General features: G+C 64.4%; 56 protein-coding genes, 1 other RNA gene and 1 pseudogene (1 of these 58 cut by a window edge). 44 read left to right on the top strand and 14 right to left on the bottom strand.

Annotation, left to right across the window (positions count from 1 at the left end):
• On the top strand, positions 1 to 355 hold a 355-nt coding region (locus QCM77_RS33320), incomplete at its 5' end, for a hypothetical protein (protein ID WP_279686315.1).
• Here the strand turns inward: QCM77_RS33320 and QCM77_RS33325 are convergent.
• Positions 315 to 926 carry a TetR/AcrR family transcriptional regulator gene (locus tag QCM77_RS33325; protein ID WP_279661039.1) on the bottom strand — a complete coding sequence of 204 codons (612 nt, stop codon included), beginning with the start codon at positions 924 to 926 and terminating at the stop codon, positions 315 to 317. The two genes, QCM77_RS33320 and QCM77_RS33325, sit on opposite strands and share 41 nt — an antisense overlap.
• Before the next feature lie 129 nt (positions 927 to 1,055).
• On the opposite strand from QCM77_RS33325, the gene QCM77_RS33330 reads away from it, so the two are divergent.
• From QCM77_RS33330 to QCM77_RS33350, 5 genes are all read left to right on the top strand, one after another.
• Entirely contained in the window at positions 1,056 to 2,288 is a 1,233-nt protein-coding gene (locus QCM77_RS33330) for a cytochrome P450 (RefSeq protein ID WP_279661040.1), read from the top strand.
• Positions 2,289 to 2,427: 139 nt separating this feature from the next.
• Positions 2,428 to 6,102: an AsmA family protein gene (locus tag QCM77_RS33335; protein ID WP_279661041.1), complete on the top strand. Its 3,675-nt coding sequence runs from the start codon at positions 2,428 to 2,430 to the stop codon at positions 6,100 to 6,102.
• A 369-nt stretch (positions 6,103 to 6,471) separates the two neighbouring features.
• Complete coding sequence (locus QCM77_RS33340; protein WP_279661042.1) at positions 6,472 to 7,590, top strand: DUF2336 domain-containing protein; 1,119 nt, start codon at positions 6,472 to 6,474, stop codon at positions 7,588 to 7,590.
• 58 nt (positions 7,591 to 7,648) lie between these two features.
• Positions 7,649 to 7,900: a hypothetical protein gene (locus tag QCM77_RS33345; protein ID WP_279661043.1), complete on the top strand. Its 252-nt coding sequence runs from the start codon at positions 7,649 to 7,651 to the stop codon at positions 7,898 to 7,900.
• Positions 7,901 to 8,254: 354 nt separating this feature from the next.
• Positions 8,255 to 8,704 (top strand): response regulator, encoded by a 450-nt coding sequence (locus QCM77_RS33350; protein ID WP_279661044.1) that lies wholly within the window; start codon positions 8,255 to 8,257, stop codon positions 8,702 to 8,704.
• An 81-nt stretch (positions 8,705 to 8,785) separates the two neighbouring features.
• On the opposite strand, the gene QCM77_RS33355 is transcribed toward QCM77_RS33350, so the two are convergent.
• Positions 8,786 to 9,283 (bottom strand): GNAT family N-acetyltransferase, encoded by a 498-nt coding sequence (locus QCM77_RS33355; protein WP_279686316.1) that lies wholly within the window; start codon positions 9,281 to 9,283, stop codon positions 8,786 to 8,788.
• Positions 9,284 to 9,409: 126 nt separating this feature from the next.
• Here QCM77_RS33355 and QCM77_RS33360 point away from each other — a divergent pair.
• Positions 9,410 to 9,546: pseudogene (locus QCM77_RS33360) on the top strand (sensor histidine kinase); the annotation flags it as partial.
• A 235-nt stretch (positions 9,547 to 9,781) separates the two neighbouring features.
• Here the strand turns inward: QCM77_RS33360 and feoB are convergent.
• The 7 genes from feoB to ssrA all read right to left on the bottom strand — a co-directional run bounded on the left by feoB (position 9,782) and on the right by ssrA (position 15,363).
• Complete coding sequence (gene feoB, locus QCM77_RS33365) at positions 9,782 to 11,653, bottom strand: ferrous iron transporter B (protein WP_279686317.1); 1,872 nt, start codon at positions 11,651 to 11,653, stop codon at positions 9,782 to 9,784.
• 34 nt (positions 11,654 to 11,687) lie between these two features.
• Positions 11,688 to 11,963: a FeoA family protein gene (locus QCM77_RS33370; RefSeq protein ID WP_279661047.1), complete on the bottom strand. Its 276-nt coding sequence runs from the start codon at positions 11,961 to 11,963 to the stop codon at positions 11,688 to 11,690.
• A 127-nt stretch (positions 11,964 to 12,090) separates the two neighbouring features.
• Entirely contained in the window at positions 12,091 to 12,345 is a 255-nt protein-coding gene (locus tag QCM77_RS33375) for a ribbon-helix-helix domain-containing protein (RefSeq protein WP_279661048.1), read from the bottom strand.
• Entirely contained in the window at positions 12,342 to 12,530 is a 189-nt protein-coding gene (locus QCM77_RS33380; protein ID WP_211397403.1) for a DUF4169 family protein, read from the bottom strand. Before QCM77_RS33380 ends, QCM77_RS33375 begins: the two co-directional genes overlap by 4 nt.
• A gap of 277 nt (positions 12,531 to 12,807) precedes the next feature.
• Positions 12,808 to 14,268 carry a class II fumarate hydratase gene (fumC, locus tag QCM77_RS33385; protein ID WP_279686318.1) on the bottom strand — a complete coding sequence of 487 codons (1,461 nt, stop codon included), beginning with the start codon at positions 14,266 to 14,268 and terminating at the stop codon, positions 12,808 to 12,810.
• A 95-nt stretch (positions 14,269 to 14,363) separates the two neighbouring features.
• A complete protein-coding gene (locus QCM77_RS33390; protein WP_279661050.1) occupies positions 14,364 to 14,882 on the bottom strand; it encodes an SspB family protein in 519 nt (172 codons plus the stop codon).
• 114 nt (positions 14,883 to 14,996) lie between these two features.
• Positions 14,997 to 15,363, bottom strand: a transfer-messenger RNA (tmRNA) gene (gene ssrA / locus QCM77_RS33395).
• 85 nt (positions 15,364 to 15,448) lie between these two features.
• Here ssrA and QCM77_RS33400 point away from each other — a divergent pair.
• The 12 genes from QCM77_RS33400 to QCM77_RS33455 all read left to right on the top strand — a co-directional run bounded on the left by QCM77_RS33400 (position 15,449) and on the right by QCM77_RS33455 (position 26,209).
• The gene (locus tag QCM77_RS33400) at positions 15,449 to 16,066 is read left to right on the top strand and encodes a chromate transporter (RefSeq protein WP_279686319.1); all 618 of its coding nucleotides are present in this window, start codon (positions 15,449 to 15,451) and stop codon (positions 16,064 to 16,066) included.
• The gene (locus QCM77_RS33405; protein ID WP_279686320.1) at positions 16,063 to 16,593 is read left to right on the top strand and encodes a chromate transporter; all 531 of its coding nucleotides are present in this window, start codon (positions 16,063 to 16,065) and stop codon (positions 16,591 to 16,593) included. Before QCM77_RS33400 ends, QCM77_RS33405 begins: the two co-directional genes overlap by 4 nt.
• Before the next feature lie 94 nt (positions 16,594 to 16,687).
• Entirely contained in the window at positions 16,688 to 17,449 is a 762-nt protein-coding gene (locus QCM77_RS33410) for a tripartite tricarboxylate transporter TctB family protein (protein ID WP_279661053.1), read from the top strand.
• 7 nt (positions 17,450 to 17,456) lie between these two features.
• Positions 17,457 to 19,022, top strand: a complete 1,566-nt coding sequence (locus QCM77_RS33415) for a tripartite tricarboxylate transporter permease (protein WP_279661054.1) — start codon at positions 17,457 to 17,459, stop codon at positions 19,020 to 19,022.
• Between the two features lie 140 nt (positions 19,023 to 19,162).
• The gene (locus QCM77_RS33420) at positions 19,163 to 20,146 is read left to right on the top strand and encodes a tripartite tricarboxylate transporter substrate binding protein BugD (protein WP_279661055.1); all 984 of its coding nucleotides are present in this window, start codon (positions 19,163 to 19,165) and stop codon (positions 20,144 to 20,146) included.
• Between the two features lie 166 nt (positions 20,147 to 20,312).
• Positions 20,313 to 21,107: a thymidylate synthase gene (locus QCM77_RS33425; protein WP_279686321.1), complete on the top strand. Its 795-nt coding sequence runs from the start codon at positions 20,313 to 20,315 to the stop codon at positions 21,105 to 21,107.
• A gap of 5 nt (positions 21,108 to 21,112) precedes the next feature.
• Positions 21,113 to 21,598 (top strand): GNAT family N-acetyltransferase, encoded by a 486-nt coding sequence (locus QCM77_RS33430; RefSeq protein WP_279661057.1) that lies wholly within the window; start codon positions 21,113 to 21,115, stop codon positions 21,596 to 21,598.
• Positions 21,598 to 22,107 (top strand): dihydrofolate reductase, encoded by a 510-nt coding sequence (locus QCM77_RS33435; RefSeq protein WP_279661181.1) that lies wholly within the window; start codon positions 21,598 to 21,600, stop codon positions 22,105 to 22,107. The genes QCM77_RS33430 and QCM77_RS33435 overlap by 1 nt, the downstream gene beginning before the upstream one ends.
• 153 nt (positions 22,108 to 22,260) lie before the next feature.
• Positions 22,261 to 23,397: an FtsH protease activity modulator HflK gene (hflK, locus tag QCM77_RS33440; protein ID WP_279661058.1), complete on the top strand. Its 1,137-nt coding sequence runs from the start codon at positions 22,261 to 22,263 to the stop codon at positions 23,395 to 23,397.
• Entirely contained in the window at positions 23,394 to 24,290 is an 897-nt protein-coding gene (hflC, locus tag QCM77_RS33445) for a protease modulator HflC (protein ID WP_279661059.1), read from the top strand. Before hflK ends, hflC begins: the two co-directional genes overlap by 4 nt.
• 71 nt (positions 24,291 to 24,361) lie before the next feature.
• Entirely contained in the window at positions 24,362 to 24,568 is a 207-nt protein-coding gene (locus tag QCM77_RS33450; RefSeq protein ID WP_018454337.1) for a DUF2065 domain-containing protein, read from the top strand.
• Between the two features lie 144 nt (positions 24,569 to 24,712).
• Positions 24,713 to 26,209, top strand: coding sequence for a Do family serine endopeptidase (locus tag QCM77_RS33455; protein ID WP_279661060.1), 1,497 nt, complete (start codon positions 24,713 to 24,715; stop codon positions 26,207 to 26,209).
• A gap of 162 nt (positions 26,210 to 26,371) precedes the next feature.
• Here QCM77_RS33455 and serB read toward each other — a convergent pair whose 3' ends face one another.
• On the bottom strand, positions 26,372 to 27,277 hold the full coding sequence (serB, locus tag QCM77_RS33460; RefSeq protein WP_279661061.1) for a phosphoserine phosphatase SerB: 906 nt from the start codon (positions 27,275 to 27,277) through the stop codon (positions 26,372 to 26,374).
• An 11-nt stretch (positions 27,278 to 27,288) separates the two neighbouring features.
• Here serB and miaA point away from each other — a divergent pair, with 11 nt between their 5' ends.
• The 9 genes from miaA (at position 27,289) to QCM77_RS33505 (ending at position 36,900) form a co-directional block, all read left to right on the top strand.
• Positions 27,289 to 28,230: a tRNA (adenosine(37)-N6)-dimethylallyltransferase MiaA gene (miaA, locus tag QCM77_RS33465; RefSeq protein WP_279661062.1), complete on the top strand. Its 942-nt coding sequence runs from the start codon at positions 27,289 to 27,291 to the stop codon at positions 28,228 to 28,230.
• 329 nt (positions 28,231 to 28,559) lie between these two features.
• Positions 28,560 to 30,335 carry an acetolactate synthase 3 large subunit gene (locus QCM77_RS33470; RefSeq protein ID WP_279661063.1) on the top strand — a complete coding sequence of 592 codons (1,776 nt, stop codon included), beginning with the start codon at positions 28,560 to 28,562 and terminating at the stop codon, positions 30,333 to 30,335.
• 152 nt (positions 30,336 to 30,487) lie between these two features.
• Positions 30,488 to 31,471, top strand: coding sequence for a threonine dehydratase (locus tag QCM77_RS33475; RefSeq protein WP_279661064.1), 984 nt, complete (start codon positions 30,488 to 30,490; stop codon positions 31,469 to 31,471).
• 23 nt (positions 31,472 to 31,494) lie between these two features.
• Complete coding sequence (gene ilvN / locus QCM77_RS33480) at positions 31,495 to 32,037, top strand: acetolactate synthase small subunit (protein WP_007613340.1); 543 nt, start codon at positions 31,495 to 31,497, stop codon at positions 32,035 to 32,037.
• 3 nt (positions 32,038 to 32,040) lie between these two features.
• Positions 32,041 to 32,730 carry a class I SAM-dependent methyltransferase gene (locus QCM77_RS33485; RefSeq protein WP_462676310.1) on the top strand — a complete coding sequence of 230 codons (690 nt, stop codon included), beginning with the start codon at positions 32,041 to 32,043 and terminating at the stop codon, positions 32,728 to 32,730.
• A 189-nt stretch (positions 32,731 to 32,919) separates the two neighbouring features.
• Entirely contained in the window at positions 32,920 to 33,810 is an 891-nt protein-coding gene (locus tag QCM77_RS33490; RefSeq protein WP_279686322.1) for an EamA family transporter, read from the top strand.
• Positions 33,811 to 33,817: 7 nt separating this feature from the next.
• A complete protein-coding gene (locus QCM77_RS33495; protein WP_279686323.1) occupies positions 33,818 to 34,420 on the top strand; it encodes a LysE family translocator in 603 nt (200 codons plus the stop codon).
• Between the two features lie 133 nt (positions 34,421 to 34,553).
• On the top strand, positions 34,554 to 35,573 hold the full coding sequence (ilvC, locus tag QCM77_RS33500) for a ketol-acid reductoisomerase (protein WP_148740630.1): 1,020 nt from the start codon (positions 34,554 to 34,556) through the stop codon (positions 35,571 to 35,573).
• Between the two features lie 475 nt (positions 35,574 to 36,048).
• The gene (locus QCM77_RS33505; RefSeq protein ID WP_279661066.1) at positions 36,049 to 36,900 is read left to right on the top strand and encodes an SDR family oxidoreductase; all 852 of its coding nucleotides are present in this window, start codon (positions 36,049 to 36,051) and stop codon (positions 36,898 to 36,900) included.
• Positions 36,901 to 36,907: 7 nt separating this feature from the next.
• On the opposite strand, the gene QCM77_RS33510 is transcribed toward QCM77_RS33505, so the two are convergent.
• On the bottom strand, positions 36,908 to 37,528 hold the full coding sequence (locus QCM77_RS33510; RefSeq protein ID WP_279686324.1) for a hypothetical protein: 621 nt from the start codon (positions 37,526 to 37,528) through the stop codon (positions 36,908 to 36,910).
• A 189-nt stretch (positions 37,529 to 37,717) separates the two neighbouring features.
• Between QCM77_RS33510 and QCM77_RS33515 the strand changes: the two genes are divergently transcribed.
• Together QCM77_RS33515 and QCM77_RS33520 are read left to right on the top strand one after the other, a co-directional pair.
• Entirely contained in the window at positions 37,718 to 38,287 is a 570-nt protein-coding gene (locus tag QCM77_RS33515) for a TetR/AcrR family transcriptional regulator (protein WP_279686325.1), read from the top strand.
• Between the two features lie 194 nt (positions 38,288 to 38,481).
• Positions 38,482 to 40,194, top strand: a complete 1,713-nt coding sequence (locus tag QCM77_RS33520) for a sulfatase-like hydrolase/transferase (protein WP_279686326.1) — start codon at positions 38,482 to 38,484, stop codon at positions 40,192 to 40,194.
• A 124-nt stretch (positions 40,195 to 40,318) separates the two neighbouring features.
• On the opposite strand, the gene QCM77_RS33525 is transcribed toward QCM77_RS33520, so the two are convergent.
• Complete coding sequence (locus QCM77_RS33525; protein WP_279686327.1) at positions 40,319 to 41,875, bottom strand: glycine betaine ABC transporter substrate-binding protein; 1,557 nt, start codon at positions 41,873 to 41,875, stop codon at positions 40,319 to 40,321.
• On the bottom strand, positions 41,872 to 42,654 hold the full coding sequence (locus QCM77_RS33530; RefSeq protein WP_279686328.1) for an ATP-binding cassette domain-containing protein: 783 nt from the start codon (positions 42,652 to 42,654) through the stop codon (positions 41,872 to 41,874). The genes QCM77_RS33525 and QCM77_RS33530 overlap by 4 nt, the downstream gene beginning before the upstream one ends.
• Before the next feature lie 133 nt (positions 42,655 to 42,787).
• On the opposite strand from QCM77_RS33530, the gene QCM77_RS33535 reads away from it, so the two are divergent.
• The 6 genes from QCM77_RS33535 (at position 42,788) to QCM77_RS33560 (ending at position 47,837) form a co-directional block, all read left to right on the top strand.
• A complete protein-coding gene (locus QCM77_RS33535) occupies positions 42,788 to 43,606 on the top strand; it encodes an ABC transporter ATP-binding protein (RefSeq protein WP_279661072.1) in 819 nt (272 codons plus the stop codon).
• Complete coding sequence (locus QCM77_RS33540) at positions 43,606 to 44,391, top strand: ABC transporter permease (RefSeq protein ID WP_279661073.1); 786 nt, start codon at positions 43,606 to 43,608, stop codon at positions 44,389 to 44,391. The genes QCM77_RS33535 and QCM77_RS33540 overlap by 1 nt, the downstream gene beginning before the upstream one ends.
• A 101-nt stretch (positions 44,392 to 44,492) precedes the next feature.
• Positions 44,493 to 45,029 (top strand): DUF305 domain-containing protein, encoded by a 537-nt coding sequence (locus QCM77_RS33545; RefSeq protein ID WP_279686329.1) that lies wholly within the window; start codon positions 44,493 to 44,495, stop codon positions 45,027 to 45,029.
• A 9-nt stretch (positions 45,030 to 45,038) separates the two neighbouring features.
• The gene (locus QCM77_RS33550; protein ID WP_279686330.1) at positions 45,039 to 46,508 is read left to right on the top strand and encodes a YncE family protein; all 1,470 of its coding nucleotides are present in this window, start codon (positions 45,039 to 45,041) and stop codon (positions 46,506 to 46,508) included.
• Between the two features lie 40 nt (positions 46,509 to 46,548).
• Positions 46,549 to 47,067, top strand: coding sequence for a sigma-70 family RNA polymerase sigma factor (locus tag QCM77_RS33555; protein ID WP_279686331.1), 519 nt, complete (start codon positions 46,549 to 46,551; stop codon positions 47,065 to 47,067).
• Positions 47,064 to 47,837, top strand: a complete 774-nt coding sequence (locus QCM77_RS33560; RefSeq protein WP_279686332.1) for an anti-sigma factor family protein — start codon at positions 47,064 to 47,066, stop codon at positions 47,835 to 47,837. Before QCM77_RS33555 ends, QCM77_RS33560 begins: the two co-directional genes overlap by 4 nt.
• A gap of 59 nt (positions 47,838 to 47,896) precedes the next feature.
• Here the strand turns inward: QCM77_RS33560 and QCM77_RS33565 are convergent, their stop codons facing one another.
• Positions 47,897 to 48,346: a cupin domain-containing protein gene (locus QCM77_RS33565; protein ID WP_279661077.1), complete on the bottom strand. Its 450-nt coding sequence runs from the start codon at positions 48,344 to 48,346 to the stop codon at positions 47,897 to 47,899.
• Between the two features lie 137 nt (positions 48,347 to 48,483).
• Here QCM77_RS33565 and QCM77_RS33570 point away from each other — a divergent pair, with 137 nt between their 5' ends.
• The 8 genes from QCM77_RS33570 to QCM77_RS33605 all read left to right on the top strand — a co-directional run.
• Positions 48,484 to 49,509 (top strand): ABC transporter substrate-binding protein, encoded by a 1,026-nt coding sequence (locus QCM77_RS33570; RefSeq protein WP_279661078.1) that lies wholly within the window; start codon positions 48,484 to 48,486, stop codon positions 49,507 to 49,509.
• A 29-nt stretch (positions 49,510 to 49,538) separates the two neighbouring features.
• Positions 49,539 to 50,243 (top strand): NUDIX hydrolase, encoded by a 705-nt coding sequence (locus tag QCM77_RS33575; protein WP_279661079.1) that lies wholly within the window; start codon positions 49,539 to 49,541, stop codon positions 50,241 to 50,243.
• A 95-nt stretch (positions 50,244 to 50,338) separates the two neighbouring features.
• Positions 50,339 to 51,661 carry an ABC transporter substrate-binding protein gene (locus QCM77_RS33580; protein WP_279686333.1) on the top strand — a complete coding sequence of 441 codons (1,323 nt, stop codon included), beginning with the start codon at positions 50,339 to 50,341 and terminating at the stop codon, positions 51,659 to 51,661.
• A 31-nt stretch (positions 51,662 to 51,692) separates the two neighbouring features.
• Positions 51,693 to 52,463 carry an ABC transporter ATP-binding protein gene (locus QCM77_RS33585; protein WP_211384621.1) on the top strand — a complete coding sequence of 257 codons (771 nt, stop codon included), beginning with the start codon at positions 51,693 to 51,695 and terminating at the stop codon, positions 52,461 to 52,463.
• Positions 52,463 to 53,167, top strand: a complete 705-nt coding sequence (locus tag QCM77_RS33590; protein WP_279686334.1) for an ABC transporter ATP-binding protein — start codon at positions 52,463 to 52,465, stop codon at positions 53,165 to 53,167. The genes QCM77_RS33585 and QCM77_RS33590 overlap by 1 nt, the downstream gene beginning before the upstream one ends.
• A gap of 13 nt (positions 53,168 to 53,180) precedes the next feature.
• Entirely contained in the window at positions 53,181 to 54,062 is an 882-nt protein-coding gene (locus QCM77_RS33595) for a branched-chain amino acid ABC transporter permease (RefSeq protein WP_279686335.1), read from the top strand.
• Entirely contained in the window at positions 54,059 to 55,078 is a 1,020-nt protein-coding gene (locus QCM77_RS33600; RefSeq protein WP_279686336.1) for a branched-chain amino acid ABC transporter permease, read from the top strand. The genes QCM77_RS33595 and QCM77_RS33600 overlap by 4 nt, the downstream gene beginning before the upstream one ends.
• Positions 55,038 to 55,873, top strand: the 5' portion of a protein-coding gene (locus tag QCM77_RS33605; RefSeq protein ID WP_279686337.1) for a polyphosphate kinase 2 family protein. It continues 121 nt past the right edge of the window; the window shows 836 of its 957 coding nt (coding positions 1-836); its start codon is at positions 55,038 to 55,040; the stop codon falls past the right edge of the window. The genes QCM77_RS33600 and QCM77_RS33605 overlap by 41 nt, the downstream gene beginning before the upstream one ends.

Below are 55,873 nucleotides of genomic sequence, written 5' to 3' on the forward strand. Positions count from 1 at the left end.
GGCATTCCGGCAGCAACGTCGTCTGCTGGCGATCCACCCCTTGAACGAAACCCCGCATCAATTCCCCCCGCGATTCAGCAAGAGAATCATAGCATCGACGGAGTTTTTACACAGCCTGGGTCAAAAGGCGGAATGCCGGAATTGCCTGCTTAGGTCTGCTTCATCCCTGGAGGCGGAGATCCCTCATATCCTGAAGTGCGATGAGATCAGGATGAATCATCATCGCGCTTTAGGGTTGTTGTTTGAGCATGATCTTTTCGGAAAACCGCTTCGCGCTTTTCCGGATCATGCTTTAGGACACGCCCCAGCCGCCTTCACCCCGACGCCAGCCCCGTCCGACGCCTTAAATCCGTGATCGCGCGCAAAAAGCTGTCGGCCGGCGTCGTCTCCGGATCGATCAGCCGGTGCAGGCGAAAGCCGTCTTCCAGGGCCAGCACGACGGAGGCCATCCACGGCGGGTTCAGCGTGTCGTTGCGGCCGTTGCTCTTCGACGTCGCCTCGACAATGTCGGCGATCAGCTTGCGCCGCGCGCGCAGGCGTTTTGCAAGCTCCGGGCGGCGCTTCTCGGCGCGCGCGACAAAGAGGATCATTTCCATGTGCAGCAGCGGCGAACGGCCGAGCGGATCCTGCCTTGTGCGATCCATCGCCTTCAACGCCGCGATGAAATCGTCGAGATTGTCGTGCTGCGCGAGGATGTCCATGTTGCGCCGGATCGACTGCGCGACATGGTCCTCCAGCATGGCGATGATCAGCTCGTCCTTGCTCTTGAAGTTCGAATAAAACGCGCCGCGGGTGTAGCCGGCCGCCGCCGCGATCGCCTCGATGCTGGCGCCGCCGATGCCGTCTTCCTCGAACACGCGCGCGGCAGCCTCGAACAGCCTGTCGCGCGTGTCGTCCCTGGTCGGCCTGGTTCTCACCCTTGACATCGGAGCAGTTTAGGGCAGAATGCAACTCGATACAACAATGTATCGAGTTGATAATTCAGGGATGGTTACGCTGCGCAAGAGGGCCTGCCCGGCGTATTCGATTCATGCGGCAACCGATTTGAGGTCACCATGATCGAGCAGGTGCCAGGTGCAAACGGCGATCCGCTGTTCAATCCGCTGTCGCCGGACTTCATCCGCGATCCCTATCCGCATTATGACCGGCTGCGCGCGATCTATCCGATCCACGTGACTCCGTTCGGCCAGTTCGTCGCCGGCCGCCACGCCGAGGTCAGCCTCGCGATGCGCGACAAGCGCTTCGGCAAGGATTTCGTCGAGCGTTCCAAGCGCCGCTATAGCGAGAAGATCATGGAGGAGCCGGTCTTCCGCAGCATGAGTCACTGGATGCTGCAGGCCGATCCGCCGGACCACACCCGCCTGCGCGGCCTGGTCGTGAAGGCCTTCACCGCCCGCCGCGTCGAGGACATGCGGCCGCGCATCCAGGAGATCGTCGACCAAACCATCGATGCCGTGATCGACCGCGGCCACATGGACCTGATCGAGGACTTCGCCTTCCGCCTGCCTGTGACCATCATCTGCGACATGCTCGGCATCCCCGAGGACCATCGCGAAATCTTCTATAACAGCTCGCGCGACGGCGGGCGATTGCTCGATCCCGTGCCGCTCTCGCCGGAGGAGATCGCGAAGGGCAACGCCGGCAACATGATGGCGCAGATGTATTTCCAGCAGCTGTTCGAGCTGCGCCGCCGCAACCCCGGCGACGATCTCATCACCCAGCTGGTGCAGGCCGAGGAAGACGGCAACAAGCTCACCAACGAGGAGCTGACCGCCAACATCATCCTGCTGTTCGGCGCCGGCCACGAGACCACGGTCAATCTGATCGGCAACGGCCTGCTGGCGCTGCATCGCAATCCGGACCAGCTCGCGCTCCTGAAGGCGCGGCCGGAGCTGATGGTGGGTGCGATCGAGGAATTCTTGCGCTACGATTCCTCGGTGCAGATGACCGGGCGCGTTGCGCTGGAGGAGATCGACGATCTCGGCGGCGCGAAGATCCCCAAGGGCGAGACCGTGCTCTGCCTGCTGGGCTCGGCCAACCGCGACCCGGCGATCTATCCTGACCGGCCCGACCGGCTGGACGTCACCCGCCAGAATGTGAGGCCGCTGTCGTTCGGCGGCGGCATCCATTTCTGCCTGGGGGCTCAATTGGCGCGCATCGAGGCCGAGATCGCCATCGCCACGCTGTTGCGTCGGCTGCCGGATCTGCGCATCGACGACGTCGAAAACCCGGAATGGCGGCCTACCTTCGTGCTGCGCGGCTTGAAGCGGCTGCCGGCGAGCTGGTAATAGCTGCCGGCGTTAACCTCCGCGCGCAACAGTCGCTGTGACTTCGCCACACTTCCCTCTATATAAGGGGCGGTTCCGGTACGTCTGAGGCCCTAAGGCTCAGGCAAGGCCCGCATCCGGTTTGGCCGAGGGGAGACCCGTGCAGACGACGCTGCTCGGATTGGCGATTGCCTTTATCTTAGCGCTGCTGGCCGCGCTGATCGGGCCTTACTTCGTCGACTGGAACCAGTTCAGGCCCCAGTTCGAAGCAGAGGCTGGCAGGATCATCGGCGTGCCGGTGCGGGTGGCGGGCAAACTCGACGCGCGGCTCTTGCCGGCGCCGACGCTGCGGCTGCGCGCGGTCACCTTCGGCGGCAACAACGATCTCGGCCGCCTGCGCGCCGACAAGCTCGACGTCGAGTTCAGCCTGAGCTCCCTGATGCGCGGCGAATGGCGCGCCACCGAGCTTTCGGTCAATGGCATGGCGGTCGATCTCGGCCTCGATGCGCGCGGGCGGGTCGATCTGCCGTCCACCGCGAGCGGCAGCTTCAATCTGGCTTCGCTGGCGATCGAGCGGCTGAACCTCACCGGCCGCATCGCGCTGCATGATGCCGCCAGCCGTTCGACGCTGGAGCTCAACGACATCGCCTTCTCAGGCGACGTGCGCTCGCTGGCCGGCTCGGTCCGTGGCGACGGCAGTTTCACCGCCGCCGGGGTGCGCTATCCGTTCCGCGTCTCCTCCGGTCCGAGCGCCGACGGCAACGCCACCCGCCTTCACCTCAACATCGATCCCGGCGAGCGCGCTGTCCTCGCCGATCTCGAAGGCGTGCTTGCCTTCGACAACCGCCTGCCGAAATTCGACGGCGTGCTGACGCTCGCCGTGCCGGCGCCGAAGAAGCCGGGCGATGCGGGGCCGATGCCCTGGAAGCTCTCCACCAAACTCAAGGCCGATCCGGCCGGCGCCAAATTCGAGCAGATCGATGCCAGCTTCGGCCCCGAAGACACCGCGCTGAAGCTCGGCGGCGTCGGCGATATCAGGTTCGGCGCGTCGCCGCTGCTGCGTGCGGTGCTGTCGGCGCGCCAGGTCGATGCCGACAAGCTGACCGGCAAGGACGTTACCGAGCCGCAGCGCATCCTTCCGGCGCTCCGCGCGGGCCTCGCTGCAATCCCGCAGGCCCCGATCCCGGCGCAGATCGAGTTCAACTCCGACCAGATCATGCTCGGGGCACGGCCGCTCCAGAACATCACGGCCGAGCTTGCGACCGACGGAAGGTCCTGGACCTTCCAGCGGCTCGATCTGCGCGCGCCAGGCCAGACGCAGCTCTCGCTCAACGGCGCGACGCCCGGCGCCGACAGTTTTAGCGGCCGTCTCAGCGTCGATTCCTCCGATCCCGATACGCTGGTGGCCTGGCTCCAGGGCCGCAGCGAGGTCAACCGCCGCAGCACGCGGCCGCTGCGTCTCGCCGGCGACGTGACCATCGCCGCCAACCATTTCGCCATCGACAGGCTGAAGGCCGAGATCGAGGGCGGCGCGGTCGAAGGCCGCATCGCTTTCGTCCAGACCGGCGCGAGCAAGGGCTCGCGGATCGACGCGGAGCTCAAGGCCGACCGCCTCGACCTCGATGCCGTCGCAAGCTTCGTGCGCGCGCTCGCGGGGCCGCAAGGAGAATGGCCGGAGGAAGCGAAGCTTTCGCTCGATATCGGCCGCGCGATCTCAGCCGGACAGGAGCTGCGGCCGTTCACGGCAAAACTCGGCTACGGCCCGGCATCGCTCTCGCTGGAGCAGTTGCGGTTCGGCCAGGCCAGTGGCGTGACCACGGAAGCGAGTGGCAGCTTCGACCGGGTCAAGGCCACGGGCAAGCTCGCGCTGAAATCCTCCGCCAATTCGCTGCGCGATCTCACCGCGCTGCTCGAACCGTTTGCGCCTTCGGTCCGCGCGCGCTTCGACGCCATCCCGTCGCTGCCAGGCGCGACGCGCCTCAAGCTCGACCTCAGCCTCGACAAGAACGCCGAGCATGCCGACCGCAACGACGCGCGCGCCGTGCTCGACCTCGACGCGCCGCAGCTCAAGGCCACCGCGACGCTGGCCGCGCAGACGCCGGTCGCCGCCGTCAACGGCATCGATATCGACCGCTTGCGCAACAGCGACTTCACGCTGGACTCGAAAGTCTCGACACCGCAGGCCAGCGCACTGCTGGCGTTGCTCGGGCTCGATCGCGTGATGGCCGCAGGCGAGGGCGCTTCGCAGTTCGAAGGCAAGCTGAGCGGCGCCTGGCGGCGGCCATTGCAACTGAACGCAAAGCTCAGCGGCGGCGGGCTGGACGCGGACGCGCAAGGCAGCGTCGAATTGTCGGAGCCCAAATCGTCCGAGCTCAAGGGCAGCGTGAACCTGCGCGTGCGCAATGCCAACCTGGCCCCGCTGTTCGGGTCCAGCCCGGCCGACAAACCGGTGCAGACCGTCAACCTGTCCTCGCGCGTCGGCTTCTCCGGCAACCGCCTGACCCTCGACGATCTCGACAGCACCGCGGTCGGCTCGCGTCTGCGCGGCCATCTCGCGGTGACGCTCGATCAGGAGAAGACCATCGATGGCGAAGTCGGCCTGGACACGCTCGACTTCGTGCCCGCGCTCGCGATGGCCATCGGCGCGGCCGGACACGATGCCGGCCAGCCGTTGAGTGCGGGGCTTCTCGGTGGCTGGCGCGGCCGCATCGCCTTCCAGGCCTTGCACGGCACGTTGCCCGGCGGCATCGAGCTGCGTCCCTTCGGCGGTACGATCCGGAGCGACGGTCAGTCGCTCGCGCTCGACGCGCTGAAGGGCGGTGTCGGCGGCGGCGAGATCTCGGCGAGCCTTGATGCGCGCAATGGCGCCAATGGTCTGACGTTGAACGCGCGTGTCGAGCTCGGCAATGTCGATGCGGCGGTGCTGCGCTATCGTGACCTCGCGCTGCCGAAGGGACGCGCCTCGGTGCAGATGGCGCTGACCAGTCAGGGCCGCAGCGTCGCGGCGCTCACCGGCGCGCTCGCCGGCAATGGCACGGTGACGTTGGACGCCGCTGAAATCTCCGGCCTCAATCCGCGCGCTTTCGAGATCGCCATCCGCGCCAGCGACGGCGGCCAGGTTGCCGACGACAACCGGCTGCGGCAGCTGGTCGAGCCCGCGCTGTCGGCAGGCCCGATTGCAGTGGCCTCGGCGCAGATCCCGTTCACGATTCGCGACGGACGCCTGCGCGTCGGCGCAACGTCGCTAGAGGCGAAGAACGCGCGTGCCATCGTCTCCGGCGGCTACGACATCCCCGCCGACCAGGCCGACATCCGCGCCAGCCTGACGCCGATCATGACCGGGCTCTCCGGCGCGCCGCCGGAGATCCAGCTGTTCGCGGCCGGTCCCCCCGACAGGCTCAACCGCACCGTCGATCTCGCGCCGCTGTCCTCGTGGCTCGCGGTGCGAACGATCGATCGCGAAACGCGGCGGCTGGACGCCATCGAGCGCGGCGAGCCGCCGCCGGCGACCGCCGCGCTGCCGACACTGGTCTCGCCGGACCCGGTGCCGGAGCCGTCGTTGCTGGATGTGCCGATGCCCGGCCGCGATCCGCGCCGTGCGCCGCCGCCGAAGCCCAAGGCCGATATCAGGGGCGCGCCGACGCCGAAGGCGCCGCAGCCAGCTCCCGCAGCTCCAAGTCCTCCACTCACAAGTCCTCCACTCACAAGCCCGCCGCTTGCAAGCCAGCAGATCGCACCGTTGCCCCCGCCGATCGAGGTGAGGCCGGCCCCGGGCCCGCCGCCCGCAAAGCCCAGGCCGAAGCCGCCGCTGGTGCTGACGCCGTCGAATCCGTGAGATGCGCAGGCACTGTCTTCGCGGCCATCCTTCGAGACGCCCGCCTTTGGCGGGCCCTCAGGATGAGGTCTCGTTTGCGCGGTGAAATCTGAGACCCTCATGGTGAGGAGCGCCGCCTTGCGGCGCGTCTCGAACCATAAGGCCGAGCAGGTTCGCAGTCGCCGTCATCCGGCGCCGTCTCGAAAGGCCTTGCCCGCAGGTAAACCCATTTCCTCGCATTTTAACGAATTTTGCCCGGCAAAACTGATTTGCCGATTTTACTGAATTCTCGCGTTTGATCGCTAGCGTTGGTTGCAGAGACATCCAGTGTCCCGCCACGAGCGGCGGGGCCGCTCGCCAAAGAAACTGCCAAGAACTGGGGTTATCGAGATGAACGGCGCGACAACACTTCTGCAGGATCTGGACGACGCGATCGCACGCGGCACCGACGAAAGCCGGACCAAGGCGTTGTGGCATGCGACCGACATTCTGATCACCGGCCGCTACAGCGACGACGAGATCAGCACGTTCGGCGAGGTCATCGGCCGGCTCGCCGACGAGATCGAGGTCGCCGCGCGGGTGCAACTCTCCGAGGTAATGGCAGCCTGCGATCACGCCCCGCTCAACGTCATCGAAAAGCTCGCCCTCGACGACGCGATCGAGGTCGCCGGTCCCGTGCTGCGCGACTCAACCCGTATCGACGAGAAGATGCTGGTCGAGAGCGCCATGACCAAGGGCCAGTCGCATCTGCTGGCGATCGCCCAGCGCAAATCGATCGGCGAGGCCGTCACCGACGTGCTGGTCAAGCGCGGCGACCAGGAGGTCGTGACGTCGGTTGCCAGGAACGAGGGCGCGCGCTTCTCCGGTTCGGGCTTCCTCCACATGGTCCGCCGCGCCGAGGGCGACTCGATTCTTGCCGAGCAGCTTGGGCTGCGCAAGGACGTGCCGCGTCACGTCTTCCAGCAGCTCATCTCGAAGGCGTCGGAGGACGTCCGCCGTCGGCTCGAGAGCGAGCGGCCGGAGATGATGGCGCAGATCCAGAGCTCGGTGACCGAGGTCACCGGCGACCTGCAGTCGAAGTTCGGCCCGTCCTCGCGCAGCTATTTCGTCGCCAAGCGCGTGGTGACGACGCAGTACCGGCAGGGCAACCTCAACCAGGACTCGATCTCGAACTATGCGCGCCAGCACCGCTTCGACGAGGTGCAGATCGGCCTGTCGCTGTTGTCGTCGCTGCCGGTCGATGTGATCGAGCGTGCGATGATGGATCGCAATCGCGAGATGATCCTGGTGCTGTGCAAGGCGCTCGACTTCTCCTGGGACACGACCATGTCGCTGCTGTTCCTCGGCGCCAAGGATCATCTGATCACGGCGCGTGAGCTCCACGACAACGAGCGCGATTTCGGCAAGCTCAAGATCGAGACCTCACGCAGCGTTTTGAAGTTCTACCAGTCGCGCAAGACCGGCACCGATTCCGTCACGGGCCGTCAGCCCGAGCTCCAGGTACATTGAGCGGTACACTGAACAGGTACACCGAGCATCATCCGGGAATGGCAGGGGAGTATTTGCAATGTTGCCTCAATTCGGCGCCGCACTTCGCAAGAATCCGAACAAGAACCTCAACAAGGCTGCAGCCGGCGATGTCGGCGGCGGAGCATCGGACCAGGCCTCGGTCGACGCCGCCTGGCTCGTGCTGGAAGCCGCCAACGACCTCGGTGACCACGCCGCGATCGAAGCCTGCCGCCGCGTCATCGACGCCGAGCTGAACGGCACGGTGGCCGGCAGCGCGGATGTCGATCTCGTGCTGGGATATTTTCGGTAAGCCTCCGTAGGCGTCCAATGGCACATCAATGCGCCGACAGCGGCGCGGCCGTAGCATGGGTAGAGCCCTTGCGAAACCCATCGCCGTCTGAGTGCGTCAAGGCATGATGGGTTTCGCTTTCGCTCTACCCATCCTTGCTACGGGCCGCAGGCTGCGCTGCCGCGAGCTGCACACTTCGCCGCCAAATGTTCAGAATTGCCTATACGGAATTCGGCTACAGAAAGGCCTCGTCGAAGCGGGGCCTTTCTGCTTGATCTTGCCGCCATTCGGGTTCGCGGCAGGAACTGTGGAACTGCGAAGCATCGCCAAGAAAGCTGCACATTTGTGTCGTGTAACTTCGCGCCGGTCGGAATCGTGCATGCCGCGACGGATGCTGGCCGGCCCCGAGCCCAAACCAAAGCTCAAATCCAAGCCTTAAGCCTAAGCTCAATGCAAATAATGTCGGAACCACCTTCAATCCTGATCGTGGAGGACGAATATCCGCTCCAGGGCATACTTGAGAGCGCGCTCGCCGACGCCGGGTTTGCATCCGACATCCTCTCCTCGGGCGAGGAGGCGATCACCATCTTCATCGCCAGAGGAAAGCATCACAAGGCGCTTGTGACCGGCGTCTATCTTGGCGGCAAGCTGAATGGCTGGGAACTCGCCCGCAGGATGAGAGAGAAACATCCAGACCTTCCGGTCGTGTATATGATGGCCGGCGCCGATCTGGAATTATGGAAGTCGCAAGGCGTGCCCAACAGCGTGCCTCTCGAAAAACCGTTCCAACCCGAACGGCTCATCGCCGCGCTCCAGGAGTTTTGAAGCCTCGAGAATTCGATCCCGCGACCGCATGGCCGGGCTGGTTCGCGGCCCGGCCGTCTATGCCTTCGGCATCGCCGCCCTTCACCGCCGGATGCGGTAGATCACGACATCTTCGCCGTGACGGATCGTGCTGCGCTCGAGGAGGTAGTTCGCTTTCTCCAGCACGCGGCGCGATGCGGCATTGCCGACATAGACAAGGCCGATCAGAGACGGCAGCTCGAGTTGCGACAACCCGATGTCCGTCAGCGCAGTCGCGGTCTCGCTCGCAAGTCCCTGGCCCCAGCACGCGCGCGTGAACGCGTAGGCAATCTCGATCTCGTCGATATCATCCACCAGGATGTGCCGGATGCCGGCGCGCTCGGCGAAGGATCCGTCTTTCGTTCGCAGCGTCCAGAGCCCGAAACCATACTGGTCCCAATGCGCCATGTTGGCGCCGAGATAGGACTTCGTCACCTCAGGTGCACGCACGCCGCCGAGATAGCGCGACACCTCGGCGTCGAGATGCAACGTGACGAGATCGGCGAGGTGAGCTTCGCGAAGCCTCTCGGCGGTCAGTCTCGTCGTGCTGAAATGTTCCATAGGAACAGATAGCCGCTTCCAAGGTAGGGCGTCGAGTAACATTGATGCGGAATAACTTTCACTGCGTTCGACCGCGGCGACCTTCTGCCGAACCAGAAAGGGCTTGCGAACCAGAAAGGGCTTGCGAACCAGAAAGGGCTTGGGCTCGGCCTGTACATTGCCCAGGAGATCGCGCGCGCCCATGCGGGTTGATCGTCGCGTCATCGGTGCGGGATGAAACGGTATTCACCGCGTCATTCCCGGCAACACAGGCAGGCGGCTGAGAAGGCGTGCCACGCCGGCATATCCTGCCGTCACGGAGCGTCTCGCCAATTCTCGGACAATGCCATCCTGCTCCTGTTTTGCCCGACGGCGCAACCGCCTCGTAGCGTGGAGTCCGGATTGCGCGAGGCACTATCGGCTACGGCCGGACGATTTTCACACACGCGTAACCCATTGATCTCACAGCGTCGGTCTACTGTGCATGGGGTTGTTTTCGCAGTTTTGGTTTCGAGGGGGCTACCCCGCCCCGAACGCGACCGCGACGTTGTAGGTCAGGAGGCTCGCCGCGTAGGCCAGCACGAGCATGTAGCCGAATGTCGCCGCCATCCAGGTCCAGCTTCCGGTCTCGCGCCGGATCACGGCCAGCGTGGATGCGCATTGCGGGGCGAAGATGTACCAGGCCAGCATCGACAGCGCGGTCGCGAGCGACCATTTCGTCGCCAGCACCTGGCCGATCTGCTCGGCCGCTTCCTTGCCGCCTTCGATCGCATAGACGGTGCCGAGCGCCGCCACCGCGACCTCGCGCGCCGCCATGCCCGGGATCAGCGCGACCGCGATCTGCCAGTTGAAGCCGACGGGGGCGAGCAGCGGTGCGAGCGCCTTGCCGATGATTGCGGCGAGGCTGAAGTCGATCGCGGGTTCGGTGGCGCCTAGCGGCGGCTGCGGGAACGAGGCCAGAAACCAGATCAGGACCATCATCGAGAAGATCGTGGTGCCGGCGCGGTGCAGGAACATCTTGGCCCGCGTGTAGACGCCGATCGCGATCGATTTCAGCCGCGGCATCTTGTAGTCCGGCAGCTCCAGCATGAACGGCGCCGGCGCATAGTCGCGCAGCATGAAGAATTTTATGAGGAACGAGACGGCAAGCGCGCTGGCGATGCCGGCGGCGTAGAGGCCGAACATCACGAGGCCCTGCAGGTTGATGAAGCCCCAGACGTCCCTGGCCGGAATGAAGGCGGAGATGATCAGCGTGTAGACCGGAATGCGCGCCGAGCAGGTCATCAGCGGCGCGATCAGGATCGTGGTCAGCCGGTCGCGCTTGTTGTCGATCACGCGCGTCGCCATGATGCCGGGAATGGCGCAGGCAAAGCTAGACAGCAGCGGAATGAAGGCGCGGCCGTGCAGGCCGGCACCGCCCATGATGCGGTCCATCAGGAAGGCGGCGCGCGCCATGTAGCCGAAATCTTCCAGCAGCAGGATGAACAGGAAGATGATGATGATCTGCGGCAGGAACACGATCACGCTGCCGACGCCCGAGATCACGCCGTTCTGAAGGAAGCTCTGGAAGAGACCGGCGGGCAGGCTGGCGTGCACGAACTCGCCGAGCGCATCGAAGCCGTTGTTGAGCAGCTCCATCAGCGGCTGCGCCCAGGCGAACACCGCCTGGAACATCACGAACAGGATCAGCGCCAGCACGACGAGGCCGGCGACGGGGTGCAGCACCACGGCGTCGATCCGTGCGGTCCAGGTGTCGGGGCTAGCAGGCAGGCTGACGCAGTCGGCGATGATGCGGTCGGCCTCGCGCTGGGTGGCGCGCAACTCGGCGACGCTGAGCGCGCGCCAAGTGTTCTCCCCCGGCTCGGCGGCGAGTCTTGCCGAGATCTCGTCGGTCAGCGTCAGGAGGTCGGCGGTACCGCCCTTGCGCACCGCGATCGAGGTGACCACGGGCACGCCGAGCTCCTTGGCGAGCCGCTCGACGTCCACAGTGATGCCGCGGCGGTTTGCGATGTCGAACATGTTGAGGACGAGGATCATCGGCCGGCCGGTGCGCTTGAGCTCCAGCAGCAGGCGGATGGTCAGGCGCAGATTGGTGGAATCGGCCACGCACAGCACGAGGTCGGGCACGGTCTCGCCGCTGGCCTTGCCGAGCACGAAGTCGCGGGTGATCTCTTCGTCCGGGCTGCGGCCGCGCAGCGAATAGGTGCCGGGCAGGTCGACCACGGAGACCTGGCGCCCCAAGGGCGTGACGAAGAAGCCTTCCTTGCGCTCGACGGTGACGCCGGGATAGTTCGCGACCTTCTGCCGGCTGCCGGTCAGCGCATTGAACAGCGAGGTCTTGCCGCTGTTTGGCGTGCCGACCAGGGCGAGATGCAGCAGGGGTGCTTCCATGTGATCAAAGGCCTGGAATTGGGATCCGGTCGCGTCAGGCGACGATGATGGCCATGGCTTCGCGCCGGCGCACCGCGATCGTGATGTTGTCGACCCGCACGGCGATCGGGTCGCGTCCGACCAGCCCCTCGTGCAGGACCTCGACCCGGGCGCCCTCGACGAAGCCGAGCTCGATCAGCCGGCTCTCGAGCTCGATGTCGGAGAGCGCCGAGCCCGAGTCCTTGGCGGAAAGGTGCTGGATGACGCCGGTATAGCCGCGCTGGGCCAGGCCCAGCGGCATCTGCGGACGCGTATCATGGATGTCGGTCATGCCCTGTATTTTCAACGCAGGGCATCGAGGTCAAGCGCGCTCGGTCGCCGAAACTGCACCTTAGAGTGATTTTAAAGTACCGGCTTCGCGACGGAGGCGATTGGCGCCAGGATCGGCGCCAGGGCGGCTACTGGGCCGAGACCTTTTCCGACTGGATGGCGGCCATGGCGCGGGTCTTGAAGTAGTCGAGCACGAACAGGCGGATCGCCGAAGACAGATTGCCCTGCTGGCGGTTGCCGTCGATCTCGCCGACCAGCTCGGACAGCGTCATGTTGCGCAGGCCCGAGATCTCCTTCATGCCGTTCCAGAACGCCTCTTCCAGGCTGACGCTGGTCTTGTGGCCGGCGACGACGATCGACCGTTTCACGACGGGCGACTTCATGGCTGCTCCTCGCGATCGATCTGGTGCTGGTCCAGGTGTGCCTTCGCCTGGTCCGCGCGTGTCTCCTCCGCCGACCGTTCCGCCTTCGTGCGGCCGAACTTCGTTCGGTTGGCGTCCGCCTGCTTCGCCGTGGCTTCCCGCTCGGCGCGCTTCCGGAAACGATTCAGGTTGATGACGTTCCCCATGCCGCGTCTCCATCATCCGATCCTCCGTGGACAGGATGAAACCTTCAGAAACAGGGTGCCGCGTTGCGCCCCACAAGACTTGATCGCCATTCGCTCGTCCTCGTCAATCGGCCCTTGGGCCATCAAACGATGAATCTGGCCCCGTGGAGGGCAGAGGGGCTGCGTAACACGCCACCCCGCAGCGACATTGACGGTAATCAAATCCCGCCCTCAAAGCCCTATATTTTTGCGACGCGCGGGTCCGTATCACTACGGATGCCTATCGGAATTCGGAATCTTATCCCGGGCTGGTCATCTTCTCGGGACGCACCAGGCGGTCGAACTCGTCCGCCGAGACGAAGCCGAGACGCAGGGCCTCTTCCTTCAGCGTGGTGCCGTTGGCGTGCGCCGTCTTGGCCACCTTGGCCGCATTGTCGTAGCCGATCTTCGGGGCGAGCGCCGTCACCAGCATCAGCGAGCGCTGCATCAGCTCCTTGATCCGCTTCTCGTCGGCGCGGATGCCGCTGACGCAATGCTCGGTGAAGGAGCGCGCGGCGTCCGCCATCAGCCGGATCGAGTGCAGCATGTTGTAGGCCAGCACGGGCTTGTAGACGTTGAGCTCGAAATGGCCCTGGCTGCCGGCGACCGTGATCGCGGTGTGATTGCCGAACACTTGGCAGCACACCATGGTCATCGCCTCGCACTGCGTCGGATTGACCTTGCCCGGCATGATCGAGGAGCCCGGCTCGTTCTCCGGCAGCATCAGTTCGCCGAGGCCCGAACGCGGGCCCGATCCGAGCAGGCGGATGTCGTTGGCGATCTTGAACAGGCCTGTCGCGACCGAATTGATGGCGCCGTGCGCCAGCACGTAGGCGTCGTTCGAGGCCAGCGCCTCGAATTTGTTGGCGGCGCTGGTGAAGGGCAGCTTCGTAATCCCGGCGACGTGCTTTGCGAACAGTTTTGCAAAGCGCGGCTTCGAATTGAGGCCGGTGCCGACGGCGGTGCCGCCCTGCGCCAGCGGATAGAGCTCCTTCACCGCGACCTTGAGCCGGGCGATGCCGCTTTCGACCTGCGCGGCATAGCCGGAAAATTCCTGGCCGAGCGTCAGCGGCGTCGCATCCTGGGTGTGGGTGCGGCCGATCTTGACGATCTTGGCGAACTCCTTCTCCTTCTTGCGAAGCGCGCGCAGCAATTCGCCGAGGGCGGGGACGAGATCGAAGGCGATGCGGCTTGCCGCCGCGATATGCATCGCGGTCGGGAACGAGTCGTTCGATGACTGGCTCATGTTGACGTGATCGTTGGGATGCACCGGCTTCTTGGCGCCGAGCCCGCCGCCGAGCATCTCATTGGCGCGGTTGGCGATGACCTCGTTGAGGTTCATGTTGCTCTGCGTGCCCGAGCCGGTCTGCCACACCACGAGTGGGAAGTGATCGTCCAGCTTGCCCTCGATCACCTCGCGCGCGGCGCGGATGATGGCGTTGGCGCGGCGCTGGTCGAGCAGGCCGAGCTCCTGGTTGGACTGCGCCGCGGCGAGCTTGACGATGCCAAGCGCATGCACGAGCGAGATCGGCATGCGATCGATGCCGATGCGAAAATTCTGGCGCGAGCGTTCGGTCTGCGCCCCCCAATAGCGATCGGCGAGGACCTCGATGGGGCCGAAGCTGTCGGTCTCGGTGCGGGTCGCGGGGCGCGAGGAGCGGTCGGTCTTCGCGCGGGCAATCTTCGAGCGGGAAGTCTTCGAGCGGGACGTCTTGGCCATGAGCACATTCCATTCCGCCGCACGAAAATGCCGCGCGACCTCTTCATGTGTATAGGGAGTTTGGCCGCGCGCGACGGGCTCCGGCCCAATCTAGATCATTTCTTGCGGAAACGGTCCAATCGCACGACTTCGGCGCCGCCCTGGTTCGGGGCCGCCGGCTCTTCGGTGCTTTCCGCCGGTTCGGTGGCAGGCGCGGGCACCGCGACAGCGGACGGGGCGGGAGCGGCCGGCAATGTCTCGGGCGAGACCTCGGCGACATCGGAGGTCTCGAACTGGAGGCCGAATTTCACGGACGGATCGAGGAAGCTCTTGATGGAGTTGAACGGCACGATCAGCCGCTCCGGAATGCCGCCGAAGGACAGGCCGACCTCGAAGCGGTCCTCGAGCACGGTCAGATCCCAGAACTGGTGCTGCAGGATGATCGTCATCTCTTCCGGATATTGCGCCAGCAGCCGCGACGACAGCTTCACGCCCTCGGCCTTCGACACGAAGGTGATGAAGAAATGGTGCTCGCCGGGCAGTCCTTGGGACGCGGCGTCGGTCAGCACCTTGCGCAGCACGCCGCGCAGCGCGTCGCGGGCCAGCACATCGTATCGGATATGATCGGTCGCCATGGTGGTCCTGTTGCATTCCAGGAGTTGGGCCCTGCCGGCCCGACTCGCCAAGCCGCAATAGTACCGCGCCTGACGAGTCAGCAGGAGTCCCCGCCGGGTAGGAAATAAGAGGTAAGTGGAGGCTTCTGTTGCCAGGTGCCTCCGAACCCCGCCTAACGGAGCTTAACCCGTTAGGACTTCAGAATGGTCTTTCAAACTGCGTTACGCAGCCTGAGCAACCGGAGCAAAGTTGTCGTTGGCAACTATTGCATAGCCCGATAACGGCGGAACAATACCGAGAAAAAGAACGCCCTTTACGCCCTCGTCGATCCTATTTCGCCCCCGCCAAAACCCGCCTATAGGGCTAGCCCGCTGGTGGGTTTTGGTGGAGGCGCCGGGTACCGCCCCCGGGTCCGAATGGTTTATTGCGACGGCCGTTTATTTCCATAGCCGGCGAACCGGCACCCCCAATATAGGGGGCAAAGCTTTCAAATGACAGGGTGTTTCGAACGGCCATCCCGAGGTTCCCTCTGGATAGGTTCCCGACGGGCTTGGCCGCGCGACGGCCCGCGTTCTAAGCTCCTGACATGTCCGAGGATTCCGCACCGGCCGCCCAAGAACGAGATCAAGAGCCGGACCGTCCAGCCACCCACGCCGTTCCGCCGGGCTTGCTCGCGCTGTTCCTGGCCTTCGCCCGGATGTCGCTGGCCGGTTTTGGCGGGGTCTTGGTGTTTGCCCGGCAGGCCATCGTCGAGCAGCACCGCTGGATGACGGCGGACGAGTTCAACGAGACTTTTGCGCTCTGCCATTTCCTGCCCGGGCCCAACATCGTCAATCTGTCGATGGTGTTCGGCGCGCGGCTGCGCGGGATCGCCGGCGGTATTGCCGCCTTTGCAGGGCTGTTGCTGCCGCCCACGCTGATCATGACGGTGCTCGCGATCATCTACGCCCGGTTCGGCGATGTGGAGGTGCTGCGTCGCATCCTCGCAGGCATCTCCTGTGCGGCGGTCGGCCTCTTGATCGCGGTGGTCTTCCGGATGATGATTCCGCTGCTCAAGCGGCTGGACGCCGTCGCGCTCATCCTGATGCTGGGCGTGTTCCTCGCCATCGGCGTCCTTCGCCTGCCGCTCCAGGCCGTGCTTTTGGTCGCGATCCCCGTGAGTGTCGGCGCCACGTTCCTGATGCGGCGGAAGGTAGCAGCATGATCGCCGAGAACCCGATCTGGGCGCTGATCTCCACCTTTGGTCTGATGTCGCTGTTCGCAGTCGGCGGCGCCGCGGCGGCGGTGCCCGAGATGCACCGTATCGCGGTCGATGTGCATCACTGGATGACCGACAAGCAGTTCGCCGACGCCTATGCGATCGCGCAGCTCTCGCCAGGTCCGAACGTGCTTATCGTCACGTTAATCGGCTATGCCGTCGCCGGCATCCCGGGCGCGCTGGCGGCGACCTTGGCCATGTGCCTGCCGACGGCGCTGCTTGCCTATTATGTCAGCCGGCTCCTCAACCGGCCGAGCCAATCGCGCTGGCCCGGGCTGATTCAGGCTGCACTGGTTCCGCTCTCGATCGGGTTGATGGCAGCGAGCGCCCTGATCTTGGCCCAGTCGACCGATCGCACCATTGCTGCGCTGCTCCTGACCGCGACGGTTGCAGTTGTCGCATACGTCTCGCGCATCAATCCGCTATGGCTTCTGCTCGTCGGGGGCCTGTTGGGTTTTGCTGGCATTGTGTAGTGAAAATCGCTAGGCAGTGATCCGGGCGGGGGATCCATTTCCAGCCGATTAGAACAACATTGCTCGTGGCTTACGGGCCGCGGAGGAGACATGCATGGCCGATACGATGGGCCACTCGGCGACGACCACCCGAAACACCTCGGTGGTGATCGGCTTTTGTCTGCTGGCCGTTGCGCCGCAGATATTCGAATTCATCTGGTCGATCGGGACGATTTTTGGCTGGGGCGCCGGACGCGGGCCGGCCACCGTCGTGATCAGCCATGCCACGGCGCTGCTCGCGGGCGCGCCCGGCGCGCTGATCGGAGCGATCGGCGGTGACACCAAGAAGGCGTCATCCGAGGTGCTGCTGGCGCTGATCTATTCCTATCCGCTGTTTGCGGTCGCGATTCTCACGATCTTCATGACGATCAGATCGGCGCAGGACTATGTCGGCGGGATCGCTCTGATGGCGCTCGCGTTGTTCGCGCTGTGGGCCTCCAGCGATTTGCAGGGGATGCGCGGCTTCTCCTTTGGCGCAGGCACGGCGCCGCGGATGTTTGGCGGGCTGCTCGTCGCACTTGGCGCCGGCATCGCGTTGACGGGACTGCTGACCGATGGGCCTGCCATGGCGCACTATGCCTGGCGCGGGCCGCTCTTCGTGATGGTCTCGATCGTCTTCTTCGCGCTGGCGATTCGTCCGCTTGGGGTCGTAGTTACGGCGTTCGCGAGCTTCCTGATCGCGGCGATGGGCACGCATGAGACGCGCTGGGTCGAAGCGATCATCGTCGGCGCCTGCCTGACGCTTGGCTGTGCACTGCTCTTCCCCTACGTGCTCGGGCTGCCGATGCCGATGTTCCCGCGCTTTTTGGTTCAGTGAGGGTGTGATGTTCGATCTCTTCCACAATCTGGGCCTCGGTTTCGGTGTGGTGTTTCAGATCTCCTGGTGGTCACCCTGGTGGCTCTACGGCCTGTCGCTCCCGATCTCGATCAATATTCTCATGTGCCTGATTGGCGCATTGGTTGGCACGCTGGTCGGCGTGCTGCCCGGTATCGGCACCGTCGCAACCGTGGCGATGCTCCTGCCGATCACGTTCGGATTGCCGCCGGTCGGCGCGCTGATCATGCTCGCCGGCATCTATTACGGTGCGCAATACGGCGGCTCGACCACCTCGATCCTGGTCAATATTCCCGGTGAGGCGACATCCGTCGTCACGGCCATCGACGGCCACCAGATGGCGAAGCAGGGCCGTGCCGGCCCGGCGCTGGCGATTGCGGCGATCGGCTCGTTCTTCGCCGGCTGCGTTGCGACGGTGCTGATCGCCGTGCTCGGTGCGCCGCTGACCAAGCTCGCGTTGGCGTTTGGTCCGGCTGAATATTTCTCGCTGATGGTGCTCGGCCTGATCTTCGCGGTGGTGCTGGCCAAGGGCTCGGTGCTGAAGGCGATCGCGATGATCGTGTTCGGCCTGTTGCTGTCGATGGTCGGCTCCGACATCGAGACCGGCGCTTCCCGCATGGCGTTCAACATTCCGGAGCTTGCCGACGGCCTCGGCTTCGCGACGGTGGCCATGGGCGTGTTTGGTTTCGCCGAGATCATCCGCAATCTCGACGCCGGTGCCGAGATGAACCGCGACCTCGTGCAGCAGAAGATCACCGGCCTGATGCCGACCAAGAAAGATCTGATCGACTCCGCGCCTGCGATCCTGCGCGGCACTGTGCTCGGTTCGATCCTCGGCATCCTGCCGGGCGGCGGCGCTGTCATCGCGTCCTTTGCGTCCTATACGCTCGAGAAGAAGATCGCCAAGAACCCGTCGCGGTTCGGCCGTGGCGCGATCGAGGGCGTGGCGGCGCCGGAAAGCGCCAACAACGCCGCGGCACAGACCTCCTTCATCCCGCTGCTGACGCTCGGCATCCCGCCAAACGCGGTGATGGCGCTGATGGTGGGCGCGATGACCATCCACGGCATCGTGCCGGGTCCGCAAGTGATGCAGAAGCAGCCGGAGCTGGTCTGGGGCATGATTGCCTCGATGTGGATCGGCAATCTGATGCTGATCATCATCAACCTGCCACTGGTTGGAATCTGGGTGCGGCTGCTGCGCGTGCCGTACCGGCTGATGTTCCCCTCGATCGTGATCTTCTGCGCGATCGGCATCTACTCGGTGAACAACGCGCCGGTCGACGTCATCCTCGCGGGCGTGTTCGGTCTGGTCGGCTACTGGCTGATCAAGCACGATTTCGAGCCGGCGCCGCTGCTGCTCGGCATGGTGCTGGGGCCGCTGATGGAAGAGAACCTGCGCCGCGCGCTGCTGATCTCGCGCGGCGACTGGAGCGTATTCCTGACGCGTCCGCTGTCGGCCGTGCTGCTGGCGATTGCGGCGTTCCTCCTGGTGCTCACGGTGCTGCCCGCGTTGCGCGCCAAGCGTGACGAGGTGTTCACCGAATCCGAGAACTGAGAGCGACGCTCCCTGCGTCGTCGCCGCGCCTGCGTCGGCGCGCCGCATTCGGAAGTCGAATCGACTTGTGTGACCGCTTCGTGAAATGAAAATGCCGGCCCTTGTGGCCGGCATTTTTGTTTGTGTCGGAGGGGATCGAGATGACTTCTATTCGCGCGCTTGCTGCAGGCGCATGTGCCGCTGCGCTCGCATCGCTGTGCGGCTTTGTCGCACCAGGCGCGGCGCAGACCTATCCGACGCGTGGCATCACCATGATCGTGCCGTTTGCTGCGGGTGGTCCGACCGACGTGATCTCGCGCATCGTCACCGCGCACATGGCGCAGACGTTCGGACAGAGCATCGTCATCGAGAACGTGGTCGGCGCCGGCGGCACCACTGCCACCGCGCGCGCCGCGCGCGCGGCCAATGACGGCTATACGCTCATCACCGGGCATATGGGCACGCACGCCGCCTCCGTGCCGCTTTATCCCAAGCTCGCCTATCATCCCGAAAAGGATTTTGAGCCGATCGCGCTGCTCGCGGGCACGCCGATCCTGATCCTGGCGCGCAAGGATTTTCCGCCGAAGGACCTCAAGGAATTCGTGACTTACGTGAAAACCAATGCCGAGAAGGTGAACGCTGCGCATGCCGGCGTCGGCTCGGTCTCGCATGTGTCCTGCGAGCTGCTGCACTCCATCCTCGACATCAAGCCGGTCGGCGTACCCTTCAACGGCACCGGACCCGCGATGAACGCGCTGGTCGGGGGACAGGTCGATTACATCTGCGACCAGATCGTCAACGCCGTGCCGCAGATCAATGCCGGCACCATCAAGGCTTATGCGATCGCAACGGCGGAGCGCAATCCGTCGCTGCCGAACGTGCCGACGACGGCGGAGGCGGGCTTGCCCGCCTTCCAGGCCCAGGCCTGGAACGCCATGTTCGCGCCGAAGGGAACCTCGCCTGCCATCGTAGCGAGCCTGAACGCCGCGGCGGTCAAGGCGCTCGACGACGAGACCGTGCGCAAGCGCCTGCTCGAGCTCGGCAGCGTCATTCCGCCGCCTGCGGACCGAACGCCGGAGGCGCTGGCGAAACTCGTCAAGAACGAGATCGCGAAATGGACCCCGGTGCTCAAGCCGGCAAGTTAGCCAGCAGGATCAAGTCGATAGGCAAGGGGCGGGACGCTGAGTTCCGCCCTTGTCGTTTGCACCGGGAACGCTCATTTTTCCGGGTATAATGCGTATGGATGGCGAATCGCCGCTGTCGCAGCGCGGGGGTGGCCGTTAAATTCGCCACCTCCCCAAAGGCACACACATGCACCAGTATCAGGACCTGCTCGAGCGGATTCTTTCAGACGGCGCCGAAAAGACCGACCGGACCGGCACCGGCACGCTGTCGGTGTTCGGCCATCAGATGCGCTTCAACCTATCCGCCGGTTTTCCGATGCTGACCACCAAGCGCCTGCCGCTGAAGGCGATCGTGCATGAGCTGTTGTGGTTCCTGAAGGGCGACACCAATATCAAATATCTACGCGACAACGGCGTCACCATCTGGGACGAGTGGGCGGACGCCAACGGCGATCTCGGCCCGGTCTACGGCCATCAATGGCGTTCCTGGCCGGCGCCGGACGGACGCAGCATCGACCAGATCGCCAACGTGATCGACATGATCAAGCGCAATCCGGACTCGCGCCGCCTGATCGTCTCGGCCTGGAATCCGGCCGAGGTCGACGAGATGGCGCTGCCGCCGTGCCACTGCCTGTTCCAGTTCTACGTCGCCAACGGCAAGCTGTCGTGCCAGCTCTATCAGCGCTCGGCCGACGTGTTTCTCGGCGTGCCCTTCAACATCGCCTCCTATGCGCTGCTCACCATGATGGTGGCGCAGGTCACGGGTCTCAAGCCCGGCGACTTCGTGCATTCGTTCGGTGACACTCATCTCTATTCCAACCATCTGGAGCAGGCGAAGCTCCAGCTCACGCGCGCGCCGCGCGCGCTGCCGGTGATGCGGATCAATCCTGATGTGAAGGACATCTTCTCCTTCCGCTACGAGGATTTCGAGCTTGTCGGCTACGATCCGCATCCGCACATCAAGGCGGCGGTCGCGGTCTGACGCCGATGTCGCTCAATATCCGCAGTGCGCAGCCCGGAGAAGCCGGGCTGGTTCTTGCTTTCATCCGCGAACTCGCCGAGTACGAAAAGCTCTCGCACGAGGTCGAGACGACCGAGGCGATGATCGCCGACGCACTGTTCGGCGAGCGACCGCAACTCCATTGCGCCCTCGCCGAGTGGAACGGCGAGCCGGTCGGCTTCGCGGTGTGGTTCGTCAACTTCTCCACCTTCAGCGGCCGCCACGGCATCTATCTCGAAGATTTGTATGTGCGGCCGTCGCATCGCAGCAGGGGCCTCGGCAAGGCGCTGCTGGTTTATCTGGCCAGGGAATGCGTCAAGAATGGCGGGTCGCGGCTGCAATGGGCGGTGCTCGACTGGAACGCGCCGTCGATCGCGTTCTACAAATCGCTCGGCGCGGTCATGCTGGACGACTGGACGCTGTGCCGCGTCACCGGGCCTGCGCTGACACGGCTTGCCGGGAGCGCGTCGTGATGGAGATCGTCTTCGTGGTGGCGATCGCAGAGAACGGCGTCATCGGCACCGGCAACGCGATCCCGTGGCGATTGAAATCCGACATGGCGCGCTTCAAGGCGCTCACGATCGGCAAGCCCGTGATCATGGGCCGCAAGACGTTCGAATCCCTGCCCCGGCCGCTTCCGGGCCGCACCAACATCGTCCTCACGCGCGATGCGGATTACCGCGCTACCGGCGCCATCGTCACGACATCGACTGCCGACGCAGGCGCCGTCGCCCGCGGCGATGCCTTGCGGCGTTCGGTCGCCGAGATCGCAGTGATTGGCGGCGCCGAAATCTATCGGCAATGGCTCGATCGCGCCGATCGCCTCGAAATCACCGAAGTGCATGCGCGTCCCGAAGGCGCCACGCATTTCGACATCGACAGGGCAGAGTGGGATGAGGTGGCGCGTGTCCACCATCCCGCCGGGCCCCATGACAGCGCCGACTACTCCTATGTGACATATCGTCGGCGGGTGGGCCATTAACCGCTTTCGTCAATGTTTACATTGACTTTTTCGTGCCCGAGCATAGCTCGGAAGACGGCGAGGGCTGCGTTGTAAGGGACCTGCCTGTCCCCTATAAAGCCGGACCGGACAAAGCGGGCGGGGGCAAATTCACCCTGCCGAGGAGAGCGTCAAATGCCGTGGAAGAATCAGGGCGGTGGCCCATGGGGCTCGGGTCCGAAGGGACCATGGGGCAACGGCCCGCAACCGGTCGGGCCGAGGCCGCCGGATCTGGAAGACCTTCTGCGGCGCGGCCAGGACCGCCTCCAGCAGATCATGCCGGGCGGCTATTTCTCCGGCATTGGCATCACGCTGATCGTGCTGCTCATCGTCGCGTTCTGGCTGCTGTCGGGCTTCTTCCGGGTGCAGTCCGAAGAGCTCGGAGTCGTGCTGCGCTTCGGCAAGCATGTCCGCACCGTGGATCCCGGCCTGAACTATCACCTGCCCTATCCGATCGAGACCGTGCTGCTGCCGAAGGCACTGCGCGTTTCCACGATCTCCATCGGCATGACGCTGATCGAGGATCCGGCGCGGCGCGGCCGTTCCATTCGTGACGTGCCGGAAGAGAGCCTGATGCTGACCGGCGACGAGAACATCGTCGACGTCGACTTCACCGTGCTCTGGCGCATCAAGCCCAACGGCGTTGGCGATTTCCTCTTCAACATCCAGAATCCCGAAGGCACCGTGAAGGCGGTCGCCGAGAGCTCGATGCGCGAGGTGATCGGCCGCTCGCAGATCCAGCCGATCCTGACCGGCGCGCGCAACGTCACCGAACAGGGCGTGCAGGAACTTATCCAGAAGACCCTGGACACCTACGGCGCCGGCATTCAGATCAGCCAGGTGCAGATGCAGAAGGTCGACCCACCGGCGCAGGTGATCGACGCCTTCCGCGACGTCCAGGCGGCGCGCGCCAATCTCGAGCAGCTGCAGAACGAGGCGCAGACCTATGCCAACCAGGTCGTGCCGCAGGCACGCGGACGTGCGGCGCAGATCGTGCAGGCCGCCGAAGGCTACAAGGAGCAGACGGTCGCCGAGGCCAAGGGCCAGAGCTCGCGCTTCCTGAAGGTTTACGAGGAATACAAGAAGGCGCCCGACGTGACGCGTGAACGGATTTATCTGGAGACGATGGAGCGCGTGCTCGGCGGCTCGGAAAAGCTCATCTATGACGGCGGCCAGTCGGGCCAGGGCGTCGTGCCTTATCTGCCGCTCAGCGAATTGACGACCAAGCGGCCACCTGCAACCGGCCAGCAGACGACCGGAGGCAACCGATGAGGTCTCCGGTTACAGGCATCGTCACGCTGCTCGGACTCCTGCTCGTCGTGATCGTGGGCTACATGTCCCTGTTCACGGTGGCGCAGACCGAGCAGACCATCGTGCTGCAGTTCGGCAAACCCGTCGACGTCGTTACCGATCCCGGCCTGCACTTCAAGGCGCCGTGGAATTCGGTGATCAACATCGACAAGCGCATCCTCGATCTGGAGAACCCGTCGCAGGAAGCGATCGCGTCCGACCAGAAGCGCCTGGTGGTCGACGCCTTCGCACGTTACCGCATCAAGGACGCGTTGCGCTTCTATCAGAGCATCGGCTCGATCCAGGCCGCCAACATCCAGCTCACCACGCTCTTGAACGCGGCGCTGCGCCGCGTGCTCGGCGAGGTCACCTTCATCAACGTGGTCCGCGACGACCGCGAGAAGCTGATGCAGCGCATCCGCGATCAGCTCGACCACGAGGCCGACGGCTACGGCATCCAGGTCGTCGACGTCCGGATCCGCCGCGCCGATTTGCCGGAGCAGAACAGCCAGGCGGTCTATCAGCGCATGAAGACGGAACGCGAGCGCGAAGCCGCCGAGTTCCGCGCGCAGGGCGGCCAGAAGGCACAGGAGATCCGCTCCAAGGCCGACCGTGAGGCGACCGTGATCGAGGCAGAAGCAAGGTCGCTGGCTGAGCAGACGCGCGGCGTCGGCGATGCCGAGCGCAACCGTCTGTTCGCCGAAGCCTACGGCAAGGATGCGGATTTCTTCGCCTTCTACCGCTCGATGACGGCCTATGAGAACGGGCTGCGTGCGAACGATACCCGCTTCCTGCTGCGGCCGGACTCGGATTTCTTCCGGTTCTTTGGTAACCCGTCCGGCAAGCCGGCGACCACGACGCCAGCGAAGCCGTAAGCCAGACAAGGGCGGCAGGTCCGGCCGCCCTTCGTCCAGACAAGAACAGCACAACGGGAGGTTCCAAGCCGATGAGGTCCATTGCGTTCGCCGACTTCCTCATCGGCTTGGGCATCCTGTTCGTGCTGGAAGGCCTGATGTTCGCGGCAAGTCCGGCCTGGATGCGCAAGGCCATGAAAAGCGCCATGGCCACACCGGACAATGTGCTGCGGGCGGTCGGCATTGGTTCGGCCGTGGCCGGCCTGGTCCTGATCTGGGTTATGCGACGTCCAATTTAGCCGTCGCGCCAACGCCAAAGTGAAGGCGAGAGACGGGTTTTCGCCTTATTATCCGGGTCTTGAGACCCGTTAAGGTCCGCGCTTGCGCCGTCCCCCCGTTCGAGCGCAGTCTTGACGCCGAATCCTTATTCCCTGGAGATCACAATGACCGCTGCCACCATTGCCCCGAACCGTTTGCGCTTAGGGCTGGCCGCGCTCGCTTTTAGCGCGCTCGGCGCGCTCGGCACGCCGGCCTATGCACGCGGACCGGAGGGCATCGCCGACGTCGCCGAGAAGGTGATCGACGCGGTCGTCAACATCTCGACCTCGCAGACCGTCGAAGCCAAGGGCGGCGGCAGCAACGCCATGCCGCAACTACCCCCCGGCTCGCCCTTCGAGGAGTTCTTCGACGACTTCTTCAAGAATCGCAAGGGTCCCGGCGGCGGCAGCAAGGGCGGCGAGAACAGCCCGCCGCCGCGCAAGACCAACTCGCTCGGCTCCGGCTTCATCATCGACACCGCCGGCGTCGTCGTCACCAACAACCACGTCATCGCCGACGCCGACGAGATCAACGTCATCCTCAACGACGGTACCAAAATCAAGGCCGAGCTGGTCGGCGTCGACAAGAAGACTGACCTTGCCGTGCTGAAGTTCAAGCCGCCGAAGCCGCTGGTGTCGGTGAAGTTCGGCGATTCCGACAAGCTGCGCCTCGGCGACTGGGTCGTCGCGATCGGAAATCCTTTCAGCCTCGGCGGCACTGTGACCGCCGGTATCGTGTCGGCGAAGAACCGTGACATCTCCTCAGGTCCCTACGACAGTTACATTCAGACCGACGCCTCCATCAACCGGGGCAATTCCGGCGGTCCGCTGTTCAACCTCGATGGCGACGTCATCGGCGTCAACACACTGATCATCTCGCCCTCCGGCGGCTCGATCGGCATCGGCTTCGCCGTGCCGTCGAAGACGGTCGCGGGTGTCGTCGACCAGCTCCGCCAGTTCGGCGAATTGCGCCGCGGCTGGCTGGGCGTGCGCATCCAGAGCGTCACCGACGAGATCGCCGAGAGCCTCAACATCAAGCCGCCGCGCGGCGCGCTGATTGCCGGCGTCGACGACAAGGGCCCGGCGAAGCCCGCCGGCATCGAGCCCGGCGACGTCGTCGTCAAGTTCGACGGCAAGGACGTCAAGGACCCGAAGGACCTCTCTCGCGTGGTCGCCGACACGGCGGTCGGCAAGGAGGTCGAAGTCGTCATCATCCGCAAGGGTCAGGAGGAGACCAAGAAGGTCACGCTCGGCCGGTTGCAGGATCCCGACAAGGTGCAAGCCGCAGTGAAGACCGACGAGCCCGCGCCTGAAAAGACTGTGACGCAGAAGGCGCTCGGCCTCGATCTCGCGGCGCTGAGCAAGGATCTGCGTGCGCGCTACAAGATCAAGGACAGCGTCAAGGGCGTGGTCGTCACCAATGTCGACGCCAATTCGGATGCCGCCGAGAAGCGGCTCTCCGCCGGCGACGTCATCGTCGAAGTCGCGCAGGAGGCCGTCTCCAGCGGCGCCGACATCCAGAAGCGGGTCGACCAGCTTAAGAGGGACGGCAAGAAGTCGGTGCTGTTGCTGGTGTCGAATGCCGACGGCGAGCTGCGCTTCGTGGCGCTGAGCGCGCAGTAGGAAGAACGCCGCCTACTACAGGCTCACTGTCAAGCCCCGGCTCGACCGGGGCATCCAGTACGCCGCGGCCTCTCGGTTCTATCCTCGCGGCCTCTGGAATACAGGATCACCCGCTCCATTGCGCAATTGCGCACAAGGCGGGTGATGACAGCGGAGAGGAGGTTAAGCCTCCACAAACTCCTCGCGCCGATACCCCTGCGCGTAAAGCAGCGCGGTGAGATCGCCATGGTCGATCCGCGCCGCCGCTGCCGCGGCCACCGCAGGCTTGGCGTGATACGCCACGCCCAGTCCCGCCGCCTGGATCATCGCGAGATCGTTGGCGCCGTCCCCGACGACGACCGAGTCGATGTCGTCGAGATCGAACGACTCCATCAGATCCACCAGCGTCGCGAGCTTTGCCGCGCGACCCAAAATCGGCTCCTTGACCTCGCCGGTGAACTTGCCGTCGCGGACGATGAGCTCGTTGGCGCGGTTCTCCTGGAAGCCGATCTTGGCGGCGACCGCACTGGTGAACAGCGTGAAGCCGCCGGAGACGAGACAGGCATAGGCGCCGTGGGCGCGCATGGTCGCGACCAGCTCGCGGCCGCCCGGGGTCAGCGTGATGTGCTTGGCCAAGACCTCATCGACGACGCTGGCGGGGAGGTCCTTCAGCAGCGCGACGCGCTCGCGCAGCGCCGGCTCGAACTCGATCTCGCCGCGCATTGCGCGTTCGGTGATGGCAGCCACATGGGCCTTCAACCCGGCGAAATCGGCGAGCTCGTCAATGCATTCCTGCCCGATCATGGTGGAATCCATGTCGGCGAGAAAAAGCTTCTTGCGCCGGAAGCCGACTGGCTGCACGACGATGTCGATGGGCAGGTCGCCGCGAAGCTCGCGGAGCCGCTGCTCGATGGCGTGACGGTCGCCTTCGAGGTTACTGTCGGTGCCGAAGGGGATGTCGACTGCAACCCCGTCGAACAGCCAGTGCGCGGCAGCTGCTCGAGGCAGCACGGCGCGGGCGCCGTCGACGATGGTAGAGTCGAGCGCGGGATTATTCGGGTTGCAGATCAGCGTGGCGACGAGGGACATTTGAGGTTTTCGTGAGCGAGGAGCATCCGAGCAAGGCCGTGCTTATCGCAGGCCCGACCGCCAGCGGCAAGTCGGCGCTGGCGCTCGAGCTTGCGCTCGCGGCGGGCGGCGTCGTCATCAATGCCGATTCCATGCAGGTCTACCGCGACCTCCGCATCATCACCGCGCGCCCGACACATGGCGACGAGGCGCGGATGCCTCATCGCCTGTACGGCCATGTCGATGCGGCCATGAATTTTTCGGCCGGTGCCTGGGTGAGCGACGCGGCGAAGGCGCTCGCAGAGGCGAAAGCCGAAGGCCGCCTGCCGATTTTCATCGGCGGCACCGGGCTGTATTTCAAGGCGCTGACGGCAGGCCTTTCCGTGGTGCCGCCGATCCCTGCCGAGGTGCGCGAGCACGTTCGGGCGCGGCTGGAGCGGAACGGCGTGGAGGCGCTGCACGCGGAACTCGCAGCCTCCGATCCTCAAGCAGCCGAGCGATTGAACCTGCGCGACCGCACGCGCATTGCGCGCGCGCTCGAAGTGGTCGAAGCCACCGGCCGTTCGCTACTGGACTGGCACCATGAGGGCCAGCCGCCCTTGCTACCAAGGGACAGTTTTCACGCGGTGTTCCTCGCGCCCGAGCGCGACGAGCTCTATGCCCGCATCGACGCCCGCTTCGACGCCATGTTAGGTGTCGGCGCGCTGAAGGAGGTCGAGCGCCTCGCCGCCCGAAAGCTCGATCCGCTGCTGCCGGCGATGAAGGCTCATGGCGTGCCAGCCCTGATCCGGCATCTGGGTGGCGAGCTCAGCCTGGAGCAAGCGGCCACGATCGGCCGCGCCGACACTCGTCATTACGCCAAGCGGCAGTTCACCTGGTTCCGGCACCAATTGCCCGAATTCAAGTGGGTAAAGCCGGAGGAGGCGAGGGGCTGGCTCGCGGCGATCGTGAACGCGGCGCGGGACCCCGGCTGACGCGCTTTTGTGCCGCGGTTCCCGAATTTACCTCTCGCCGAACCCGGGGAACGCCGCTACATTGCCAAAATCGCGCGGGAACGGCCGCATTGCCTTGACATCGGGGCGTTGGTCGTTATGTTTCGCGCAACCTTTGGGAAGCCGGGCACCTGCCATGCGTAATATTATTACCAAACTCCTTATCGCCGTCGTACCCAGGCACACCGCCGGGGGTGGCTAGCTGCCATCCACATGACAGGCGGTGTGCATGGGCCCTCTTCGGGGCCTTTTTTATTTCCCGAACCCGACACGAACGAAGCCGCTGACAACAGCGCATCCGGAGCAAGCCAATGAGCGACAAGAGCCACGATCCGAACCAGATGACCGGCGCCGCGATGATCGTCCGCGCGCTCATCGATCATGGCGTGACCGACATTTTCGGCTATCCCGGCGGCGCCGTGCTTCCGATCTACGACGAGATCTTCCAGCAGAGCGAGGTCCAGCACATCCTGGTCCGCCACGAGCAGGGTGCGGGCCACGCCGCCGAGGGCTATGCGCGTTCGACCGGCAAGCCGGGCGTTGCGCTGGTGACCTCCGGCCCCGGCGCCACCAACATGGTGACGCCGCTCACCGACGCGCTGATGGACTCGATCCCGCTGGTCTGCATCTCCGGCCAGGTGCCGACGCATCTGATCGGCAACGACGCGTTCCAGGAGTGCGACACCGTCGGCATCACGCGCCCCTGCACCAAACACAACTGGCTGGTGCGCGACGTCAACGATCTCGCAAAGGTGCTGCACGAGGCGTTCTACGTTGCGACTACGGGTCGACCAGGCCCGGTGCTTGTCGACGTGCCGAAGGACGTGCAGTTCGCGACCGGCACCTATCATCCGCCGCGCAAGTCCGACGTGCATCGCTCCTATGCGCCGCGGGTGAAGGGCGATGCGACGCAGATCCGCAAGGCCGTGGCGCTGCTCGCAGGCGCCAAGCGTCCCGTGATCTACAGCGGCGGCGGCGTGATCAATTCCGGCCCCGAGGCGACCAGGCTGCTGCGCGAGCTGGTCGAGGTCACCGGCTTTCCGATCACCTCCACGCTGATGGGTCTCGGCGCATATCCTGCGTCGGGCAAGAGCTGGCTCGGCATGCTCGGCATGCACGGCACCTACGAAGCCAACATGACCATGCATGATTGCGACGTCATGCTGTGCGTCGGCGCGCGCTTTGACGACCGCATCACCGGCCGCGTCGATGCGTTCTCGCCGGGCTCGAAGAAGATCCACATCGACATCGACCCGTCCTCGATCAACAAGAACATCCGCGTCGACGTGCCGATCATCGGCGACTGCGGCAACATCCTCGGCGACATTCTCCAGGTGTTCAAGGCGGAGGCGAAGAAGCCCGACGTCAAGGCGTGGTGGCAGCAGATCGCGCAGTGGCGCGCCCGCAACTCGCTCTATTACAGAAAGAGCAACGACGTCATCCTGCCGCAGCACGCGATCCAGAGCCTGTTCGAGGCGACGCGCGGCAAGGACACCTACATCACCACCGAGGTCGGCCAGCACCAGATGTGGGCGGCGCAGTTCTTCGGCTTCGAGGAGCCGCATCGCTGGATGACGTCGGGTGGTCTCGGCACCATGGGCTACGGCCTGCCGGCCGCGGTCGGCGTGCAGGTTGCCCATCCCGACAGCCTGGTCATCGACATCGCGGGCGATGCTTCGGTGCAGATGACGATGCAGGAGATGTCGACGGCGGTTCAGTACGAGCTGCCGATCAAGATCTTCATCCTGAACAACCAGTACATGGGCATGGTGCGGCAGTGGCAGCAGCTGCTCCACGGCAACCGGCTGTCGCATTCCTACTCGGAGGCGCTGCCGGACTTCGTCAAGCTCGCGGAAGCCTATGGCGGCGTCGGCCTCCAGGTGCACAAGCCTGGCGATCTCGACGGCGCCATCCAGGAGATGATCTCGGTCAAGCGTCCGGTGCTGTTCGACTGCCGCGTCGCGGCTCTGGAAAACTGCTTCCCGATGATTCCGTCCGGCAAGGCGCATAACGAGATGCTGTTGCCGGAGCAGGCGAACGACGAAGCCACCGCAAAGGCGTTCGCCGGCGGCAAAGCGCTGGTGTGAGCGTGTTGGTCACAAATTCCGCTGTCATCGCCCGGCTTGACCGGGCGATCCAGTACGCCGCGGCCTCTCGATCACTCTCAGGGCCTCTGGAATACTGGATCCCCGCCTTCGCGGGGATGACAGTCGCGAGCGATGGTTGATGGGAAGGTAAAATGTTCGACCTGAAGGAGCTCGAACGCGCACATGCGATCGTGGGGCAGGCGGTGGCGGCGACGCCGGCGCATGCCTGGCCGCTGCTGAGCCAGCGGCTTGGCACGGAGGTCGTGGTCAAGCATGAGAACCACACGCCGACGGGCGCCTTCAAGGTGCGCGGCGGGCTCACTTACGTCGACCATCTCAAACGCGAGCGGCCCGCGACGCGCGGCCTGATCTCCGCGACACGCGGCAATCACGGCCAGAGCATCGCCTTCGCCGGGCGCCGTCACGGCTTGCCGGTGACGATCTACGTGCCGCGCGGCAATTCGATCGAGAAGAATCGCGCGATGATCGCCTTCGGTGGCGAGCTCGTCGAGCATGGCGACGATTTTCAGGCGGCCCGCGAGGAGGCGTATCGCCGGGCTGAGCGCGACGGTCTGCACATGGTGCCGGCCTTCCACCCCAACGTCGTGCTGGGCGTGGCGACCTATGCGCTCGAACTGTTCCGGGCCGCGCCGGATCTCGACACCCTCTATGTGCCGATCGGGCAAGGCTCGGGCATCTGCGGCTGCATCATGGCGCGCGATCTGCTCGGCCTGAGGACCGAGATCGTCGGGGTGCAGTCGACCGAGGCGCCGTCCTACGCGCTGTCTTTCGCAGCGCGCGCCGTGGTGAATACCAACAGCAGCAACACGCTCGCTGACGGCATGGCAACCCGCGCTCCCGATGCCGATGCGCTCGCGGTCATCCTCAAGGGCGCCTCGCGTATCGTCCAGGTGACGGATGATGAGATCGCGCTTGCGATCCGTGCGCTCTGGACCGACACGCACAATCTCGCCGAAGGCGCCGGCGCCGCCGCGCTCGCCGCGGCGCTTCAGGAAAAGACAAAACTGTCGGGCAAGCGCGTCGGTCTCGTGCTGTCCGGCGGCAATATCGATTTCGATCTGTTCCGCGGTTGGGTCGGGGCGGATGCGCCGGTCGCCCATCGGGCGACGGCGTAACGACGAGAATAGAGGGGACGACAATGAACCAGCCCGCATCCGCCTATTTCATCGAGGAGCGCCACGATCCCAACGAGACCCACACGCTTTCGGTGCTCGTGCAGAACGAGCCGGGCGTGCTCGCGCGCGTCATCGGCCTGTTCTCGGGGCGAGGCTACAACATCGAGAGCCTCACCGTCTCGGAGACCGAGAGCCAGAAGCATCTCTCGCGCATCACCATCGTCACTACCGGCACGCCGATGGTGATCGAGCAGATCAAGCATCAGCTCGATCGCATGATACCGGTCTATCGCGTCGTCGACATGACGCTGACGAAACGCTCGATCGAGCGCGAGCTGGCGATGGTGAAGGTGCGCGGGCAGGGCGAGCATCGCGTCGAGGCGCTGCGGCTGGCGGACGCGTTCCGCGCCCGCGTGATCGACGCTACCACCGAGAGCTTTGTGTTCGAGATCACAGGCAATACCGACAAGATCAATCAGTTTATCGACCTGATGCGTCCGCTTGGCCTCGTCGAAGTGTCGCGCACCGGCGTTGCCGCGATCGGCCGCGGGCCCGAGGGGATGTAAACCATGCTGGCGCGCGACTGGTACTACAACGAGCGGAACCGGATGGGCATCGGGCCCGCTGTGGCGTCGATCTACGACAGCCACGACGACGCCGATCTGCGGGCGCGCGCCGCGCTGAAAATGCTCGGCCTCCAGCGCGGCTGGCGCATCGCCGACATCGGATGCGGCAACGGCGTGCTGGCGACCGAGGCTGCGCTGATGGGCGCCGAGGTCGACGCTATCGACATCTCGCCCGCGATGCTGGCGCTCGCCGATATCTACGCGCGCGACCGCAAGGCGCCCGTGCGTACGCAGTCCGCCGGCCTGCTCAGCTTCGTCTACCGGCCGGAGTCCTATGACCTGATCGTCAGCGAGTTCACGCTGCACCATCTGCCGGATTTCTGGAAGGCGGTGGCGATGTCGCGGATCTATCGCGCGCTCAAGCCCGGTGCCACCTTCTATTTGCGCGACATCGTCTACGCCTCGATGCCCGATGCCGTCGAGCGCGACGTCGAGCAATGGGCCGACTTTGAGATCAAGAACCACGATGTCTCGCGTGAAAGTGTCGTCACCCACATGCGCGACGAGTATTCCACTTTTGGCTGGGTCATGGAGCGGATGCTGACCGACGTAGGCTTCACGCTGGTCTCGGCCGATTACCACGCCCCGATGCACGGCACTTATCTGCTGCAGAAACCCAATTCTTCCACCTAAAGGCCGGCGAGCAAGGCTAAAGCCGTGAGAGCAAACTGCAACTACGATGTAGCTGCGCTCCCTCCCCCGCTTGCGGGGGAGGGCTGGGGAGAGAGTGTCTCCGCAATCGAGAACCCCCAAGAGGAGAGAACCCTCACCCGCGCCTTCGGCGCGACCTCTCCCGCAAGCGGGAGAGGTTAGGAGTTTGGGATGAAGCCGGCCGACATCCTCATCGCCATCCTGGTGGCGATCATCTGGGGGCTTGCCTTCGTGGCGAGCCGGATCGCGCTCGACGAATTTTCGCCGGAGCTGATGACGGCGATGCGCTTCACCATTGCCGCGGTCCCGTGCCTGTTCGTTCGCAAGCCGAAAGTTGCCTGGTCGCTCCTGATCGCGATCAGCTTCACGCTCTTTCTCGGCCAGTTCCTCAGCCAGGCCTACGGCATCGCCCATGGCGTACCTGAGGGGCTGACCAGCGTCGTCGTGCAGAGCCAAGCGCTGTTCACGATCGGCTTTGCCGCGATCGCATTCGGCGAGCGGCCGACGCCGGCGCAGACGCTGGGCATCGTCATCGCAGCAATCGGCCTTTTGATGATCTGCGGCACCGTCGGCTACGATTTCAGCGTCGGTGCCTTCGCCGTGCTGATGATCGCGCCGGTCAGCTTTGCAATCGGCAATATCTTGCTGCGCGGCGCCCGCGGCGTGCCGATGTTCGATCTGTTCGCCTGGTTGTGCCTCGCCACCGCGGTGCCGCTGTTCGCGCTCGCGCTGGTCGTCAACGGACCGACGCCGACCTGGCAGTCGCTGATCCACATGTCGCTCACCGGCCTCATTTGCCTGCTGGTAATCGGCGCCATCTCCACCAGCATTGCCTATTGGCTGTGGGGTCGGCTCTTGCGCGACTATCCCGCCGCGCAGGTGGTGCCGTTCGCGCTGCTGGTGCCGTTCGTCGGCTCGGCCGCTTCCAGCATCGTGTTCGGCGAGAAGTTTGGCCCGCTGCGGCTGGCCGGCATGCTTACCGTGGTCGGCGGCATCGCTGTGATGGTCCTGGCGAAGCGCCCCGAGGCGTTACCCAAAGCACCGCAGCCGAAGGCCGCGTGAGGTGAGCATGTCCCAGTCGCTGCTGTATGCCTTCCTCGCCTTCATGGCCGTGATGTATTTCACGCCTGGGCCGAACAACATCATGCTGATGTCCTCGGGGCTGACCTATGGCTTCCGGCGCACCATCCCCCACATCGCCGGCGTCGTCATCGGCTTCGCCTTCATGGTTGCAGCAGTCGGCCTCGGGCTCGGCACCGTGTTCCTGGCCTATCCGATCCTGCAGACCATTTTGAAATATGCCGGCGCCGCCTACTTGCTCTACCTGGCCGCCGTGATCGCTTTCTCGGGCCCGGCCAAGCCCGGCGAGGGGGATGGCCGCGGCCCGATGACCTTCCTGGGCGCCGCCATGTTCCAATGGATCAACGCAAAGGGCTGGGTGATCGTGATCGGCACCATCACCGCCTATGCGGCCATCGCCCAATTCCCGCTCAACATCGCGATCCAGACCTTGATCAGCCTGCTCGTCGGCACGGTCTCGACGGTGGTCTGGGCCTTCTTCGGCACCGCACTGCGGCCGGTCCTGACCTCCGTGCGGCTGGTCCGCGCCTTCAATACCCTGATGGCGATCCTGCTGCTGGCGTCCCTCTTCCCCGTCTTCATGGATGCATGATGCCGCAGTTTTCCATGCAGAAACGGGTTTCCCAGGGGGCCGAAAATGCTCTAGACAGCCCCCGAAATCCGCAAATTTCACCGTCCGAGACCTGACCAACGGCCGATTCCGGCCCCTGAATGAGGAAACGACCATGCGTGTTTATTACGATCGCGACGCCGACCTGAACCTGATCAAGGGCAAGAAGGTCGTCATCGTCGGCTATGGCAGCCAGGGCCACGCTCATGCTCTGAACCTGAAGGATTCCGGCGTCAAGGAAGTGGCGATTGCGCTCCGCAAGGGTTCGGCCTCGGCCAAGAAGGCGGAAGCTGCCGGCTTCAAGGTGATGGAAGTCGCCGAGGCCGCCAAATGGGCCGACCTCGTCATGATGCTCACCCCGGACGAACTCCAGGGCGACATCTATCGCGAGCACCTGCACGACAACATGAAGAAGGGCGCCGCCCTCGTGTTTGCGCACGGCCTCAACGTCCACTTCAACCTGCTTGACCCGCGCGCCGATCTCGACGTGCTGATGATCGCGCCGAAGGGCCCCGGTCACACGGTGCGTTCCGAATATCAGCGCGGCGGCGGCGTGCCCTGCCTGATCGCGATCGCCAAGGACGTCTCGGGCAACGCCCACGACCTCGGCCTGTCCTACGCCTCCGCGGTCGGCGGCGGCCGCGCCGGCATCATCGAGACCACCTTCAAGGAAGAGTGCGAGACCGACCTGTTCGGCGAGCAGGTCGTGCTCTGCGGCGGCCTGGTCGAGCTGATCAAGGGCGGCTACGAGACGCTGGTCGAAGCCGGCTACGCCCCGGAGATGGCCTATTTCGAGTGCCTGCACGAAGTGAAGCTGATCGTCGACCTGATTTATGAAGGCGGCATCGCCAACATGAACTACTCGATCTCCAACACTGCCGAGTACGGCGAGTACGTCACCGGTCCGCGCATCGTCACCGACGAGACCAAGAAGGAGATGAAGCGGGTTCTGAACGACATCCAGTCCGGCAAGTTCGCCCGCGACTGGATGCTCGAGAACAAGGTCAACCAGACCTCGTTCAAGGCCACCCGCGCCAAGCTCGCCGAGCACCCGATCGAGGAAGTCGGCGCGAAACTGCGCGACATGATGCCCTGGATCAAGAAGGGCGCGCTGGTCGACAAGAGCAAGAACTAAGTCGCGGTCATCCGGATGCGGCGTATCGCTTACGCCGCGTCAGGACACGCGAGCGAAAACACAAGCTTCGCTCGCCAAACCACTTCTTAAACCTTCGCGACTATATTCGAGCGAGATCGCAACCAGCGGTCTCGCTCTTTTCGTCTCGCGCGAAGCATTGCTGCTTCATTCAAATTCTTCGCGAGCTAAAGTACTCCCTGAGTACGAAGGACTGACGCTTAAACCACATTCTTGGTCTCGCGTTGTTTTTCAGAATTTTTCAGACGCTCGCGATCCCCAAAAGCCCAGCGTCTTCAGGCTCGAGGATTCGGCTCTTCATCCGTATTGTCATGGTGCACTCAATCTCACGTCGCGACGATCGCGCCTCGCTTCATCTTAAGAACTGACACCTGCGACGTCTCCTTGAGCGTTGGACGGCATTGCGCCCCGGCACCTTTCTCCTACATGATCGCGGGAACTCAAGGGGGGAGAGACCATGCGATCCGTCGTCGTCACCGGCACGTCCACCGGCATCGGCTGGGCCATTGCGAAATTCCTGATCGGGCGCGGCTACCGCGTGTTCGGCAGTGTCCGCAAGCAGGCCGATGCCGATCGGCTCAAGGGTGAGTTCGGCGCCAATTTCACACCGCTGCTGTTCGATGTCACTGACGAGGCTGCCGTGCTGGCCGCCGCACGAGAGGTGCGCGAGGCGCTGGGCGGCGAGACGCTGGCCGGTCTGGTCAACAATGCGGGCATCGCCGTCGCCGGCCCGGTGCTCGAATTGTCGGCCGATGATTTCCGTCGCCAGATGGACATCAACGTCATCGGCCCCGTGATCGCAACGCAGGCTTTCGGGCCGCTGCTCGGCGCCGACCAGTCGCTGAAGGGGCCGAAGGGACGGATCGTGATGATCAGCTCGGTCGCGGGTAAGAACGGCAATCCGTTGTCGGCGCCCTACTGCACCTCCAAGCACGCCATCGAGGGGCTATCGGAAAGCTTGCGCCGCGAGCTGATGCTGTTCGGCATCGACGTCATCATCGTCGCCCCCGGCGCGGTGAAGACGCCGATCTGGAGCAAGGCCGAGCAGATCGATCTCTCCGTCTACCAGAACTCGCCTTATCTGCCGGCGCTGAACAAGGTCATGGCGTTCATGATGAAGCTCGGCGAGACTGGGCTGCCGGCCGAGCGGATCGCCGAGGTTGTTTTCGAGGCGCTCACGGCTGAGAGGCCAAGGGTTCGCTACCAGATCACGCCGGACCGGATGCGACATTTGATGACGGCCACGCTGCCCAAGCGCGTGGTCGACCGCATCATCGCCAAGCGTCTCGGGCTGCTGCCACAGGGCTGACCCACGTTCAGCTCGCCGCGGCCGTCCGTCCGCGTGGACGAGCGGCCATCGCGACCAGGCGCAGCGTCATCACGGCGATCAGCGGGATGAGGAACGCGGCATAGAGCGGCATCGCTGGCAGGCGCTTGCCGAACGACACCATGAACTGGAACCAGAGATAGTATCCGCCTGTCAGGTGCAGCGCGCGCCAGGCGTGCGGTCCGAGCAGCGCGGCGGTGCGATCGGACGAGGTCGCGCTCATGGCGATGATGAAGGCATAGCCGATTCCGCCGAAGATGTAGGAGGCTGCCGAGGTGGCCTCGGCAAAGCCGGTCGGATCCACCCTGGCGAACGCGATGATCGCAACCGCGTGAATGGCGTGGGAGGCGGCGAAGCTCAAGCCGAGATAGCGTCGGTTGCGGCACTGCCAGCGCGTCCAGGGATTTGGCCACAGTCGCGCCAGTGCCGCGGCACTGAAGGCAAGGCAGAACAGTAGCAGCGAGCTTCGCGCCGTGAAGCGTATCACCATCCGTACGCCCTCGACCTCGAACTGCCGCATTGAGGCGATCCACAGGCTCAGGACGATCAGGCTCAAGGAGAGGGCGGCAAGCAGACGCCAGCCTTCAAACCAGCTTTGGCGTTGTGACATGGCAATTTCCTCCATTATGTAATCATCGATTACATTTCGCTTGGCTGCGTGGTCAACGGTGTAATCACTGCTTACATTCACGTTCGGGTGATGCTAGGAAGCTGTATGCCCGCCCGACAACCGGCCAAGCCGCGCGCTCGCCGCAACACCTCTGAAGCCCGGCCCTATCACCATGGCGACCTCCGCCGCGTGTTGATCGATGCTGCCCTGCAATTGGCGGCGGAGGGGGCCGAAATTTCGGTGCGCGAGGCCGCACGCCGGGCTGCGGTTTCGCCGGGGGCACCGTTCCGGCACTTCCCCAACCGCGACGCGCTCATGTCAGCGGTGGCCGAGGAGGCGCAGCGGCGCTTTCGTACCGAGATCGAGGTGGCGCTGGAACGGGCACCGGCCGCCGACCCGTTTGGCCGCTTCCGCGCCTTCGGCCTCGCTTACCTGCGCTGGGCGATGCGCAATCCCGCGCATTTCGAGATCATCTCCACCGGACGCTATTTCGCCCATGGCAGCTCGGCGGAGCTGACGCGCGATAATGCCGAATTGATCGCGCTGACCGAGGGAATACTGATTGAGGCGGCAAGGCAGGGCCTGCTGCGGTCGGCCGACCTCAAGCGCATCCAGATCGCCGGCCGCGCCCTGGTCTACGGTTTCGCCCGGATGAATCTCGATGGCCACTTTCCACGCTGGGGCGTGGAGGAGGGCGAGATCGAGCGGATGGCGGAAGGGGTCATCGACCTGTTCATCGCGGGCATCGCCAAAGCCTAGCGTGGCTGGCCCATGCGGCCCATTCGCTCATCACTAACATTAAGCGAAGGTTGGACCGCGACACGCGTTGCTTGTGCGTGACCGTTCAATTACAGTTTTATGACACGGTGCAGGCCTTCCGGCTGCGCCGAACGCCGCAGGCCCGGTCAGCCGGCTCGGCATCACCGTGCCGGACCAGCAGTTGCGTGTCGTCGATGGCGTCCGCGCCCAATCCAGGTCCTTCTGCCGCCACCGCCGTGCTGGCGAGCGTCGCCGCGCTCGGCATCTGGCGGCTGCTCGCGGTCGCAGCGCCCCATCTCGCAGCGCTCGTACTGATGTACGAGACCGAGACGGATTTCGGCGCGCGGCTCTCCTTCGTGCTGGCCTGGGGCATCCTCAACTTCTTCTGGATCACGCTGCTGCGGCGGCCGGCGCTGTCGGGTGCGTTGTCGCTGACCATGGTCGTGGTGCTGGTGCTGCTGTCACGACTGAAGCACGACGTCGTGCAGATGACGGCCAACTTCATCGACCTGATGATGATCGACCGCGACACGGTGGCGTTCCTGTTCACGATCTTCCCGAATTTGCGCTGGTCGGTGATCGGGGCCGGCTTCGTCACGCTGCCGCTGATGTATGCGCTGTGGTGGCTCGATCCGTTTCGCATCCGTAGGCTACCGGCGCTCGCCTCGATGCTCGCCTGCCTTGCCGCACTGGTCGGCTATTCGCTCTATCATCCGGACGAGGCCTGGCGCGGCTATTACGACGACGGATATCTCTCGAAATTCTTCCGCTCCGGCGTCAGCGCGGTCTCCGATTTCGCGCAATACGGCTTCATGGAGTCGGCCGCTTCGACCAACGAACGGCTCAACATGCCGTTGGTCGATGCCTGCCACCCCGCGGGCCGCCGGCCGAACATCATCATGGTCCACGATGAGTCGAGCTTCGACATCCGCGCCGCGCAGGGCATCAAGGTGCCGCAAGGCTATGGCAGCCACTTCAAATCCTGGGACGGCAGGCAGCGCACGTTTCTGGCCGAGAGCAATGGCGGGCCGAGCTGGTTCACCGAATACAACGTGCTGGCGGGCCTTTCCTCGCGCTCGTTCGGCCGCTTCGCCTATTTCGTGACGCGCATCGCAACAGGCCGTGTCGAGCGCGGCCTGCCGCTGGCGCTGCGCCGCTGCGGCTACGATACGATGTCGCTCTATCCAGCCAATGGCGGCTTCATGGCCGCGCGCAGCTTCCAGATAACGACCGGCGTCGAACGCTTCCTCGACTCCAAGGATCTCGGCGCCAAGGATGTCGAGCCGGATAGCTTCTTCTACGACAAGGCGCTCCGGTTGATGGGTGAGCGGACGCCGAACAAGCCGCTGTTCACCTTCATCTATCTCGGCGCCAATCATTTCCCCTGGGAGACGCGCTTCCGCCCGGATCTGCTGCCGAACTGGCGCGCACCGGGCAATGTGCCGTCCATCGACGAATATCTGCGCCGGCAGGCGATGAGCGCCGAGCAGTACAAGGCTTTCCTCGCGGGCCTGAAGAAAAGTTTTCCCGGCGAGCCCTTCCTGATCGTGCGCTACGGTGATCACCAGCCGGAATTCGCGCCTGGTATCCTCGAGCCTGGCTTAGACGAGGGCGCTCTCGGCAAGAAGCTCGACGCCTACGATCCGCGTCTCTACGCGACCTATTACGCGATCGACGCCGTCAATTTCGAGCCGGTGAAGAGCGAGGCCGTGATGGACACGGTCGACGGCCCGTATTTGCCGCTGGTCATCCAGGAAGCCGCCGGCATTCCGCTCGATCCGTCCTTCGCCGAGCAGAAGGCGATCATGCTCCGCTGCAAGGGCATCTTCTACGGTTGCAGGGACGGGGCCGAAGCGCGCCGGCTGAACCGGCTGCTGATCAATGCGGGGATGATCAGGGGGCTGTAGCGCTAAAGCGCGATGAGATGTGGATGAATCATCATCGCGCTTTAGGGGTGTTGTTTGAGCATGATCTTTCGGAAAACCGCTTCGCACTTTTCCGGATCATGCTTAGTGACGCGCGGCGCACTGATCACTTGCCCACCTTCTCCCACAACCACTTCCCCACCGCATCCGGCGATGAGTTCGCATCGTTGCCGGCGGCGCGCAGGTTGGCCTCTCTCATGGTGGAGATGTCGATCTTGCCGAGCAGCGGATTTAGAGCCGTCTTGAGCCGCTCGTCCCCTGCGCGCTTCGGCGCCAGCAGCAGGATCGCATCGTAGGGTGGGATCGCATGCCTGGGATCGTCCAGCGTCAGGAGGTCGTATTTCGCGATCAGCCCGTCGCTGGTGTAGCCCGCGATGACATCGACCTCGCCACTGGCGACGGCCGCATACATGAAGTCCGGCTGCATCTGGCGCTGGGTGCGGAACGAGAGGCCATAGGCCTTTTGCAGCGCCGCCCATTCGGGCCGCGAGAAGAACTCATAGTCGCCGGCGATCGACAGGGACGAAGCATGCGCGGCGACGTCGGCGATGGTGCGGATGCCAAGCGCCTCCGCGCGCTTCTTCGGGATCACCAGCGCGTAGGCATTCTCGAAACCGAGCTCGCCGAGCAGCGTGATGTTCTCCTTCGCGAGCGTTGTTTTGAGCTCCGCCAACAGTTCCGCGCGCGGCTTGATGTCCGTGCGGTGAAGCTGATTGGCCCAGAGCGTGCCGGAATAATCGACATAGAGATCGATATCGCCGGCTTTCAACGCCTCGAAGATCACGCTCGAGCCGAGGCCGGCTCGAGCGGTGGCGGAAACACCGGCCGCCTGGAGGCGGTCCCTCATCAATGCCGACAGCACATATTGTTCGGCGAACGTCTTGGCACCGACGACATAGCTCTGCGACGAGCGCCCCATCGTCGGCACCAGCGTTGCGGCGACCAGCGCCGCGATCCCGGCCGCGCCAAGCGCCGTACCCAAGCGGCTGCGGCGGCGCAGGCCGCTCTCGATCTGGCCGAGCAGTTGATCGACGGCGAGCGCCAGCAGGGCCGAAGCAAAGCAGCCGAACAGCACGAACACCCAGTTCTGGGTCTGAAGCCCGGCAAAGATATAGTTGCCGAGGCTGGTCTGCCCGATCGGGGTCGACAGCGTCGCAGTGCCGATCACCCATACTGCGGCGGTGCGGATTCCCGCCATCATCACCGGCAGTGCTAGCGGCAGTTCGACCGTCACCAGCGACTGCCGTGCGGTCATGCCGACGCCTTTCGCGGCCTCGATCAGCGCGGGATCGATACCGTTGAGGCCGGTGATGCCATTGCGCAGCACCGGCAGCATCGAATAGAGCGCCAGCGCCAGCATCGCCGGCAGGAAGCCGAAAGCGGAGAAGGAGACGCCGAACCAGGCCAGCGTCACGGAGGCCGCGAGCAGCAGCAGCGGATAGAACAGCGCGAGCAGCGCCAGCCCCGGCACGGTCTGCACGATGCTGGCGAGCGCGAGCAGGATGGCGCGTGGTGCCGGGCGGTTGCGCGTCAGGATCGCCAGCGGCAGGCTGACGATCAGGCCGAGCGCGAGCGCGGCGAGACTCACCCGAACGTGGTTGCCGAGATAGTCGGGCAGATGCGCCAACGCCTCGCCCCAGCGCGGATCGGTGAAATGGCTCATGCTGCCCCGCTCTGTGGCAGCAGCGCGTTCAATCGTTCGACCTGGCGCCGCGGCGTGCGCAGCAGCTCCAGCACGTAGGCGTCGCTGCTTTTCGAGAGCTCCGCCGGTGTGCCCTGTGCGAGCAGCTTTCCGCTGCGCATCACCGCGATCCGGTCGGCCAGCAAAATCGCTTCCGTCATGTCGTGGGTGATCATCACGGTGGTCAGGCCGAGCCTGCGGTGCAGCTCGCGAAAATCGTCGCCGAGCGCATCGCGGGTGAGGGGATCGAGCGCGCCGAATGGCTCGTCCATCAGCACGATGCGGGGCCCTGCCGCAATCGCCCGCGCCACGCCGACACGCTGGCGCTGGCCGCCCGAGAGCGCATCCGGCAGCCGGTCGCGATGCGAGGCACGGTCGAGCTGTACGAGCTCCAGCAGTTCGTCGACCCGCGCAGCGATGTCCGCCGCCGGCACGCCCAACAGCTTCGGCGTGATCCCGATATTGTCGGCGACGCTCAGATGCGGAAACAGCCCACCGCTCTGGAAGACGTAGCCGATGCGGCGCCGCAGCGCGACTGGATCGACGGATTGCACATCGTCGCCCTCGATCGTGATCGTGCCCCCATCCGCCTCGATCAGGCGGTTGGCGAGCCGCAGCAGCGTCGTCTTTCCGGAGCCCGAGCCGCCGACGACGGCCAGAAATTCGCCCTCGGCGATGTCGAGTGACAAATCGTCCACGGCCTTGAGCAGGCCGAAGCTCTTGGTGACGCGGGCATAGCCAATCATCGGCCTGGATGGCATCGGGCGGGGCTCACTGCGCTGACCCGTCCCGGGAGGGAGGGGATGACGAGGCCCATGCGTACCACGCTTGGCGGCTTGATTGAACTTGGCCGCGCGAGCGGGTAAGGCATCGGGCCAAGTTCGGAGGGAACACATGACAACGCCCATGGCGGTGGCGCTGGAAGATGCCAAGGTTGCGTTCCGGCTGGGGGACGGGCGGGTCTATACAGCGGTGGAGAAGGCGCATCTGACGGTCGCACAGGGCGAGTTCGTCGCCATCGTCGGCCCGACCGGCTGCGGAAAATCGACGCTGCTCAACGTCGCGGCCGGGCTGCTGAAGCCGGCTGCCGGGAGTGTCAAGATATTCAACCAGCCGCTCGCCGGGCTGAACCGGGATGCCGGCTATCTGTTCCAGGCCGATGCGCTGTTCCCATGGAAGACCGCGCTGGACAACGTCGCGATCGGGCTCGAAGTCAGGGGCACCCCGCGCAGCGAGGCGCTGCCGCGGGCGCAAAAATGGCTGACCTCGGTCGGCTTGGGCGCCTTCGCCAACCGCTATCCGCACATGCTCTCGGGCGGCCAGCGCAAGCGCGTGGCGCTGGCGCAGGTGCTGATCCGCGATCCAAAGATCCTGCTGATGGACGAGCCGTTCGGGCCCCTGGATGCGCAGACCCGGCAGGTGATGGGCAATCTGCTGCTCGACCTCTGGAACGCCGACCGCAAGGCCGTGCTGTTCGTCACCCATGATCTGGAAGAGGCGATCGCACTCGCCGACCGCGTCGTGATCATGTCGGCGGGGCCGTCCTCCCGCATCATCGGCGACTGGCGCGTGAGCTTGCCGCGCCCGCGCGACATTTTTGAAGTGCGGCTGGACAAGGAGTTCCATGCGCTTCATCGCGAGATCTGGAGCGTGCTCAAGGACGAGGTCATGAAGGGCTATGCGCAGTCCACCCAAGCGGCGGAGGCGGTCTGATGTCGCGCGTCACGCTGCTTGCGCTGCAAGTCCTGGTCGCGATCGTCTCCCTCGTGCTGTGGCAATTGCTGTCGACCGTTCCCATCTTCGGAAAAATCTTACTGCCACCGTTCTTCTTCTCCAATCCGGTCGATGTGTTCGAGCAGATCGTCAAATGGTTCTGGAGCGGCGTGATCTGGAAGCATCTCGGCATCACGCTGACGGAATCGATCCTGGCCTTCGTGATCGGATCGCTCGGCGGCGTGCTGATCGGCTTCTGGTTCGCGCGCCAGCCGCTGGTCGCCGCGGTGTTCGATCCTTACGTCAAGATGGTCAACGCACTGCCGCGCGTGGTGCTGGCGCCGATCTTCGCGTTGTGGCTGGGCCTCGGCATCTGGTCCAAGGTCGCGCTCGGCGTGACGTTGGTGTTCTTCATCGTGTTCTTCAACGTCTATCAGGGCGTCAAGGAGGTCAGCCGTACCGTGCTCGACAACGGCCGCATGCTCGGCATGAGCGAGCGGCAGCTGATGCAGCACGTCTATTGGCCCTCGGCGCTGTCGTGGATGTTCTCCTCGCTGCACACTTCGGTGGGCTTTGCCGTGGTCGGTGCGGTCGTCGGCGAATATCTTGGATCGGCGGCGGGCCTCGGCTATCTGATCCAGCAGGCTGAAGGCATATTCGACGTCGCCGGCGTGTTCGCCGGCATGTTCGTGCTGTCGGCTTTTGTCATCCTGATCGATTTTGGGGTGACGCTGGTGGAGCGCAGGTTGCTGGTTTGGCGGCCGACGGTGGACGGGCGCGGCTAAGCCACCTCGTTGCCCGCTGACATTTACGTGATTGGCCAGCCGGAATAGAACGCGCGCCCACGCGTCATACCCCCATGCAGCCACCTGCATGGGAGTTCAGGATGCACCCGTTACAGTTTCGCCGCGCCGTTACGGCGCTCGCAAGCCGATGCCGATGGCCCAGGCCCGGCCTCGGCACGGCGTTCTTTGCCGCGCGCATTCTGATCGCATTCGCACTCCCTCCACTCGTTTTCGCGCATGAGTCTCATCCGGCGAGCCCGCTGGCTGCGCTGAGCACGGAGGAGCATGCATTCCTGGACGAAAACGAAGTCGCGATGACCAGGATGATGAACGATATGGCGGCCAAGCCGACCGGCGATATCGACCGCGACTTCGTCGCGATGATGGGCCCGCATCATCAGGGCGCGATCGACATGGCGGTGATCGAGTTGCGCTATGGCAAGAACGAGCAGCTTCGGCGCATCGCCCAGGAAATCATCGTCGACCAGATGCAGGAGATCGCGGCCATGAAGCTCGCGATCGGCGAGCCGGCCACGGACACCACGCCTGCCCCGACGCAGCCGCCATCCGTTCCAGTTGCCAGCACCCATCATCATCCGGGCATGCAGATGGATATGTCCACCGGAATGAAGAAGTAGGAGCCGCAGATGACCACGTCACGAAACAATATGATGAAGAGCATCTTCCTGACAGCCACCATGCTCGCCACCGGCTCCGTCGCATGGGCGGGGCAGGCGCCGGGCGCGCTGTCCGCCCCTGACATTCCGATCAGCCATCACGACCGCGTCTACGCCGCAGAACAGTTCTCGAATACGGTCTCGGTCACCGATCCCGTGGACAACAAGCTGCTCGGTGTCATCCGGCTCGGCGAGCCACAGCCCGGCAATTTCAGCCCCCTCTACAAGGGGCAGGTGCTCGTGCATGGCATGGGCTTCTCGCCCGATCACAAGACCCTGGCCGTGGTGTCGATCGGCTCGAATTCGGTGACTTTCATCGACACCGCGACCAACGCGGTCAAGCACACGACTTATATCGGGCGATCGCCGCACGAGGCGTTCTTCACGCCTGACGGCAAGGAAGTCTGGGTCACCGTCCGCGGCGAAAACTACATCTCTGTCATCGACCCGACCAGCTTCGAGGAGAAAACCCGCATCACGACGCCGAACGGACCGGGCATGCAGATTTTCTCACCCGACGGCAAGTACGGCTACATCTGCTCGTCCTTCAATCCCGAGACCGACGTTGTCTCGGTAGCCGAGCACAAGATCACCGCCACGGTGAAACAGGAGAGCCCGTTCTGTCCGAACATCGCGGCGACGCCGGATGGAGACCAAGTGTGGTTCACGCTGAAGGATGTCGGCCGGACCCAGGTGTTCAACGCCAGGCCGCCGTTCAACGCGATCAAGACGATCGAGACCGGTCCGATCACCAATCACGTCAACTTCGCGCACACCGCCAGGGGCACATTCGCCTATGTCACCATCGGCGGCCTGAACGAAGTGAAGGTGTTTCGCACCGACGACTTCTCGCAGGTCGCCACGATTCCGGTCGGCAATCTGCCGCACGGCGTCTGGCCGTCGGGCGACGGCACTCGCATCTATGTAGGACTGGAGAACGCGGACGCGCTTGCGGCGATCGACACCGCGACCAATAAAGTGATCGGGAACGTTGCGATCGGCCAGGCGCCGCAGGCGATCGCTTATGTTCCAAATGCTGCGCCCAACCCTGATGACCGCCAGAACTTGCAGGCCCTCGGCGTTGCCGGCCAGGTCGCTCATCTCACGCTCGGATCGAAGGATGCTGCAAAGGATGGCAAGGCGCCGACCAGCGTGTCGCTGTTCGATCAGGGCTTGATCCAGATCTTGCAGGCGTCGGTGACGGGACTTCAGCCCAGGCAGAAATATGTGCTTGCCCTGGCGGAGCGTGGAGATGGAAGTGGCCCGTTGCAGCCGCTGGCGGCGTTCATGACCAATCCGGCCGGATCCGCTATCGTCAACGCGGCCGGTCCGATCCGGCAGATCGTCGATCAGTCTGCCGCGGCAGCAAAGCGCTATCTGGTGATAGCGTCCGGCGATGCGGCCATGCCGGGCGAGGCGGTCCAGATCGAGGCGCGATGACGACCAGCCGAACAGCAACGGAGAGCAGGCGGAACGCTTCATGAAGGACATGCTGGTTCAGGTCGAGCCGCTGATCCCCGCGCTCCGCCGCTATGCGCGCGCGCTCATGCGCGATCGCGCGGCGGCTGACGATCTGGTTCAGGATTGCCTGGAGCGTGCCGTCAGTCGCTGGCATCAGCGGCGCGACGGCAGCGTGCGCGCCTGGCTGTTCACCATCCTCCACAATCTGGCGTTCACGCAATTCCGCCGGGCGACCGCGCGGGGCAGGCATATGCCGATTGACGAAGCAGGCGAGCAGGAGCTTGTGAGTGCGGCAGCGCAGGAGCAACGGTTGATCTATCAGGATGTCCTGCGCAAGCTTGCGAAACTCCCGGAGGAGCAGCGGGCCGTGTTGTTGCTGGTTGCGGTCGAGGATCTCTCTTACGCGGACGCCGCGGAGGTTCTCAACGTCCCCATCGGTACGGTCATGTCGCGCCTGTCACGCGCGCGAGACAGGCTGCAGCAGGAGATGGATGGCGTTGCGCCGGGAAATGTTGTGGCATTGCGGAGCTCGAAATGAACCAGCGGCCGATCACGGAGGACGATCTCCACGCCTTTGTGGACCAGGCGCTCGAGCCCGAGCGTCGCGCGGAGGTCGCATCCTATCTCGACGATCATCCGGATGTCGCCGGACGTGTCGCGGCCTTCGCCACCCAGCGCGAGCAGTTGCGCGGCGCGCTGGCGTCAATCGCCGACGAGCCGTTGCCGGCCGAGCTGAACCTGTCGCGCATCATCCAGAGTCGAAAACGGCGTCCCCTGCGGGTATGGGGAGCGATCGCCGCGATGTTGCTCCTCGGTATCGGCGGCCTCGGCGGGTGGACCATGCGCAGCGCGTTGCAGGATGGCTCGAACGGACTTTCTGCGTTGGCACAGGAGGCCGCCTATTCCTATGGCGTCTACGCACCGGATCGTGTGCGGCCGGTCGAGATAAGGGCGTCCGAGAGTGCGGAGCTCACGCAATGGGTCTCGAACCGGTTGAAGCAGCAGGTGAAGGTGCCGGATCTCTCCGTCTCGGGTTATCGGCTGATGGGCGGTCGCCTGGTTGCGACGTCGCATGGTCCGGCTGCGATGTTCATGTACGATGATGATCGCGGCGACCGCCTCGTTGTGCTGACGCGGCCGATGAGCAACCGCAATCTGGATACGCCGATGATGCCGCAATCGACCGGCGGTGTCGCGGGCTTCGTGTGGGCGGATGGTGGCATGGGTTACACGCTCGTCGGCCAGCTTCCGGGGGATACCCTCAAGCCGATCGCGAACGAGATCCGGAAGCAGGCGCGCCCGATCTAGCCCGGACATTCAGCATGCAGGCCCGCGCATCGGCGCGAGCCTCCGGGCAGTGCGAAAGCTCAATCCAAGAGCTTGGTATCATCCGGCGCCTGCGGCGGCGTCTTGATCGCAATCGCCTTGACCTGTCCGCTGATCGGCTTGGTGCCGCCATGCGGCGTCCCCTTCGGGATAATGACGAGGTCGCCCGGCTTCACCGTCACTTCCTTGTCGCCGAGCCAGATCGTTCCGGTCCCGTCCAGGATGTACTGGATCTCGTTGGTGTTGGGATGCATGTGCTTGGGCACATTGCCGACCTGGATCGAGATGGTGGCGCCGTCGGCGCTCGCGAACATCTTGGAACGATAACCGACATTGTTGGCGTTCCCGAGCGCATCGCCCTCCATCTCGGCGGTGTGGATGATCTGCGGAGTGATGTTCTCGGCGGCCAGCGCCGGCCGCAGCAGGTGGGTTGCGCCGCACCCGGCGGCAAAAGCGATGGCGATCGACAGCCCGATTGCAAGGCGATTCATGGATGATCCTCCCCATCAAGAATTGTTCTTGTGAGCCCATGCTATTGCGCCGAAAGGCCGATGGCCAGTGCCTCAGGCCATGCTTCTCAAGCCGGTCCCGCTGCTCTATGGTGCCGCCAGCCGAACGGAGGAAACCAATGAAGAACACGATTGCCAGGCTCGCCGGCGCGCTGCTCGCGCTGACGCTCACCACCGGTCTTGCCGCGGCGCAAAGCAAGGTCACCATCGCGATCGGCGGCGGCGCCTGTCTGTGCTACCTGCCGACGGTGCTGGCCAAACAGCTCGGCGAATACGACAAGGCCGGCCTCAACGTCGAGCTGGTGGACCTCAAGGGTGGCTCGGACGCGCTCAAGGCCGTGCTCGGCGGCAGCGCCGACGTGGTCTCCGGCTATTTCGACCATTGTGTCAACCTCGCGGCCAAGAAGCAGGAGCTCCAGGCCTTCGTCGTCTATGACCGCTATCCCGGTCTCGTCCTGGTGGTTTCGCCCTCGCACACGAGCGAGATCAAGTCGATCAAGGACCTCGCCGGCAAGAAGGTCGGCGTCAGCGCGCCCGGCTCCTCCACGGACTTCTTCCTCAAATACATGCTCAAGAAGAACGGGCTCGATCCCGCCGGCACCGCCGTGATTGGCGTCGGCCTCGGCGCCACTGCGGTCGCCGCGATGGAGCAGGGCCAGATCGACGCGGCCGTGATGCTCGATCCCTCCGTGACCGTGCTCCAGGGCAGCCACAAGGATCTGCGCATCCTCTCGGACACCCGCACGCAGAAGGATACGCTCGAGACGTTCGGCGGGGAATATCCGGGCGGCGCGCTGTACTCGACGGCAGCCTGGATTGCCGGCCACGAGAAGGAGACGCAGGCGCTCACCAACGCGATCCTGGGCACGCTCGCCTGGATCCACTCGCACTCGCCCGAGGAGATCATGGCGAAGATGCCGGAGGAGACGGTCGGCAAGAACAAGGACCTCTATCTCGCGGCGCTGAAGAACACGATCCCGATGTTCTCCGAAACCGGCAAGATGGACCCGAAGGGCGCTGACGCCGTGCTCGCGGTGTTCAGCGTTGGCTCGCCCGAGGTGGCCAACGCCAAGATCGACGTCGCCAAGACCTTTACCAACAAATACGTCGAGCAGGCCAAGAAGACCACGGGGAGCGCCAAATAACTGACGCGAAGGCGTGGTCATCAGGCGTCATGACGTCACCAATCATCCATCGCGTCACGACGCTTGATCTTGCCGTGCGGCCGATCGCCTGGCCGTTCGCGGAGGAGCGCGGCGCCGAGATCGCGGCGCATTTCGCCGAGAAGCAGCGTGAGCGGCCAAAAATCTGGAACGGCCGCGTCCTGCTCGGGCGCGATGCCGTGTTTACCGACGGCCATCTCGCCGCGACCTATTTCGAGACCGATTTCGCGAGCTTCCTCGCCTGGCGCGACTGGGGCTTTCCCGACAAGGCCGTGTTCAATGGTTTTGGCATGGGCGCGCTGCGCGCCTCCGACGGCGCCTTCATCATGGGTGAGATGGCGCAGCACACCGCCAATGCGGGGCGCATCTATTTCCCGTCGGGCACGCCCGATCTCGACGACGTCAGGGGCGACACGCTGGACATTTCCGGCAGCGTTGTCCGCGAACTCGAGGAAGAGACCGGGCTGACCGCGGCCGACTACCGGGCCGAACCGGACTGGCACTGTGTCGTCACCGGCCCCACGATTGCAATGATGCAGGTCATCAACCTGGACCTGCCGGGCCACGTGGCGCGTGCGCGGATCGAAGCCAATCTGGCGCGCGAGGTCGAGCCTGAACTGTCGGCCATTCATCTCGTGCGTGGGATGAGTGATCTCACGCCGTCCATGCCGCGATTTGTCACGGCCTTCGTCGAGCAGCAGTTCGCGTCGCGCTGATGCGCGAGGCTTGACATCGCTGCGCTCAGCCCATGTGATGGACAAAAAAGCAAAAGCAAAAAGAATGCAATGCACAATCGTCCAGGGAGGTTTTGATGCGCGTGCGCATGGCTGCCCGTTTGGTACGTGGGCTGTTGGTCGCGATTGCCGCGACGGGCTTGGCGGTCTCCGCCCAGGCCCAAGATCAAGGCAAAGAGAAGAAGATCAAGATCGGCGTCGTTTTCGACCTGACCGGGCCTCTCGCCGGCGGCGGTTCTGAGCTCGGCTATATCGGCGCAAAGATCGTCCTCGATCATTTCGCCAGGACCGGCGTCGAGGGCTACAAGATCGAGGCGGTCTACGCCGACGCGCAGAGCAAACCCGACATCGCCATCAACGAATCCGTCCGCCTGCTCGAGCAGGAGAAGGTGGACATGGTGCTCGGCTTCTTCTCCTCGGCGCAATGCGTGCCGGTCGCGGCCCGCGTCGAGCAGCTCAAGAAGTTCATGTGGATGACGACCTGCATCTCGTCGGCCGTGTTCAACGAGAAGGGCTACAAATACGTGTTTCGCCCGCAGGCGAGCGGCGACCAGTTCGGCATGATGACGATGGATTTCATCGCGCAGAACGCCAAGACGAAGTTCGACAAGGAGCCGAAGGATCTACGCGTCGCCATCATTCACGAGGACGGCGCCTATGGCGTCGATGTGTCCAAGGGCAACGAGGCCGGCGCGAAGAAGGCGGGCTTCAACGTCGTGATGAAGGAGGGCTATTCGGCCACCGCGCCTGACCTCTCCGCGCTGGTGACCAAGTTGAAGCGCGCCAAGCCCGACGTCATTTTCCACACCGGCTACAACCCTGATATCACGCTGTTGCTGCGTCAGGCGCGCGAGCAGGGCCTGAAGTTCGGCGCGCTGATGGGGCACGGTGCGGGCTACGGCGTCTATGAGAAGCTGAAGGAAGGCATGGGGGCCGATGCCACCTACATCTTCAACACCGACCCGATCTCGATCTGGCTTGCCAACCAGAAGACCATGGACCCCAAGCTCCCGCCTGTGATCAAGATGGTCGGCGAGGAGTTCGACAAGATCCGGCCCGGCGTCGCTATCCGCTCGGCCCATGTCGGCATCGGTGCGTCCAACACTTATGTGTTCATGAACGACGTACTGCCGCGCGCGATCAAGAAATATGGCGGGGTCGATCCGGATGCGCTGCGCAAGGCCGCGCTCGACACTGACATCCCCGAGGGCGGTACCATGCTTGGCTTCGGCGTCAAGTTCTACGGCGAGGGCACGCCGATGGCGGGCCAGAACGAGCGCTCGTTCCCGGTCGTGATCCAGTACATCGATGACAAATCCTCCGTGGTGTGGCCCAAGAGCCAGGCGCAGCGCGAGGCCGTGCTGCCGCTGCCGAAGGGCACCACCTACAGCAACCAGTAGCGCAACTACGCGGAGCAAGGAGAGCGGGACGGTGCTGGAAGTCAGCGGGCTGGTGAAACGGTTTGGTGGTTTCACCGCCGTCAACAATGTGTCGTTCAAAGTCGATCAGGGCGAGATCCTCGGCCTGATCGGCCCCAACGGCTCGGGCAAGAGCACCATCTTCAACATGCTCTCCGGCACGCTGGCGCCGACGTCCGGTTCGATCCTGTTCGGCGGCTCCGAGATCGCGGGCCTCGCACCGCACCGGATCATCAACAGCGGTATCGGCCGCACCTTCCAGATCCCGCGGCCGTTTCGCCGCCTCACGATCTTCGAAAACGTCGCGCTCGCCGGCTTCTACGGCCAGGGCCGCCACAGCCGCGCCAGGGCCGAGGAGGCGGCCGAGCGATCGCTCGCGATGGTCGGCCTGCCGACTGATCGTCATGCCAGCGTCGATGGCCTGGGCGCAGCCGGCCTGAAAAAGCTCGAACTGGCGAAAGCACTCGCCACCGCGCCAAAACTTCTGCTGGCCGATGAGAGCCTCGGCGGTCTCGACGAGGCCGAGATGGGGCAGGCGGCCGACATGCTGCGCAACATCCGCGACGAGCTCGGCATCACCATCATCTGGGTCGAGCACATCATGGGCGTGCTGATGCGCGTCGTCGATCGCGTCATGGTGCTCGATCACGGCGAGAAGATCTCGGAAGGTTTGCCGAGTGCCGTTGCCGGCGATCCGCGCGTCATCGAGGTCTATCTCGGCACCGATGCCGAGACCACGCAAGCTGCGGCCGCCGCAGCGCGCCGCCGCGCGGGAGGGCAGTGATGCTGGAGCTCCGCGCCGTCAACGCTGGCTATGGCACGTTCCAGGCGCTGTTCGACGTCAATCTCGACGTGAGGGCCGGCGAGGCTGTCGGCGTCATCGGACCGAACGGCGCCGGCAAGACCACCCTGATGCGCGTCATTTCCGGCCTGATCCGCCCCTCGCGTGGGTCGATCACGATGGAGGGCATCGACGTCGTGGCGACGCCGCCACACAAGATCGTCAGTCTCGGGATCGCGCATGTGCCGGAGAACCGGCGGCTGTTTCCACAGCTCTCGGTCGACGACAATCTCAAGATGGGCGCCTTCATGAAACAGGCGCGCGGCCACTATGCCGGGCGGCTGGATGTGGTGTTCGACCTGTTTCCGCGGCTGAAGGAGCGCCGCCACCAGATGGCCGGCACCATGTCCGGTGGCGAGCAGCAGATGTGCGCGATCGGCCGCGCGCTGATGTCCAATCCAAAGCTCCTGCTGCTCGACGAGCCGTCGGCGGGGCTGGCGCCGGTGGTGGTGCAGCAGGTGTTCGAGCTGGTGAAGCGGATCCGCGCAAGCGGGCTGACCGTGCTGATCGTCGAGCAGAATGTGCAGCAGGTGCTGCGGGTGGTCGATCGTGCCTATCTGATCGAGGCGGGCACGATCAGGGCCTCAGGCACCTCGGCCGAGATGCTGGCGAGCGACACGGTCAAGGAAGCGTATCTCGGGGTGTGAGGTTCATGCAGGCATGCAAGCATTTTTGGACATTTTCGACATCTACCTGCTGGAGGCCGTGATCAACGGCATACTGCTCGGCGGCTTGCTGGCGCTGCTCGCGCTCGGGCTCAACCTGATCTTCGGTGTCATCGACGTGACCTGGATCTGCTACGCCGAGTTGGTGATGATCGGCATGTACGCCATGTATTTCATGGTGCAGTATTACGGCATCAGCTATTTCCTCGCCGCGCCGCTCACCATCCTGCTGGTCGCGGTGCTTGGCGCGGCGCTGCATTATCTCGTGATTGCGCCGCTGCTCACAGCGCCGCCGATCAACCAGTTGCTTGCGACCGGCGGGGTGCTGTTCGTACTCCAGAGCTTTGCCACCGTCGCCTTCGGCATCGACTTCCGCAACCTCGGCATCCGCCTGCCGGTGCTCGCCTTCGGCGACATGCATTTCAGCTACGCACGACTTCTGTCCTTCCTGGCGGCGCTGGTCGGCATGGTCGCGGTCTATCTGTTCATGACGCGGACCTTCACCGGCACCGCGATCCGCGCGATCTCGCAGGACCGGCAGATCATGGCGCTGATGGGCGTTGATACCAAGCGCATCTATCTCATTACGTCCGCGATCGGCGGCGGGCTGGCCGGGCTTGCCGCCTGCCTGCTGGTGCTGCAATATGACGTGCATCCCTTCGTCGGCCTTTCGTTCGGGCCGATCACCTTCCTGATCTGCGTGCTCGGCGGCCTCGGCAATTTCATCGGCGGCTTCATCGCCGCCTTCGTCTTCGCCGAGATCATCTCGCTCGGCGGCCTATTCTCCGATCTCGAATGGGGCTATGTGCTCGCCTTCGGCTTCTTCATCGTCATGATGTTCATCCGGCCCGCGGGCCTGCTTGCGAGGCGCCGATGATGGGACCGGGACGGCTTGCAGCGTGGGGGATCGGACTTGCGGCGCTGGTCGCGCTGCCCTTCGTCTATCGCGATCCCTATCATCTGCACATCCTGGTGCTGATCCTGATCTGGTCGTTCGCCTATACGTCCTGGTCGATGATGGGGCGGTTTGGCCTCGTCTCGCTTGGCCATGGCGGCTTCATGGGGATCGGGGCCTATGTCACCGCCCTGCTCTGGAATCACCTGGGATGGTCGCCCTGGATCGGCATTCCCGTCAGTATGGTTGCGGCCGGCGCGCTGGCGCTGATCGTCGGCTATCCCTGTTTTCGTTTCCGCATCACCGGGCACTATTTCGTGCTGGTGACGCTCGCGCTCTCCGGCATCGTGCTCCAGGTCATCACGGCGACGCGCGACTATACCGGCGGCTCGCTCGGCTACACGCCGAACCGGGCCTCGGGCAACAAGCTCCTGGCGCTGCAATTCGACGACAAGATCACCTGGTATCTGATCGCGCTCGGGGTCTGGCTGTTCGGCATCGCGGTCTGGCACTGGGTCGACCGCAGCATGGCCCGCTATGCGCTGGAGGCGATCTCGGAGGACGAGGACGCCGCGGCCGCGGCCGGCGTCGACGTTACCGCGGAGAAGCTGAAGATCACGCTGCTCAGCGCGCTGATGACGGCACTGGCCGGCGCGATCTATTGCCAGTACCAGATGTTCATCACGCCCGACACCGTCAGCGGCATCGCGGTGTCGCTCCAGATGGTGTTCGCAGCCATCGTCGGCGGCCTGTTCGTCTCGCTCGGCCCGACCTTCGGCGCTGTCATCACGATTCTGCTGGCCGAGACCTTGCGCATCGGCTTTGGCGCCAAGGCGGTCGGCTGGGACAATCTCGTCTACGGCGTGTTGCTCGTGCTTTTCATCATATTCCTTCCCAAGGGCATCCTTGGTAGCTTGCTCGACCGATTGAAGCCGCAACGCAAGGTGCCCCGCGCTCATGAGCAAGAAGCCGTCCAAATCGCTCGCCCAGGAACTTGACCGCTACATCACGCCATTCCGCTACGATGGTTCGGGCAAGTTTCATCTCAAGGACCACAAGACCAACGAGAAGGGCGACCTCGACAAGGAGAAGGCGCAGGAGATTCTCGACGCCAACAAGAAGCGGCTGATCGCGTTTCAGGAGAAGCTCTACGCCCAGGACCGCTGGTCGGTGCTGATCGTGTTCCAGGCGATGGACGCCGGCGGCAAGGATTCTGCGATCAAGGCGATCTTCGAGGGTATCAATCCGCAAGGGTGCGAAGTCAGTGCCTTCAAGGCGCCGAGCAGCAAGGAGCTCGACCACGATTTCCTGTGGCGCCATGTGATCGCGCTGCCGGAACGCGGCCACATCGGCATCTTTAACCGCTCCCATTACGAGGAATGCCTGGTGACGCGCGTGCATCCGGAGATCCTCGCCAAGGAGAAGCTGCCGCCAAAGCTCGTCACCAAGAACATCTGGAAGGAGCGGTTCGAGGACATCTCCGCCTTCGAGCGCTACCTCTCGCGCAACGGCACCGTGGTGCTGAAATTCTTCCTCAATCTGTCCAAGGACGAGCAGCGCGAGCGCTTCCTCGACCGGCTGGAGGATCCGTCCAAGCAGTGGAAGTTCTCCATGGACGACATCAAGGAGCGCGCACTGTGGCCGCGCTATCAGGCGGTCTATCAGGACATCGTCCGGCACACCGCAACGCCTCATGCGCCCTGGTATGTCGTGCCGGCCGACCACAAATGGTTCGCACGCGTCGTGATCGGGTCGGCCATCGTCGCGGCGCTCGAAAAGCTCGATTTGCGTTT

The sequence above is a fragment of the Bradyrhizobium nivariense genome, from assembly GCF_029846695.2.
Classification (GTDB): Bacteria; Pseudomonadota; Alphaproteobacteria; order Rhizobiales; family Xanthobacteraceae; genus Bradyrhizobium.

Excerpts from the sequence above, each read along its gene's own strand:
- QCM77_RS33325 (WP_279661039.1), bottom strand. The coding sequence starts at position 926 with ATGTCAAGGGTGAGAACCAGGCCGACCAGGGACGACACGCGCGACAGG.
- QCM77_RS33330 (WP_279661040.1), top strand. The coding sequence starts at position 1,056 with ATGATCGAGCAGGTGCCAGGTGCAAACGGCGATCCGCTGTTCAATCCG.
- QCM77_RS33340 (WP_279661042.1), top strand. The coding sequence starts at position 6,472 with ATGAACGGCGCGACAACACTTCTGCAGGATCTGGACGACGCGATCGCA.
- QCM77_RS33345 (WP_279661043.1), top strand. The coding sequence starts at position 7,649 with ATGTTGCCTCAATTCGGCGCCGCACTTCGCAAGAATCCGAACAAGAAC.
- QCM77_RS33355 (WP_279686316.1), bottom strand. The coding sequence starts at position 9,283 with ATGGAACATTTCAGCACGACGAGACTGACCGCCGAGAGGCTTCGCGAA.
- feoB (WP_279686317.1), bottom strand. The coding sequence starts at position 11,653 with ATGGAAGCACCCCTGCTGCATCTCGCCCTGGTCGGCACGCCAAACAGC.
- QCM77_RS33370 (WP_279661047.1), bottom strand. The coding sequence starts at position 11,963 with ATGACCGACATCCATGATACGCGTCCGCAGATGCCGCTGGGCCTGGCC.
- QCM77_RS33375 (WP_279661048.1), bottom strand. The coding sequence starts at position 12,345 with ATGAAGTCGCCCGTCGTGAAACGGTCGATCGTCGTCGCCGGCCACAAG.
- QCM77_RS33380 (WP_211397403.1), bottom strand. The coding sequence starts at position 12,530 with ATGGGGAACGTCATCAACCTGAATCGTTTCCGGAAGCGCGCCGAGCGG.
- fumC (WP_279686318.1), bottom strand. The coding sequence starts at position 14,268 with ATGGCCAAGACGTCCCGCTCGAAGACTTCCCGCTCGAAGATTGCCCGC.
- QCM77_RS33390 (WP_279661050.1), bottom strand. The coding sequence starts at position 14,882 with ATGGCGACCGATCATATCCGATACGATGTGCTGGCCCGCGACGCGCTG.
- QCM77_RS33400 (WP_279686319.1), top strand. The coding sequence starts at position 15,449 with ATGTCCGAGGATTCCGCACCGGCCGCCCAAGAACGAGATCAAGAGCCG.
- QCM77_RS33405 (WP_279686320.1), top strand. The coding sequence starts at position 16,063 with ATGATCGCCGAGAACCCGATCTGGGCGCTGATCTCCACCTTTGGTCTG.
- QCM77_RS33410 (WP_279661053.1), top strand. The coding sequence starts at position 16,688 with ATGGCCGATACGATGGGCCACTCGGCGACGACCACCCGAAACACCTCG.
- QCM77_RS33415 (WP_279661054.1), top strand. The coding sequence starts at position 17,457 with ATGTTCGATCTCTTCCACAATCTGGGCCTCGGTTTCGGTGTGGTGTTT.
- QCM77_RS33420 (WP_279661055.1), top strand. The coding sequence starts at position 19,163 with ATGACTTCTATTCGCGCGCTTGCTGCAGGCGCATGTGCCGCTGCGCTC.
- QCM77_RS33425 (WP_279686321.1), top strand. The coding sequence starts at position 20,313 with ATGCACCAGTATCAGGACCTGCTCGAGCGGATTCTTTCAGACGGCGCC.
- QCM77_RS33430 (WP_279661057.1), top strand. The coding sequence starts at position 21,113 with ATGTCGCTCAATATCCGCAGTGCGCAGCCCGGAGAAGCCGGGCTGGTT.
- QCM77_RS33435 (WP_279661181.1), top strand. The coding sequence starts at position 21,598 with ATGGAGATCGTCTTCGTGGTGGCGATCGCAGAGAACGGCGTCATCGGC.
- hflK (WP_279661058.1), top strand. The coding sequence starts at position 22,261 with ATGCCGTGGAAGAATCAGGGCGGTGGCCCATGGGGCTCGGGTCCGAAG.
- hflC (WP_279661059.1), top strand. The coding sequence starts at position 23,394 with ATGAGGTCTCCGGTTACAGGCATCGTCACGCTGCTCGGACTCCTGCTC.
- QCM77_RS33450 (WP_018454337.1), top strand. The coding sequence starts at position 24,362 with ATGAGGTCCATTGCGTTCGCCGACTTCCTCATCGGCTTGGGCATCCTG.
- QCM77_RS33455 (WP_279661060.1), top strand. The coding sequence starts at position 24,713 with ATGACCGCTGCCACCATTGCCCCGAACCGTTTGCGCTTAGGGCTGGCC.
- serB (WP_279661061.1), bottom strand. The coding sequence starts at position 27,277 with ATGTCCCTCGTCGCCACGCTGATCTGCAACCCGAATAATCCCGCGCTC.
- QCM77_RS33470 (WP_279661063.1), top strand. The coding sequence starts at position 28,560 with ATGAGCGACAAGAGCCACGATCCGAACCAGATGACCGGCGCCGCGATG.
- QCM77_RS33475 (WP_279661064.1), top strand. The coding sequence starts at position 30,488 with ATGTTCGACCTGAAGGAGCTCGAACGCGCACATGCGATCGTGGGGCAG.
- ilvN (WP_007613340.1), top strand. The coding sequence starts at position 31,495 with ATGAACCAGCCCGCATCCGCCTATTTCATCGAGGAGCGCCACGATCCC.
- QCM77_RS33485 (WP_462676310.1), top strand. The coding sequence starts at position 32,041 with ATGCTGGCGCGCGACTGGTACTACAACGAGCGGAACCGGATGGGCATC.
- QCM77_RS33490 (WP_279686322.1), top strand. The coding sequence starts at position 32,920 with ATGAAGCCGGCCGACATCCTCATCGCCATCCTGGTGGCGATCATCTGG.
- QCM77_RS33495 (WP_279686323.1), top strand. The coding sequence starts at position 33,818 with ATGTCCCAGTCGCTGCTGTATGCCTTCCTCGCCTTCATGGCCGTGATG.
- ilvC (WP_148740630.1), top strand. The coding sequence starts at position 34,554 with ATGCGTGTTTATTACGATCGCGACGCCGACCTGAACCTGATCAAGGGC.
- QCM77_RS33505 (WP_279661066.1), top strand. The coding sequence starts at position 36,049 with ATGCGATCCGTCGTCGTCACCGGCACGTCCACCGGCATCGGCTGGGCC.
- QCM77_RS33510 (WP_279686324.1), bottom strand. The coding sequence starts at position 37,528 with ATGTCACAACGCCAAAGCTGGTTTGAAGGCTGGCGTCTGCTTGCCGCC.
- QCM77_RS33520 (WP_279686326.1), top strand. The coding sequence starts at position 38,482 with ATGGCGTCCGCGCCCAATCCAGGTCCTTCTGCCGCCACCGCCGTGCTG.
- QCM77_RS33525 (WP_279686327.1), bottom strand. The coding sequence starts at position 41,875 with ATGAGCCATTTCACCGATCCGCGCTGGGGCGAGGCGTTGGCGCATCTG.
- QCM77_RS33530 (WP_279686328.1), bottom strand. The coding sequence starts at position 42,654 with ATGCCATCCAGGCCGATGATTGGCTATGCCCGCGTCACCAAGAGCTTC.
- QCM77_RS33535 (WP_279661072.1), top strand. The coding sequence starts at position 42,788 with ATGACAACGCCCATGGCGGTGGCGCTGGAAGATGCCAAGGTTGCGTTC.
- QCM77_RS33540 (WP_279661073.1), top strand. The coding sequence starts at position 43,606 with ATGTCGCGCGTCACGCTGCTTGCGCTGCAAGTCCTGGTCGCGATCGTC.
- QCM77_RS33545 (WP_279686329.1), top strand. The coding sequence starts at position 44,493 with ATGCACCCGTTACAGTTTCGCCGCGCCGTTACGGCGCTCGCAAGCCGA.
- QCM77_RS33550 (WP_279686330.1), top strand. The coding sequence starts at position 45,039 with ATGACCACGTCACGAAACAATATGATGAAGAGCATCTTCCTGACAGCC.
- QCM77_RS33555 (WP_279686331.1), top strand. The coding sequence starts at position 46,549 with ATGAAGGACATGCTGGTTCAGGTCGAGCCGCTGATCCCCGCGCTCCGC.
- QCM77_RS33560 (WP_279686332.1), top strand. The coding sequence starts at position 47,064 with ATGAACCAGCGGCCGATCACGGAGGACGATCTCCACGCCTTTGTGGAC.
- QCM77_RS33565 (WP_279661077.1), bottom strand. The coding sequence starts at position 48,346 with ATGAATCGCCTTGCAATCGGGCTGTCGATCGCCATCGCTTTTGCCGCC.
- QCM77_RS33570 (WP_279661078.1), top strand. The coding sequence starts at position 48,484 with ATGAAGAACACGATTGCCAGGCTCGCCGGCGCGCTGCTCGCGCTGACG.
- QCM77_RS33575 (WP_279661079.1), top strand. The coding sequence starts at position 49,539 with ATGACGTCACCAATCATCCATCGCGTCACGACGCTTGATCTTGCCGTG.
- QCM77_RS33580 (WP_279686333.1), top strand. The coding sequence starts at position 50,339 with ATGCGCGTGCGCATGGCTGCCCGTTTGGTACGTGGGCTGTTGGTCGCG.
- QCM77_RS33590 (WP_279686334.1), top strand. The coding sequence starts at position 52,463 with ATGCTGGAGCTCCGCGCCGTCAACGCTGGCTATGGCACGTTCCAGGCG.
- QCM77_RS33595 (WP_279686335.1), top strand. The coding sequence starts at position 53,181 with ATGCAAGCATTTTTGGACATTTTCGACATCTACCTGCTGGAGGCCGTG.
- QCM77_RS33600 (WP_279686336.1), top strand. The coding sequence starts at position 54,059 with ATGATGGGACCGGGACGGCTTGCAGCGTGGGGGATCGGACTTGCGGCG.